General features: G+C 41.8%; 40 protein-coding genes and 1 tRNA gene. 21 read left to right on the plus strand and 20 right to left on the minus strand.

All coding sequences use genetic code 11. From position 1 onward, the window contains the following. Together ACESMA_RS14735 and ACESMA_RS14740 are read right to left on the minus strand one after the other, a co-directional pair. Nucleotides 1–402, minus strand: a 402-nt coding sequence (locus ACESMA_RS14735; protein ID WP_372949613.1) for a hypothetical protein, incomplete at its 3' end; no start/stop codon positions are given. 60 nt (nucleotides 403–462) lie between these two features. Beyond that, nucleotides 463–1,164, minus strand: a complete 702-nt coding sequence (locus ACESMA_RS14740; protein WP_372949614.1) for a ComF family protein — start codon at nucleotides 1,162–1,164, stop codon at nucleotides 463–465. Nucleotides 1,165–1,498: 334 nt separating this feature from the next. Here ACESMA_RS14740 and ACESMA_RS14745 point away from each other — a divergent pair, with 334 nt between their 5' ends. From ACESMA_RS14745 to ACESMA_RS14775, 7 genes are all read left to right on the plus strand, one after another. Further along, nucleotides 1,499–2,068 carry a Crp/Fnr family transcriptional regulator gene (locus tag ACESMA_RS14745; protein WP_372949615.1) on the plus strand — a complete coding sequence of 190 codons (570 nt, stop codon included), beginning with the start codon at nucleotides 1,499–1,501 and terminating at the stop codon, nucleotides 2,066–2,068. Nucleotides 2,069–2,186: 118 nt separating this feature from the next. After that, nucleotides 2,187–2,684 carry a cupin domain-containing protein gene (locus ACESMA_RS14750; RefSeq protein ID WP_372949616.1) on the plus strand — a complete coding sequence of 166 codons (498 nt, stop codon included), beginning with the start codon at nucleotides 2,187–2,189 and terminating at the stop codon, nucleotides 2,682–2,684. A 21-nt stretch (nucleotides 2,685–2,705) separates the two neighbouring features. After that, nucleotides 2,706–3,137 (plus strand): hypothetical protein, encoded by a 432-nt coding sequence (locus tag ACESMA_RS14755; RefSeq protein ID WP_372949617.1) that lies wholly within the window; start codon nucleotides 2,706–2,708, stop codon nucleotides 3,135–3,137. 91 nt (nucleotides 3,138–3,228) lie between these two features. Beyond that, nucleotides 3,229–4,557 carry a T9SS type A sorting domain-containing protein gene (locus ACESMA_RS14760; protein WP_372949618.1) on the plus strand — a complete coding sequence of 443 codons (1,329 nt, stop codon included), beginning with the start codon at nucleotides 3,229–3,231 and terminating at the stop codon, nucleotides 4,555–4,557. Between the two features lie 22 nt (nucleotides 4,558–4,579). Next, entirely contained in the window at nucleotides 4,580–5,212 is a 633-nt protein-coding gene (locus ACESMA_RS14765; RefSeq protein ID WP_372949619.1) for a hypothetical protein, read from the plus strand. Nucleotides 5,213–5,296: 84 nt separating this feature from the next. Next, on the plus strand, nucleotides 5,297–5,929 hold the full coding sequence (locus tag ACESMA_RS14770; protein ID WP_372949620.1) for a CatB-related O-acetyltransferase: 633 nt from the start codon (nucleotides 5,297–5,299) through the stop codon (nucleotides 5,927–5,929). Nucleotides 5,930–5,945: 16 nt separating this feature from the next. Beyond that, complete coding sequence (locus ACESMA_RS14775; RefSeq protein ID WP_372949621.1) at nucleotides 5,946–6,452, plus strand: cupin domain-containing protein; 507 nt, start codon at nucleotides 5,946–5,948, stop codon at nucleotides 6,450–6,452. Nucleotides 6,453–6,523: 71 nt separating this feature from the next. On the opposite strand, the gene ACESMA_RS14780 is transcribed toward ACESMA_RS14775, so the two are convergent. Both ACESMA_RS14780 and rnhA read right to left on the minus strand, forming a co-directional pair. After that, nucleotides 6,524–8,416, minus strand: a complete 1,893-nt coding sequence (locus ACESMA_RS14780) for a glycoside hydrolase family 97 protein (protein WP_372949622.1) — start codon at nucleotides 8,414–8,416, stop codon at nucleotides 6,524–6,526. Nucleotides 8,417–8,510: 94 nt separating this feature from the next. Beyond that, nucleotides 8,511–8,978, minus strand: a complete 468-nt coding sequence (gene rnhA, locus ACESMA_RS14785; protein WP_372949623.1) for a ribonuclease HI — start codon at nucleotides 8,976–8,978, stop codon at nucleotides 8,511–8,513. A 132-nt stretch (nucleotides 8,979–9,110) separates the two neighbouring features. On the opposite strand from rnhA, the gene ACESMA_RS14790 reads away from it, so the two are divergent. Both ACESMA_RS14790 and ACESMA_RS14795 read left to right on the plus strand, forming a co-directional pair. Then, nucleotides 9,111–10,016, plus strand: a complete 906-nt coding sequence (locus tag ACESMA_RS14790) for a hypothetical protein (RefSeq protein WP_372949624.1) — start codon at nucleotides 9,111–9,113, stop codon at nucleotides 10,014–10,016. 18 nt (nucleotides 10,017–10,034) lie between these two features. After that, nucleotides 10,035–11,732 (plus strand): YncE family protein, encoded by a 1,698-nt coding sequence (locus ACESMA_RS14795; RefSeq protein ID WP_372949625.1) that lies wholly within the window; start codon nucleotides 10,035–10,037, stop codon nucleotides 11,730–11,732. Nucleotides 11,733–11,801: 69 nt separating this feature from the next. Here ACESMA_RS14795 and ACESMA_RS14800 read toward each other — a convergent pair whose 3' ends face one another. Beyond that, entirely contained in the window at nucleotides 11,802–13,955 is a 2,154-nt protein-coding gene (locus ACESMA_RS14800) for a S46 family peptidase (RefSeq protein ID WP_372949626.1), read from the minus strand. A gap of 171 nt (nucleotides 13,956–14,126) precedes the next feature. Between ACESMA_RS14800 and ACESMA_RS14805 the strand changes: the two genes are divergently transcribed. From ACESMA_RS14805 to ACESMA_RS14825, 5 genes are all read left to right on the plus strand, one after another. Beyond that, nucleotides 14,127–14,975: a M23 family metallopeptidase gene (locus tag ACESMA_RS14805; RefSeq protein ID WP_372949627.1), complete on the plus strand. Its 849-nt coding sequence runs from the start codon at nucleotides 14,127–14,129 to the stop codon at nucleotides 14,973–14,975. A gap of 4 nt (nucleotides 14,976–14,979) precedes the next feature. Beyond that, entirely contained in the window at nucleotides 14,980–16,140 is a 1,161-nt protein-coding gene (locus tag ACESMA_RS14810) for a 1-deoxy-D-xylulose-5-phosphate reductoisomerase (RefSeq protein WP_372949628.1), read from the plus strand. Between the two features lie 20 nt (nucleotides 16,141–16,160). Continuing rightward, on the plus strand, nucleotides 16,161–17,498 hold the full coding sequence (gene rseP, locus ACESMA_RS14815) for an RIP metalloprotease RseP (RefSeq protein WP_372949629.1): 1,338 nt from the start codon (nucleotides 16,161–16,163) through the stop codon (nucleotides 17,496–17,498). A gap of 47 nt (nucleotides 17,499–17,545) precedes the next feature. Beyond that, a complete protein-coding gene (gene tatA / locus ACESMA_RS14820; protein WP_372949630.1) occupies nucleotides 17,546–17,746 on the plus strand; it encodes a twin-arginine translocase TatA/TatE family subunit in 201 nt (66 codons plus the stop codon). Nucleotides 17,747–17,886: 140 nt separating this feature from the next. Continuing rightward, complete coding sequence (locus ACESMA_RS14825; RefSeq protein ID WP_372949631.1) at nucleotides 17,887–18,945, plus strand: DUF4837 family protein; 1,059 nt, start codon at nucleotides 17,887–17,889, stop codon at nucleotides 18,943–18,945. On the opposite strand, the gene metF is transcribed toward ACESMA_RS14825, so the two are convergent. Further along, a complete protein-coding gene (gene metF / locus ACESMA_RS14830) occupies nucleotides 18,946–19,899 on the minus strand; it encodes a methylenetetrahydrofolate reductase [NAD(P)H] (protein WP_372949632.1) in 954 nt (317 codons plus the stop codon). It abuts the gene before it with no gap. 183 nt (nucleotides 19,900–20,082) lie between these two features. Between metF and ACESMA_RS14835 the strand changes: the two genes are divergently transcribed. After that, entirely contained in the window at nucleotides 20,083–21,462 is a 1,380-nt protein-coding gene (locus ACESMA_RS14835) for a BNR repeat-containing protein (protein WP_372949633.1), read from the plus strand. Nucleotides 21,463–21,470: 8 nt separating this feature from the next. On the opposite strand, the gene ACESMA_RS14840 is transcribed toward ACESMA_RS14835, so the two are convergent. Further along, a complete protein-coding gene (locus ACESMA_RS14840) occupies nucleotides 21,471–21,953 on the minus strand; it encodes a ribonuclease HI (RefSeq protein WP_372949634.1) in 483 nt (160 codons plus the stop codon). Between the two features lie 74 nt (nucleotides 21,954–22,027). Continuing rightward, nucleotides 22,028–22,099 (minus strand) — tRNA-Arg (locus tag ACESMA_RS14845). Nucleotides 22,100–22,261: 162 nt separating this feature from the next. Here ACESMA_RS14845 and ACESMA_RS14850 point away from each other — a divergent pair. Together ACESMA_RS14850 and ACESMA_RS14855 are read left to right on the plus strand one after the other, a co-directional pair. After that, entirely contained in the window at nucleotides 22,262–23,326 is a 1,065-nt protein-coding gene (locus ACESMA_RS14850; protein WP_372949635.1) for an aldo/keto reductase, read from the plus strand. Between the two features lie 360 nt (nucleotides 23,327–23,686). Then, on the plus strand, nucleotides 23,687–25,063 hold the full coding sequence (locus tag ACESMA_RS14855; protein WP_372949636.1) for a TrpB-like pyridoxal phosphate-dependent enzyme: 1,377 nt from the start codon (nucleotides 23,687–23,689) through the stop codon (nucleotides 25,061–25,063). Nucleotides 25,064–25,237: 174 nt separating this feature from the next. Here ACESMA_RS14855 and ACESMA_RS14860 read toward each other — a convergent pair whose 3' ends face one another. From ACESMA_RS14860 to ACESMA_RS14870, 3 genes are all read right to left on the minus strand, one after another. Continuing rightward, nucleotides 25,238–26,197: a lipoate--protein ligase gene (locus tag ACESMA_RS14860; protein ID WP_372949637.1), complete on the minus strand. Its 960-nt coding sequence runs from the start codon at nucleotides 26,195–26,197 to the stop codon at nucleotides 25,238–25,240. Nucleotides 26,198–26,599: 402 nt separating this feature from the next. Next, nucleotides 26,600–28,981, minus strand: coding sequence for a TonB-dependent receptor (locus ACESMA_RS14865; RefSeq protein ID WP_372949638.1), 2,382 nt, complete (start codon nucleotides 28,979–28,981; stop codon nucleotides 26,600–26,602). A 25-nt stretch (nucleotides 28,982–29,006) separates the two neighbouring features. After that, nucleotides 29,007–29,744 (minus strand): hypothetical protein, encoded by a 738-nt coding sequence (locus ACESMA_RS14870; protein WP_372949639.1) that lies wholly within the window; start codon nucleotides 29,742–29,744, stop codon nucleotides 29,007–29,009. Between the two features lie 117 nt (nucleotides 29,745–29,861). Between ACESMA_RS14870 and dtd the strand changes: the two genes are divergently transcribed. After that, nucleotides 29,862–30,317: a D-aminoacyl-tRNA deacylase gene (gene dtd, locus ACESMA_RS14875; RefSeq protein ID WP_372949640.1), complete on the plus strand. Its 456-nt coding sequence runs from the start codon at nucleotides 29,862–29,864 to the stop codon at nucleotides 30,315–30,317. A gap of 63 nt (nucleotides 30,318–30,380) precedes the next feature. Continuing rightward, complete coding sequence (locus tag ACESMA_RS14880) at nucleotides 30,381–30,725, plus strand: nucleotide pyrophosphohydrolase (RefSeq protein ID WP_372949641.1); 345 nt, start codon at nucleotides 30,381–30,383, stop codon at nucleotides 30,723–30,725. A gap of 20 nt (nucleotides 30,726–30,745) precedes the next feature. On the opposite strand, the gene ACESMA_RS14885 is transcribed toward ACESMA_RS14880, so the two are convergent. Next, the gene (locus ACESMA_RS14885; RefSeq protein WP_372949642.1) at nucleotides 30,746–31,720 is read right to left on the minus strand and encodes a polyprenyl synthetase family protein; all 975 of its coding nucleotides are present in this window, start codon (nucleotides 31,718–31,720) and stop codon (nucleotides 30,746–30,748) included. 181 nt (nucleotides 31,721–31,901) lie between these two features. Between ACESMA_RS14885 and ACESMA_RS14890 the strand changes: the two genes are divergently transcribed. Beyond that, nucleotides 31,902–32,204, plus strand: a complete 303-nt coding sequence (locus ACESMA_RS14890; RefSeq protein WP_372949643.1) for an ArsR/SmtB family transcription factor — start codon at nucleotides 31,902–31,904, stop codon at nucleotides 32,202–32,204. Between the two features lie 3 nt (nucleotides 32,205–32,207). On the opposite strand, the gene ACESMA_RS14895 is transcribed toward ACESMA_RS14890, so the two are convergent. Beyond that, complete coding sequence (locus ACESMA_RS14895; RefSeq protein WP_372949644.1) at nucleotides 32,208–33,782, minus strand: AbgT family transporter; 1,575 nt, start codon at nucleotides 33,780–33,782, stop codon at nucleotides 32,208–32,210. Between the two features lie 207 nt (nucleotides 33,783–33,989). Between ACESMA_RS14895 and ACESMA_RS14900 the strand changes: the two genes are divergently transcribed. Beyond that, the gene (locus ACESMA_RS14900; RefSeq protein ID WP_372949645.1) at nucleotides 33,990–35,888 is read left to right on the plus strand and encodes a sulfatase-like hydrolase/transferase; all 1,899 of its coding nucleotides are present in this window, start codon (nucleotides 33,990–33,992) and stop codon (nucleotides 35,886–35,888) included. An 8-nt stretch (nucleotides 35,889–35,896) separates the two neighbouring features. On the opposite strand, the gene ACESMA_RS14905 is transcribed toward ACESMA_RS14900, so the two are convergent. The 7 genes from ACESMA_RS14905 to ACESMA_RS14935 all read right to left on the minus strand — a co-directional run bounded on the left by ACESMA_RS14905 (nucleotide 35,897) and on the right by ACESMA_RS14935 (nucleotide 42,886). Further along, a complete protein-coding gene (locus tag ACESMA_RS14905; protein WP_372949646.1) occupies nucleotides 35,897–36,403 on the minus strand; it encodes a hypothetical protein in 507 nt (168 codons plus the stop codon). 6 nt (nucleotides 36,404–36,409) lie between these two features. Continuing rightward, a complete protein-coding gene (locus tag ACESMA_RS14910) occupies nucleotides 36,410–36,973 on the minus strand; it encodes a hypothetical protein (RefSeq protein WP_372949647.1) in 564 nt (187 codons plus the stop codon). Beyond that, a complete protein-coding gene (locus ACESMA_RS14915) occupies nucleotides 36,970–39,684 on the minus strand; it encodes a carboxypeptidase regulatory-like domain-containing protein (protein ID WP_372949648.1) in 2,715 nt (904 codons plus the stop codon). The genes ACESMA_RS14910 and ACESMA_RS14915 overlap by 4 nt, the downstream gene beginning before the upstream one ends. Further along, nucleotides 39,684–40,490 carry a hypothetical protein gene (locus ACESMA_RS14920; protein ID WP_372949649.1) on the minus strand — a complete coding sequence of 269 codons (807 nt, stop codon included), beginning with the start codon at nucleotides 40,488–40,490 and terminating at the stop codon, nucleotides 39,684–39,686. The genes ACESMA_RS14915 and ACESMA_RS14920 overlap by 1 nt, the downstream gene beginning before the upstream one ends. Nucleotides 40,491–40,577: 87 nt before the next feature. Further along, a complete protein-coding gene (locus ACESMA_RS14925) occupies nucleotides 40,578–41,141 on the minus strand; it encodes a hypothetical protein (protein ID WP_372949650.1) in 564 nt (187 codons plus the stop codon). 180 nt (nucleotides 41,142–41,321) lie between these two features. Then, nucleotides 41,322–41,891: a hypothetical protein gene (locus ACESMA_RS14930; protein ID WP_372949651.1), complete on the minus strand. Its 570-nt coding sequence runs from the start codon at nucleotides 41,889–41,891 to the stop codon at nucleotides 41,322–41,324. 362 nt (nucleotides 41,892–42,253) lie between these two features. Next, complete coding sequence (locus ACESMA_RS14935) at nucleotides 42,254–42,886, minus strand: hypothetical protein (RefSeq protein WP_372949652.1); 633 nt, start codon at nucleotides 42,884–42,886, stop codon at nucleotides 42,254–42,256. Nucleotides 42,887–42,929: the final 43 nt, after the last annotated feature.

A 42,929-nucleotide genomic window follows, 5' to 3' on the forward strand; every position in this document is an offset into this window, starting at 1 on the left:
AAAAGCATCGAGATAATTCCAAAACGAAAGGGCAACTTCTTCAGTCAGATTCTGATTCTGAATGGCCTGCCGGTAACAGTCGAGCCAGACTTCGCGTGCCTCGGGAGTAATTTTATGAGGTAAATGCCTTTTGTACATCATGGGCCGACCGCGGTTTTTGTTAAAATACATGGGGCCGCCGCAAATCTGAATAAAAAAATCAGATGAATTTTTTACAGCCCGTTCCAGTCCGGCTGCATCCTGCGGAAATAAATTTTTTATTTCACTTTTGGCCAGCAAATCGTAGTGATCCTTCACCAACTTCCGAATGCCCTCATCGCCCAAAATCCGGTAAATCTCTTGTGTTGGCAAAGCAACTTCGGGTCTGTTTCCGGGCGTATATTTACTAATTTGAAATTCCATTTCTGTTTTTTCGTTCAATCTAAACAAAGAACAAACATATTGGGAAGAGGTTGAGTATTTTTAGAAATCGGCAAAGGCCAGGGTGGCAATGCTTACTTTTGTGCCGGAAACTTTTAATAATTCATAAGCACAAGCTTCAAGGGTTGAGCCGGTGGTAACCACATCGTCAACAAGCAAGACGCGTTGATTTTCAAATTTTTCCGGATTTTTAACCCCAAAAATACCCTCCACGTTTTGCCATCGCTCAAACCGGTTCTTCCGGGTTTGGGTGGAGGTAAAAACTTTTCGGTGTAAATTATTATCAGAAATGGGTTTATTCATACTTTCCGAAATTCCACGGGCAATCCAATCGCTTTGATTAAAGCCGCGTTTTTTCTGCTTTTTCGGGTGAAGTGGCACCGGCACAATTGTATCAATCTGATTGAAATTTTCAGTTTCGGCCAAAATATCGCCAAACCTCCTGCCGGTTTCCAGGCCCAACTCTTTCATTCCTTTGTATTTAATAAAGTGAATAAGTTTCTGGTAACGGCTTCCCTTGCGGTAATGAAAATAAGAAGTGGCATGTTCAACCTGTACCCTACCCCAGAAAAGTTGCGCCACTTTATTTTCGTTTTCGTTTTCAAACCGACTGATTGGTAAATCGAACCAGCATTTCATGCAAAGGTATTTTTCCTGCGAAATGAGCCTTTCGCCGCAGGTAATACAAAGCTGAGGATAAAACAACCCCAAAACATCATCAAAAATCTGAGTCAGCGTGTTCATGCCCCGAAAGTTACGAAATAAAATAAAGATGTAACAAAAGAACCCGGCGATAAAAACTTCGGATTTTAATCAAACTTTAATAATGCATTAAACACAATGAAATATTTTGAAGCTTTATTTGTACCAGGTAATTGAAAAGAATCATTTTAAACTACCTCGTTCTTTTAAGCTGTTCAAAATAAAATGGTTCTTTTTCATAGAATTATCTTTACTCTCTCTTATCCCTTTTTTGAAATTGTTCCCAGGTTGTCTTTTCCCGAGGCAACCTTTTTTTTGTGAAAAAGTTTCTCTCATTTGCAACATTTTTTCACAACCTGCTGTTTATTAGATTCTCATGAAACAAGTGTTGTTCAATATTCAGCGGGTATTTCATACTTCAGAAGATGAAATGAATGCCATTGAAAATGTGATGCAGGTTACATTTCTGGAAAAAAACCAGTTTCTGCTAAAGGAAAATGAAGTGTGTAAAACCATTGGTTTTATTGAGCACGGAAGTATGCGACTTTTTTATGAAACGCCCGATAAAGAAGTTTGCAACGATTTCTTTTTCGAAAATTCGCTGGTAGGTTCAATAGCCAGTTTTCTCACCCAAACTCCTTCCATTGTAAATATTGCAGCCATTGAAAAATGTGAATTACTGCTTTTTGAATATACCGATGTAATGGCACTGACCCGGAAATTCCCTGCCCTGAAAACTCTGGCCAATATTATTTTGCAGGAACAACTCCTTAGGGCCGAAAAACGTGAGGCATCTCTACTCCGCGACACACCGGAACAACGATTCAAAAACCTGTTGGAAGAGCACCCCAAAATATTCAAACGCATTCCGCTTCGTTATGTGGCCAGCTACCTTGGCATCACTCCCGAAACACTCAGCCGTTACCGCGCAAAATTTCTTTTGTAATTTTTTTTCGTTCGACGCAACCTGTTTTCAGACAAAATCATCCTTTTCTTGATTTGGATCAAGTGCAGGCGGAATTTTACTCATTTTCTTTGCCCTGTAATTTTAAAACAATGTAAAAATGAAAACGAAAAACAGAAACGAAGAAATCCTGGTTTTAACCGATGTAATTAAAGTGTTGGTAAGTAACACAGAAAAGGGAAACGGCTATGCAATTTTCGAAGAGAATGTTCCGCCGCTGGGTGGGCCGCCGCCACACCGCCATCCGGATGAAGAAGTTTTTTATGTGCTTGAGGGCAAGTTTGAGTTTATTCTGAACGACATGGAAAATCCGTTTCAGGTGCTGCCGGGAAGTGTGGTGCATGTGCCGTCGAATGCCATTCACACCTTTAAAAATGTGGGTGGAACACCGGGAAAAATGTTGGTGATGTTGAGGCCGGGCGATTTGCTCGATTATTTCCGGGCCATTGGTACGCCCATCAGGAATGACAAAGACCGGCCTGATTTAACACAAGTGCCCGATATGTCAAAAATCGATTTATCGAAAGTTTTTGAACTGGCGCCGTTGTACGATATTGAGTTTTTTCTGCCTGAAGTCATGAAAAATGATGTAAATTGAAATGTGTTTTAAGTTTCGCAAATGATTGTTGTCGATCTCATAAAAAACAGTAAAGGCGATGTGTATGCCAAACTGAGCTACGAGCCGCAAAAAAATTATCTGCTGATGAAGTGGATGGGACCGTGCTCGGAAGAAGAGGTAAAAACAGCATCGATGCGTATGTTTGAGTGGCAAAAAAGGGAAGGGTTGCGAACCAAATGTCGGTTTCATGTGCACGACACCAAAGAAATTGAAGGTGCCTGGGCCGGGCTGGTGGACTGGATTAGCAACTATTTCTTCCCACTCAACTACGAATACGGAATGCGTTACAACATCAGCATCATTTCGCCCGATTTGTTTTCCAAACTTTCTTCGCTCGAATTAAAGAACAGGAACAGCAGCAAGATTCCAACAATTCTTTGCGAAACCATTTCCCAGGCCGAAGCATGGATTACAAAAAAATACCTGGAGTAATGTTTTTCAGCCTTTTGCGTCTTTTCCAAAATCACAATTAAATTGATTTCAGATTTCCCTTCAGATTTATAAATTTTTAAACTGTATTAAAATGAAAGCTTCAAGAATTATAATCCTCAACATGCTGTTGTTGTGGCCTTTACTGGTCGTTTCGCAGCAGTTTTGGCTCCTTACCACCGAGTTTTGGGGCGGTCCGAAAACCGGAATCACGTTGGTTGATGATTCTGTATTGTATGTGAGTACCACTACCGGAGTTTTAAAAAGCACCGATGATGGAAATCATTTCGAACAGGTTCTTTCAGCATCGTCGGTACATACCGTTTTTGCTTCATCATCCGGAACTGTTTTTGCCGGCGGAACCGGGAAAATCTATTTCTCAGAAGACTCAGGGATTACCTGGGATTCTGTTGCAATAAACTCGGTTTATCCGGTGAAACAAATTATTGAAAACAAATACGAAACTCTTTTTGCCATTACCGGAGTTGAAGATGAAGGTGACGGGGTTTTTTGTTCGGAAGATGATGGAAAAACCTGGGAATCCCGCAACAATGGACTTGGATATTTAAAAGGATGCGAACGGATTGCCGTCGATAAAAACGGCAGGCTTTATCTGGCAATTTCCGATATGGGTCCAACCGGTAACGGAGGGTTGTTTATCTCTGAAACGTTTGGGTTGCTTTGGGAAAAAATTTCCATAAAAATGGACTCATTTTCAGCACCCGTAAAAATCAAACAACCTACCGGCCTTTCGGTTTCTCCAAACGACAGTCTTTACCTTAGCTTTTATGGTGTTGCTCCTAATTTTATGGTCCAGCTTAATTTGTGTGTAAGTATTGATGATATAAAAGCACCCAATTCGTGGAAGGCAATGCATGTGCAAAAAAATACGAGCTGGTGGACAGACCGCCCGCTGAATAACATCCATTTTTCACAAAACGGCGACTGGTACAGTTCCTACTATCAATTAGCATACATTGGTGCAACCTACTTTTCAGAAACCGGTGGAAATTTCTGGAATCGTGTGGATTATGGCCTTGGTAGTTCGGAAGACGGATGGCGCCATCCGCAACAGTTTGTTGAAAAAAGTTCGGGCAGGATATTTATGATCCAGTACCTCGATGAGCGAATTTATACCACCGACAAAAGTTTGGTGACGAGTGCAAAACCTCCTGTGCATAATTCTCCTCCGATTCAGGTTTTCCCCAATCCGGTAAGAGCTGGTGGAAAATTAACAGTTCAGGTTCCCGAATCAGATGTTTCAGCGGAAATTTCAATTTATGATTTAACTGGTAAAATCCTGGTTTCGAGACCAAATTCAGAAAGTTTCAACGAAATTAAAGTTCCGGAGAAACCCGGAATGTATATTGTAGCCGCAAAATACCAGGATGCGGTTCAAACAGAAAAAATCCTGGTTTATTAATATTCATTTTTAAATTTTTGCCATGAAGATTATGACAATGTTCATTTTGCTAAGCTTTGCATTTGTTTTTGCATTTGCTCAGGACGATGAGAAAAGCAATGAAATCCGCACACTTTCCGGAAACAAAAGTCTGGGATTTTACGGTGCTGCAACAATTGGTTATTCCCAAATGGAAGCCAAAGACGCTTTGGTTATCGGCGGTCGTGCCGGATTGATTTTTAACCATTCCACAGCTCTTGGGCTGGCAGGTTACGGCTTTTTCAACAACCTTGACGGTTACAATCTGCCGGTTGGTGGTGAAGGGTGGTATTCACTGGCAGGCGGTTACGGTGGAATTTTTATTGAACCCATTTTGGGTGCAACCAAACCGGTGCATGTTTCTTTTCCGGTTTTGGTGGGAATGGGTGGAGTCGGGTTGGTCAGAAATGTTGGCCCCGGAACCTGGGAAGACCCGTGGGATATTGAAATACCGGAAAATGATTTCTTTTTTGTGCTGGAACCTGCTGTTGATCTGGAGTTCAACTTGACTTCGTTTTTCCGTATGGCGGCTACTTTGAGCTACCGGTTCACTTCAAATGTTGAACTTATTGGAAAAACTCCGGATGTGTTGCAGGGTTGGAATTTCGGACTGACTTTCAAGTTCGGCAAATTTTGAAAAGAGAGATTTAAAAAGGAGTACTGAGGTAAAAGTATTCCTTTTTTAAATTTTTTACACAACTATTTTATTATCAATTTTTAAATGAACATTATGATTGGACCGGATAAGAACCAGGTTTTTCCTTTGGAAAACTATAATAAACTTTGTTTTCTAAAGAATATCATCAAGAATCCCAATATAATTGTTGGCGACTACACTTACTATGATGATTTTGAAGACGTAAATAACTTCGAAAAAAATGTAAAATACCATTTTGATTTTATTGGAGATAAATTAATTATTGGAAAATTTTGCATGATAGCTTCTGATGTGAAATTTATAATGAACGGAGCAAATCACCTTTCCAATGCTTTAACCACTTATCCGTTCGCTATTTTTGGAAATGGATGGGAAAATGCAATGGCTGGAAAAGATTATCCCCAAAAAGGAAATATTACCATTGGCAATGATGTTTGGATAGGTTACAACGCCACAATTATGGCAGGTATTACTGTTGGCGACGGTGCAATTATTGCAACTAATTCCCTTGTGGTAAAAGATGTTGAGCCCTACTCTATTGTAGGTGGAAATCCTGCCACTGAAATTAAAAAACGGTTCGCAAATGAAACCATTAAAAAACTTTTACAGTTAAAATGGTGGGATTGGGATATTAAAAAAATCACTAAAAATCTTGAAAATCTAACAGACAACCGTATTGAAAAACTAATGAATTAGAAAAAATTATTGAATTATGGCAACAATTTTAAAATCAACTCAAAGAGACTTTAAGGAAAGTCCGAACAAGATTGATAATTACAGAATTTACACAGATGTTTCAAGAATTCATAAAGGAATAAATCCTGAAAACCTAAATTTTGATTTAAGGCAGCTGAATCCTGGTCAGTATTCTGCGCCGTATCATTTCCATCGCTACGCAGAAGAATTATTTTTTTTAATTTCTGGCTCGGCAACATTAAGAACCCCAAATGGATTGGAAATTGTAAACCATGGAGACTTGATATTTTTTGAAAAGGGAGAAGCAGGAGCACACCAACTCTATAATCACACCAATGAACCGTGTATTTATCTGGACATCAGAACTTATATTCGTTATGACATCGCTGAATATCCCGATTCAAACAAAATTTTGATTGCTCCGACTTATGAGATTTTCAATAATAATTCGAAGGCAAGTTATTTCGACGGCGAGACGAAAATAAAAGATAAGTGGAAAAAAATTGAAAATAAAGGCAAATAACGCCAGCTTTCCAACTGACATTTGTCCCTACGGGATGCATTCAGCGCAAAATGTGCTATTTCATCAAATTTTTAAATCTTCCGAAAATGCACCGCCAATCCCGAATTTTCTGCCACATCAAACTCCAAAACCGACCCGGCATTTACTTTCCGGTTTTCAATATTTACTTTGGTGGATGATTCGGAACCGGGGTCGTGCGAATAGACAATTGCTTCGTAGTCAATATTTTCGTCAAGAAAATCAAGGTTAAACTGAACGGTTTTACCGGTGTTTCCGGTGAGTGAACCCAAAAACCAGTCGCTGCCTGATTTCCTGGCGATGGTTGCATATTCCCCTATTTTCCCTTCAATCACTTTTGTTTCGTCCCAAACGGTGTGCATATTTTTGAAAAATTCAAGTTCAGGAACATCCTGAATATATCCTTCTGAACTTCCTGCACCACCGGTTCTGCCGGGTGAGCCCTGCGGACGATCGTACCAGTACAAAAACTGCCACGGGCTGTACAACATCACCGCCTTGGCCAGTTGAGACACATGTCCTCCCATTTTTTCGGTTACACGCGGAGCAAAATAGCAATTGGTGTTGTCGCCGGCGCCGGCCAGCATTCTTGTAAACAAAGTAATCAGCGTGTGTTTGTTGGAGGGACTTTCCTCATCGCCGCGAATTCCTTCCTGCGTCATCAGGTTCGGAAATGTTCGTGAAAAACCCGTTGGCCGGTATTCGTCGTGAATGTCAACCATCAACTGATTTTCAGCCGCTTTTTTAACTGCTTCGTGCAGCCAGGTGGTCCATTCCTGGGAGCCAACCTGCACAAACCCGTATTTTACGCCTTTTATTCCCCACGATTTATACAACGGCAGAATTTCATCCAATTGTTTTTCAAGCGCCCGGCGGTTCACGTAAACAATAATCCCGATTCCTTTGCTTTCGGCATAATCAATCACCTGGTGCAAATCGAGCGGGCCGGACGAGCGGGCCGGGTCAACCGTAACGGTGGTCGCATCCGAAGTTTCGTCGCCTTCGGGTCCATACCAGCCGGCATCGAACTCCACATACTGCAATCCGTTTTCCGCGGCAAAATCCACACAGGCCAGACCACCCTGCGTGGTAAGGGTCACTTCGCGAATCACTTTTCCCGGTTTAACCCATGAAACATCTTCAATGGCACACGGCTCATTCAGATTTTCCAGGAAATAATTATTCTCCAAAAGTTCACCCGGAGAACGGCCAATCATGATGGTTCGCCAGGGTGTGGTGTAAGGAGGTTCAACGGTTGGCGCATCGTGAAGGCCAGCCAACAGCGAATTTTCCCGTTCGCCTGACAGGAACTTCATACGCGAAAAATCGATAAGTTTGGCCTCGCCCAAAGCCAGAAAATAGTTGCCCGTTTCAATCACCAAAGGTCGTTCGGCAGGCTGTTCAATATCGTTTATCAGCACTTTTCGGTACTCCGACTGCGCCCTGTCTGAAACCCAGGCAGGATAATTCTCAGTCAGCCGGAATTCGGTTAGCTCTTTTTGCAGCATGATTTTATTTTTCCCAGGTTGCGGTAAAAAAGTATAGTTGAACGCTACACCTTCATCATAAATCCGAAAAGTCATTTCAAATTCCCGTTGCGGCAGACCGGTTGTTTCCCGCAACCGGATTTTCACCTGGTTGTAATGGTCCCTCACCTCCGACCGTTCACCGTAAACCGGTTGCCAAACCTGGTTCACTGTGGTTTTTTCAGAAGAAACAATTTCGAAATTTTTGCCTAAAACCGATTCACCTTCCTGCTGAAAACCCAGCCTTGAAGGTTGGATTAAAACAGAATCAGCAAAAAATACCGAATAAATTATTTGTGAAGAATCGTCAACTGCAATCTGAACTTCGGTTTTTCCATCAGGACTGAAAACCGATATTTCGGATGGGTTTTTACAGGAAAAAAGCAGAAAAGCACTGATTAAAAAAATTAGGTTTTTCATTTACATGATGTTTAATTTCAATATTCAAATATCAGAAAAACAAAATGAAATATGAAAAGCTATAAACCTGTTTTTCAAATTTCTGCACATAATTTTACTGAAGGGCATTCTGATAACCTTCATCATTCAACAGATTCGGTTTCATCGACGCTTCCACGGCCAACTGGTCGCAGCGCTCGTTCAGGGGATTATTGGCGTGACCTTTCACCCACACAAATTTTACGTAGTGTTTTTTGAAAACTTCAAGAAAACGTAACCAGAGATCGGGATTTTTTTTGCCTTTAAACCGTTTTTTCACCCAGTTAAACACCCAGCCTTTCTCCACGGCGTCGGCCACGTATTTGGAGTCGGTGTAAATGGTGACTTCACTTCCGGGAATTTTCAGGGTTTCAAGCGCCACAATTACCGCCAGCAACTCCATTCGGTTGTTGGTGGTAAGCCGGTAACCTTCCGATAATTCCTTGCGGTGGGGTCCCGAAAGCAGCACAATTCCGTAACCGCCCGGCCCCGGATTTCCACGGGCTGCCCCGTCGGTATAAATTGTAATTTTTGGTCTGGCCATTTTTATTCACAAAAACTAATGCAAAGGAGAATGTATTTTTTTAAAATTCCAACCAAAACAGATAATTCATATCATAATATATTCGAAATATTCAATTTATATTTAGCCCGAATTTCAAAAAAACCATCTTCAATGTTTAGAACCGGATTATTGACCGTTTTCCTGCTTTTGGGACTGGGATTTTTTCTGTCTGCTTCGGCACAGGACAGAATTATCACTGTATCAAACGACACCATTGATTGCAAAATCAACCGGGTAACTGCCCAGTCCATTCAATTCATGCAGGTCAGCGGAGGGGTGAAAACCAAATCGAGCATAAGCCGAAAAGATGTTCAATCGTGGCAGGTTAGCGAATCGGTAGAACCTGAAAATAGTTTTAATACCAACGTTTTTCAAACCGAAAGATGGCGGTTTTCGATAACTGGTGGCGGCGGTTACCGCATAGCAAGCACAAAAGAAACGCGAAAAAATCTGGAAAACCGGGGAATTCCCTCTTCGGAGATTGATTCCTATTTCAAACAGGTAAAAACAGGCGCTAAAGCCGCCGGGCAGGTGCACTATTTGATTTGGGAAAACTATGGGCTGGGAATTGATTATCAGTTTCACCATTCGTCGGGAAGCCTGCACGGAACTGTTGATCCGGGAGACACATTTACATTTATTTACGGCAAATTCACAGACAACATTTACACCAACTACGTGGGTTTGTCGCTTTATATGCAGCATTGGATTAATCCGAAATTTAAGTTTTACGGACAGGTTTCCAGCGGGCTTACCCTTTTCAGGGAAGAATCAGTAATTATTTATACTCCTATACTAATTACCGGGAAAGCCTACGGCGGGAACTCGGAATTTGGTGTGGAGTATTTTGTCGGGAAAAAAATATCAGTGGCTATCAGTGCCGGACTTTTTCAATCAAGTGTATCGAAAATAAAAGTTAATAACGGCATAAATATCCAGGATGTTAAGCTGGAAAAAGAACAAATGGAAGGTTTGTCGAGAGTTGACATTGGAGCAGGACTGAGATTTTATTTGTAATATTTTAACCTTGAAACGATGAACTTGAAAACGACACATCGAAATAATAAATCCCATTCAAAACTTGTTTTTGGACTGCTGATTTTGATTGGATTGCTGGCCTCATGCAGCAACGATTTTCTGGATATGCAATATCCGTCGAACTACATTGCGGGCGACACAATATTCGTGATGAGCGACATTCAAAGTTTTGAGCAGGAAATAAACCTGCTGAACACCGAGCCGGCTTCATGGAAGCTTTATCAGTTTCCCCGATGGCTGGAAGTCAACCCGAAGGAAGGCATTGCAAATCCGGGTTCCAGGGTGAATTTCCAATTCAGCATAAAAGAAAACGAAATGTACTTTGGTCTTGGAATTTTTGCCCTTCCGCTGGTATTTGAAGTGGAAAAAGTTGGCCTTGTGCAGCATACCGTGGTAGTTTGGAATGTTGGCGAACCGGAAATCAGCAACACCCCGTCATTGATTGAAGTGGACTACACGTTGCAGGGTATGTACCAGATAGACAACAGTGGTTACGGAATTCTTTTGTGGGAAGTGGTAAGCAAACCCGACTGGCTGATGCTGGAAACCACCGAAGGAATTCTCGGCGCTCATGAATATGGAATCTGGCAGTACGCTATTCATCCCGAAGGACTTGAACCGGGAGATTATTCCGGGAAGGTTGAAATTTGGAACAATGTGTCCGGTGCCAGTTATTTCATTGAATTTAAATTTACCATTGAGGAAGCGGGTTATTATGGAGGTTATTTGACAGGGGAGTACATTGATGCGGCCTACATAAAAAATCTGGACCAGGTGGTGGTTTTAACAAAAAATCCGAACAACCTGCTGTTTTTCCGGTCAGATTCACCCGATGTTGATACGCTAAAACTCAACCGCGTTCCGCAATGTATCGCTTTGTCGGAAGATGGTAGTGCACTGGCAGTCGGATTTTCCAATGCTGAAATTTCAACCTATTCGGCTGAATCCCGGGCGCTGCTGGCCACTTATCCGGCAGGCAATGTTCCAACACGAATAGCATTTGCCGGGGAAAACCGCCTTTTTTACCTTGAGAATTCAGACTACAACTATTTTCTGACAGGTCTTGATTTGGAAACCGGAAATCGCTTTAAATCAAAAGAGAGCGAAGGTGGACTTTCGGTGCTCAAAAAAGTTCCGGGAAAAAATTTGCTGCTTTCCACCCGGCCCGGCTGGAGTCCCGACGGATTGTTCCTGTATGACATTTCAAACGGTTTGGTAACCGATTCGCTTAACGAATACTGGATGGCACTGAACGGGTTTTGGCTGTCGGAAGACGGGGAGCGGATTTTTGCCGGAACCCGCCGGATTTATCAGGTACCGGAATATATTCCCGGCAAGTTGTGGAGCATGGAAACCCCGCCGGTACTCGGTGAATTTGACCTTTCAGAGGACTTGAGAATTAATTCCATTGCACATCAGGGTGAAACCGGGAAAATTTTTATCGCATGCGATGAAGGCTGGTACAGAAGTACTTCCTACATAAAAATGTTGGATTACAACACCCTGGTTGAGCAGAAAAGCTGGGAATTGAGTCCAAATCCACCGTTTGGATATCCTCCCGGAAATACGTGGTGGTCGAAAATAATGAACATATTTCCGGCCGCTTCGGGTGATGAAATTTGGATTCTCCAGGAACAGCCGGCAGCCGATTACCGTGATCCGAATACCTGGTCGATTGAGCGGTTATCTTTGTAACTGCAAATCAAAAAAAACAGGCTTCACTTTAAATTCTGTGAAGCCTGTTTTTTTTTAGAATTAAATTCTTTATTCAACAACTTTCATTTCATCAATGAGGTGAGTTGCGCCGGCATACTTGTCAATCACCCAAAGTACAAATCGAATATCCACGTTAATGCAGCGTTGCAATTCGGGTTCAAACGCAATGTCGCCACTCATGGCTTCCCAGTTTCCATCGAACGCCACGCCAATCAGTTCTCCTTTGGCATTGAGCACCGGACTGCCAGAATTTCCTCCGGTTATGTCGTTGTTGGTAATAAAACAAGCTGCAAGTTCACCTTCGTCGTTGGCATAGCGGCCAAAATCGCGGGCCAGTAACAACTCTTTCATGCGTTCGGGTACATGAAATTCATCATCACCCGGAATTTCTTTTTCCAGATAACCATCAACCGTTGTGTAATATTTGTAAATAACCCCGTCGCGTGGCTCATAGTCAAGCACCTGCCCGTAGGTAAGGCGCATGGTTGAATTGGCATCCGGATAAAAGTTTTTATCTTTTTGCATTTCCATTAAACCCGCAACAAACAAACGGTTTCCTTTGTCCAGCAAATCGTTATTTTGTCCGGCCAGGTCATTCAATTCCCTGTATTTTTCAAATACATCGCGGGCAGCCTGAAACGCCATGTCTTTTTCAAGGGTTTTCAATTTCATGTTATCCAGAAACTGATTCACTTCATTTTGATCGTCAAATACCGATTTTTTGAACATTTTTTCCGTGTATTTATCAAAATCGCCTTTGTACCTTTTCTGCACTTCAGCAAAAAAAGCCGGATGGTATCTCGGGTCAATATTTTCGGAATACAACTTCATTAATGCAGCCGCTACTTTCATGTCTGTTTCGGCATCGTAATCTTTAAAATGCGAATCCATGCCACTGGTTATGCGGTTTTTAATCATTTCCTGAAACTCTGGGCGGGTTTCACCATCGCTTAACAACCGGTAAACCGGCAGTGCACGGTAGGCAAACATAAAAATCTCCGGACCACGAACCATGGCTTCTGCCATATATTCCTGGGCTTTTTTTACTTCCACATCTTTGTATGCCTCTTCAATATAATTCAGAGCTTTTCCATATTTTTCCCTGCGGTTGTTATCAGCATTCACCCATTGCGTAAATTCATCTTCCAGCGCCTCTTTTTCCCCAATTACATTCAGGTTTTCCAACCCACGGTTTTGCCCAATACTGTATTTATAATAGTTTGAACTACTGGCATATTTTGATGCGTACTGAATTCGTGCTTTCTGGCTGCTACCCATGTATTGGTCAATTATCCGCAATTTTTCTTCACGCACTTCCACCCGCACCGGATTGGTAACATCCATAGTGTATTGTACTCCATAGGAAGTATTGTATCTGTTTGTTCTGCCCGGGTATCCCATCACCATGGCGAAATCGCCTTCTTCAATGCCATTAATTGAAACAGGAAAAAAGTGTTTCGGAGAATAGGGAATATTGTCTTCAGAGAACCTTGCTGGTTTTCCGTCGGGACCAGAGTAAACGCGAAAAAGAGTAAAGTCGGCAGTGTGCCGTGGCCACATCCAGTTGTCGGTATCGCCGCCGAATTTTCCCAGAGCCTGTGGTGGAGCACCTACCAAACGAATATCGTTAAACGTTTCAACCACAAAAAGATGAAACTGATTGGAGTTGAAAAACCTCCGCACATAGGTTTCGTAATGCGTTTCCCCTTTAGCTTCTTTTTCCAGTTCGCTTGTAACGCTGTTTATTTTTCTATTCCTTTCCTCCTCGGTCATGTCGTCGTTCAGTTCAGTCAAAACCTTGTCGGTAACATCTTCAATACGCACCAGAAATGAAACTGATTTTCCCGGGTTTGGTAATTCTTCTTCGCGGGTCATGGCCCAAAATCCGTCCTGCAGGTAATCATGGTCCACACTCGAATGTGTTTGTATTTCATCGTATCCGCAATGGTGATTGGTTAGCAACAATCCTTCTTTTGAAATTAATTCGGCTGTGCACGATCCCCTGTCGAGTGCAACAACAGCATCTTTTAAACTGGAATTATTGATGCTGTAAATGTCTTCTGCTGACAACTCCAGTCCCATTTGCTGCATTTCAGAAACATTCAACTTATTTATAAGCGAGGGCAGCCACATCCCTTCGTCGGCCACTGCCCTACCCAATAATAGAACTGTCAGGAGCAGCAAAAAACTCAATCTTCTCATTTTATACAATAAATTTTATAATTTTTGAAAGTGCAAATATAATATTTCACTTTTCATAGCTAAGTGATTTATGTTTGGTTTACAGTAAGCAGTGGTTAAAAAAGTATAATCCCGGCTGTGGTTTGTCAATTCTTTCTAATTTTGTAGCTCTCAAATAAAAGCAGGGAGATAGTGAAGAAAAAGTTATTTAAAAAACTAAACGACCGATACCGTTTAATTATATACAACGATACCACTTTTCAATCGGTCTGGAGTATGAAACTCTCAAGGCTGAAGGTTTTTACCGTTACCAGTCTTTTGTCGGCAATTATTGTAATGCTTGTAATTTTACTTATTGCCACAACTGGTTTACGCGAATACATTCCCGGTTATCCGAAGGCAGAATACAGGCAATTGCTGGTTCTCACTGCACTTAAAGTTGATTCGCTTGAAAACGAACTTTATAAACGCGATCAGTTTTTCAGGGGAATTCAAGCCATTATGAATGGCGAGGTTCCTGAAGATGATTTGGTTATTGATACGTCTTATTCATCAAACCAGGTTGATTTTGAACAATTTAACCACGATTCGGTTTTCCAGGACAAACTTTTGGCTGAACAAATTAATTTAACCCCACAAGGGAATACAACAACTCGCAGATTAAGTTTGAGCCAGATTTATTTTTTTGTTCCTGTAAAAGGAGTGATAACAAATAAATTCAAATCAACACAGGATCATTTTGGGGTTGACCTGGTAAGTGAACCAAATGCACGGATTTCGGCCATTATGGATGGAACTGTAATTTTTTCAGGATGGACTATTGAAACCGGGTATGTTATATACATTCAGCACGATGCAGAACTCATTTCAGTTTACAAGCACAATTCAGAATTGCTGAAAAACATGGGAGACAGGGTAAAAGCCGGGGAGGCAATTGCCATTATCGGGAACACAGGTGAACTTTCTACCGGTCCGCACCTACATTTTGAACTTTGGCACAATGGCACAGCCCTCGATCCGGAACAATACATTGATTTTTAGGAATATGAAGAAAAGAATTGCCATTCTTGGTTCAACAGGCTCAATTGGAACCCAGTCGCTCGAGGTGATTGATAAAAATCCTGAATTGTTTGAAGTAGAAGTTTTAACAGCTTACAATAATGTTGAATTACTGATTTCGCAGGCCAAAAAATTTCAGCCAAATGCTGTGGTTATTGCCAACGAAAATAACTACAGCATTGTTTCCGAAGCCCTGCAAAATGAACCCATAAAAATATTTGCCGGAACCGACGCACTAAACCAGGTGGTGCAAATGGAAACCATTGATTTGGTTATTACGGCAATGGTTGGTTATTCGGGATTAATTCCAACCTGGCATGCAGTAAAAGCCGGAAAAAATATTGCCCTGGCCAACAAGGAAACCCTGGTAGTGGCAGGGGAAATTATTACCAGTCTGGCCAAAGAAAACCAGGTAGATATTTTACCGGTTGACTCAGAACATTCAGCTATTTTTCAGTGCTTAATTGGGGAAGTTTACAACCCTGTGGAAAAGATTTTTCTTACATGCTCGGGTGGGCCTTTCAGGGGAAAAACAAAAGAAGAGCTGGGAAAAGCAACGGTGAAAGATGCTCTTGCCCACCCCAACTGGGACATGGGCGCAAAAATAACTATTGATTCGGCAACTCTTATGAACAAAGGCTTTGAAGCTATTGAAGCGCACTGGTTATTTGGGTTACCCTCATCTAAAATCGAAGTGGTTATTCATCCGCAATCGGTAATTCATTCCATGGTACAATTCGAAGACGGTTCCATTAAAGCACAAATGGGACTTCCTGATATGCGACTTCCTATTCAGTACGCGCTTGGATTTCCGCACCGGATAAAAAACAACTTTCCGCGGTTCAACTTTTGGGATTATCCCAACTTGCATTTTGAAAAGCCGAATACAAAAATTTTTCGTAACCTTGCACTCGCTTTTGAGGCTTTGGATGCCGGCGGCAATGTCCCCTGTGTGCTGAATGCCGCAAATGAAGTGGTGGTACAGGCTTTTTTAGACGAAAAAATTGATTTTCTGAAAATGCCGGAAATCATCGAAAAAACAATGGAGAAAGTTAATTTTATAAAAAAACCAGGCATCGATGACCTGATTCAAACCAACACCGAAACAAGACGTATAGCAAAGTTGTTAACAGAAGACAAATTTTAAGAAAAGAGGAAATTTTTTAAATGGAAACAATATTAATTAAAGCTGCCCAGCTCATTTTAAGCCTTTCAATTCTGGTAGTTTTACACGAGTTCGGGCATTTTATGTTCGCACGTCTCTTTAAAACAAGGGTTGAAAAATTTTACCTGTTTTTCGATCCATGGTTTTCACTGTTTAAAGTAAAAAAAGGTGACACTGAATATGGCGTTGGCTGGCTGCCCCTGGGCGGTTATGTCAAAATTTCAGGAATGATTGACGAGTCGATGGACAAAGAGGCCATGAAACAACCTCCCAAGCCCTGGGAATTCCGATCAAAACCGGCATGGCAACGGCTTCTGATTATGCTTGGCGGTGTTATGATGAACTTTCTTTTTGCCATGATAATTTATATTGGTGTACTTTATGCCTGGGGCGAAACCTATTTGCCAACCAAAAATGTAACTTATGGCATAGAGGTAACTGAAGTGGGAAAAGAAATCGGTTTTCAGAATGGCGATAAAATCCTGACGGTTGAAAACAAGGAAGTGGAAAATTTCATGAAAATAATTCCAACCATTGTTCTCGACGATGCACGCACAGTTCAGGTTGAACGGGATGGGAAAGTTCTGAATGTGGAAATTAGTGATGCCGATTTGGCCTTGTTGCTGAAAAGCAAAGAAGTAATGACCTGGCGTAAACCGTTTGATGTTCAGGTTGGAAATATTGTGGATGATTCGCCAGCCGCCGCAGCAGGATTGCAAAAAGGGGATATTTTTGTGAATATCGACGGAAACCGGTTCGAATTTTATGATCAATTTTCAGACTACCTCAATTCCAGAAAAAATGAAACGGTTGAGCTGACTCTTTTACGCGAGGGTGATGAAATAAAACAGAAAATTAACGTTTCTGAAGAAGGCAAACTGGGATTTTACCCCGTTTTTAACAACCCTGATATTCTTCAACTGGCCACCATCAACTACGGTTTGCTGGAATCCATTCCTGCCGGAATCAGCCGCGGTGTTCAAACCACCAAAGATTACCTGAAACAATTTAAACTCTTTTTCAGGCCCGAAACAAAGGCCTACGAATCGCTGGGCGGGTTTGCCACCATTGGAAATATTTTCCCGGCCACCTGGGACTGGTTTTCTTTTTGGAACATGACAGCTTTTATTTCCATTATTCTGGCCATTATGAATCTTCTGCCCATACCGGCGCTCGATGGCGGCCATGTTATGTTTCTGGCGTTTGAAATGATTAGCGGAAGAAAACCCGGCGAAAAATTTATGGAATATGCACAAATTGCAGGAATGGTGCTATTGCTGGGTCTTGTACTTTTTGCCAATGCCAATGATATAATTAAAATGATTAATGGAACGTTTTAAGTAAAAAAGTTCTATTTTTGCATCAAACCATTTTTAACTTCATTATCATGAATTTATTTGTAGTAGCAGGATTTATCGGACCACAGGAAATAATTATCATCTTAATTATAGTACTACTCCTTTTTGGCGGTCGTAAAATACCCGAATTAATGAAAGGCCTTGGAAAAGGTATGAAAGAATTTAAAAAAGCTACCAAAGAGGGAGACGACGAAGAAGAAAGAGCCGAAACCGGGAAAATTGAAAAATAACCCATATCAAAATTTTTCCAAAAATCCCGTTGCTGGTCAATCCGCAGCGGGATTTTTGCATAATACAGCATTATTTCACACATAATCAATATGGTAAGATTTTTGTTGTAAAAAATGCGAATCAAAAAAAATTGACACAAATGAAACTGAAAGGAATATTCCGGATTTTTTCTCTGCTGATGCTTGTTGCCCTTGTTTCGTGTAATAACAGTGGAAACACAGGCGTATCGAAAAATGTTACCGGCCGCGCAGGTGAACTGGTTGTAGTTATCAGCGAGGAAGCCTGGGCAGGTAAACCGGGAAAACTTTTACGCGAAACCCTGGCGCAGGAACATCTTGCCCTGCCGCAGGATGAACCGCTTTTCGATTTGGTGAAAGTTCAGCACCAGGGGTTTAAAAGTATTTTTAAAACTACCCGCAACATTGTTCAAACCCGCATTTCGCCGAATATCGATTCATCAGGTGTTACTTTTCAGGATAATGTTTGGGCAAGCCCACAGGCAACAGTTATCATTCAGGCCAGAAATGAAAACGAGTTCGAAAAACTTTTTGTTGAAAATAAAGACAGGATAATGTCTTATTTTCTGAAAGCAGAAAAAGACCGGCTTACCCAGAACTACCAAAAGTATTATGAACGCGGAATTTACAATATTTTGAATGAAAATTTTGGTGTAACCATGAATGTAGCACCGGGTTTTCAGATTGCAGAAGAGAAAAAAGATTTTATCTGGCTGCGTTATGAAACGCCGGAAATTTCGCAGGGAATTGTTTTGTACACATTTCCTTATGTGTCAGACAGTGCATTTATGGTTAATTACCAGTTAAAAGTTCGTGACAGTATTTTACGCGCCCATGTTCCCGGACCCACAACCGGAAGTTTTATGGCTACTGAAAGGCGCATTGAACAAATCAACAATTTCCGTGAACACAACGGAAACTACGCAGCAGAAATGCGCGGATTATGGCGGGTTGTTAACGATTTTATGGGCGGCCCGTATATTTCACTGGCTGTTTTGGATGCTGCCAGGCAACGTGTAATTGTGGCTTATGGCTATGTTTATGCACCAAGCAAGGACAAACGTAATTTACTTCGTCAGGTGGAAGCGATGATTTATTCACTTAAATTAAATAACCAGTCTGAAAACGATAAACTAAACCAACAACAAATTGGAGTTGATATTCTGTCGGAAAACTTATAATCAAAACACAGCTTTTACAATTTCTTTTACATTGTCGGAAATTCCGTAGGTGTAAATATGCAGCGACGGTGCATTGTTTGCCACTAAATCTTTCGACTGGTAAATGGCCCATTCAGTACCCACCTGCCTGGCTTCATCATTGTTTTTACATTTAGCCAGTTCCTTAGAAAGCTCCAGCGGCAAATCGATGCTGAAAATTTTAGGCAACACGGTTAACTGATTTTTCATGTTAATGGGTTTTATGCCAGGAATAATGGGTACGGTAATGCCATTTTCGCGGCATTTTTTCACAAAATCGTAATACATTTGGTTGTTGAAGAACATCTGGGTAACAATGTATTCAGCTCCGGCATCCACTTTTTGTTTCAGGTAAAAAAGATCCTGCTCCTTGTTGGGTGCTTCAAAATGTTTTTCCGGATAACCGGCCACTCCAATACAAAAATCGAGCGGAGTACTGTTTTTCAGATCTTCTTCCAGGTAAATTCCGTTTTTCAGATTTACTATCTGCTTAACCAGTTCGCTGGCATTGGCGTGTCCTTCTTTTTCCGGTTGAAAAATGTGCTGGTTTTTAATGCCGTCACCACGAAGGGCCAGCACATTTTCAATACCCAAAAAATGCAAATCAATGAGAACATGTTCAGTTTCACTTTTAGTAAATCCTCCACACAAAATATGAGGAACTACCGGTATGCCATACCTGTGCTGAATAGAAGCTGCAATGGCCACAGTTCCCGGACGTTTTCGCACTGTGCGTTTTACAATGGAACCGTCGGGCATTTCCCTGAACTCCACTTCATCGCGGTGCGTAGTAATATTAATGTATTTCGGGTCGAAATCAACCAGGCTTTCAATAGTTTTATAAATTCGTGTAGCCTCGTTTCCTTTTAACGGGGGAAGTAGTTCAAAAGAAAAAACTGTTTTTTCCGATTTATTGATGATGTCGATTACTTTCATTTGAATCCATATATTTCCGTGCAAAATTAATAAAACGAAACTGTGGGAGGCGAAAAAATTTCAATTCTGTAATAAAATACATTTAACTTTAAGGTTTTTAATTCTGTTCATAAAAACATTTTTGTTATGAAAACTCTATTAAAATCTCTAAGAATTGGTTTTCTGTTATCAATTTTTGCAATCATGCAATTTTCCCTGAGTGCCCAAATCAAAGTTAAAAAAGTCAGCCATTCGGTTATTGAATCGAAAGCACTCACTATTGATGGGAATTTTGGCCAGGCTATCAATGGGAAATCGTTTCAGCAGGACGCAATGGTTACACATAACGGATTTCAGTATGTGGGATATTACAATGCCCAAAGGTATGTTTGTATGGCCAGGCGCAAATTGCCCGGTGCTGATTGGGAAATCCTTGAATTGAAGGACTACCATTTTAAAAGCAATGATGCCCATAATACAATTTCCATCGGGATTTGCCCTGAAGACGGCACCATACATATTGCATTCGACCACCACAACGATCCGCTGCACTACCGTGTTTCCAAAAAGAATGTAGCCACAAATCCGGGAGAAGTAGTGTGGGAAGCTTCACTTTTTGGTCCGGTTACCTCCGAACTTGAAAAAGGGAAAAACATAGTGATAACCTATCCCCGTTTCTGGCAAACTCCCGGTGGCGGCCTCCAGTTTTGCTACCGCAAAGGTGGATCGGGAAATGGCGACCGCATGTTGGTGGATTATGATCCGACAGATGGAACCTGGAAAAACACACGCCAGATTGACTCAGGAAAAGGAATGTTTGAAGATGTTCTTGGACAGAGTGAATCCAGGTGTTCTTATCCGAATGGCTATGATTATGGCCCCGATGGAAAATTGCATGCTACCTGGGTGTGGAGGGAAGACAGTCAGGGATCCAATCACGATTTAATGTACGCTTACAGTACCGACCAGGGAAAAACATGGCTCAATAATAACGGAGAAGTTTTTTCCGAACCTCCCGGCGTAAATTCTCCCGGATTAAAAGTGGTTGACATTGGTCGCAAATACGGATTGATGAATACACACGGGCAAACGGTTGATTCGCAGGGGCGAATTCATGTGGTCATGTGGCATTGTTCCGACGAATCACTGAAAGCAGCAGGAAGCTGGCCGGGAGAACACCGGTGGGGCCCTCCCGAAGCGCGCCGCTATCACCATTACTGGCGGGAAGAAAATGGTAACTGGCAACACCTAGAGCTTCCGTGGATCGCAGGAGATCGTCCTAAAATATTTGCAGATAAAAACGATAATATTTACATGATTTTTGGCGCACAGCACTCAGGCACTGTAAATAATTTGAAATATGCCGAAGGGGATTTGGTGATAGCCGCAGCCGGCTCCGTTTCAAAATGGACTGACTGGAAAATCATCCATACTGAAAAAGGACCATTTGTAAACGAAATGCTGGGCGATTTTTACCGCTGGAGAAATGACGGAATACTTTCGGTAATGGTGCAGGAAATGCCCGCAGCGGTTCACGAATCTACACCATTGCGAATAATTGATTTTCAGTTTTCAGGTGAATGACCAAAAGGTTAAAATTTTTTCTCCTTCCTCAACGCATTCCTCGAAGCCCGGTCAACCATGGTAAAAAGCCTGTGGATTTCATCTTTGTGCCTGGTGGGTTGATGGCCTTGCACTTTTACGAATTCACAATCAAACCTATCCATCAACCTAAAAAATTCTATGTACAAATCAGAATTATTAATTTGCCTGTTGTTTCTTGAATGATAATTATTTTTCTCCAATCGTTCACGCCTGGAGTTTAAGCTTATAATATTTTGTGAATCAGTATAAATTATGACTCGATTCCCGTCCTCGGGAATTTCCTTTAGCACCCACATCAAAGTTTGTAATTCCAGTTTTGTTGACGAAGTTTGTTCAAACCGTTTCACTTTCACCTGTTTTTTCAACGTTTCCGGTGAAGGAACGGGTTCTGATACCACAAGCCAGGCGCCAAATCCGGTTTTGGATGAAACATCCACACTTCCATCAATAAACAGTAATATCTTATTCATGTTGCAAATCTAAAAAAGCCATGGGGTTTTCGAAAATAAAAAACCACCAATTTACTATAAACCAGCAGTTTTTGTAGTCCCACCAGGAATCGAACCTGGATCTACAGTTTAGGAAACTGCTATTCTATCCGTTGAACTATGGGACCCTCTAATTTTCAGGTGGGCAAAAATAGAGAAAAACCTATTTCCCGGCAAATCAATTCCAAAATAATCTCGTTTTTTATCCTTATTTTCAACCCGAAACAAAAATTACCGTATATAAAGCATATTCTACTGAATTGAAATAAATTCTTTAAAAATCAAATATTATGGGAAACAACATCAACCGAAGAAAATTTTTGGGAACCGGACTGGCAGCAGCAGCAGCCACGGTAACCGTCGGAAATGCAGTGGGCTCTGAAAAAGAATTCAGTCGAATTCCGGTTAAAAAAAACGATGAACACCCTTTCAATCCAATAACATTCAGTGCCATGCCTACTCACTCTTTTGGCAAAACGGGATATAAAATAGGTATTTTAAGTTTGGGCGGACAGGCAACACTCGAAATTGCAGGCCGGGAAGAAGAGTCAGAAAAAATTATCAATCGCGCCATCGATTTGGGAATTAACTATATTGACACCGCTGCATCGTATGGCCGGGGTGTGAGCCAGTTAAACATTGGCCGGGTAATGAAAACCCGCCGCAGTGAAGTGTGGCTTGCCACCAAAACCCACGATCGGACCTATGATGGTTCCATGCGTTTGCTTGAGGAAAGCCTGAAAAATCTTCAAACCGATCATTTAGATACCTGGCAGTTGCACAATGTACAACGACAGGAACAAATTGACCAGATTTTTGCTAATGACGGCGCCATAAAAGCACTTGAAAAAGCTAAATCGGAAGGTGTGGTTCGGAATCTTGGAATTACAGGGCACTTTGAACCCATTGTGTTGCTTGAAGCCATAAAACGATATCCGTTCGACACACTTTTGCTTGCACTCAATGCTGCCGATGTACACTACCTCAGTTTTAAAAATTATCTGTTGCCTGAAGCACAAAAACGTGGAATTGCCACCATCGGAATGAAGGTGACCACCCGCGGACGCATGTTGAATTGCTGGACTCCACCACCACTGGAAGAACAAACCGATGCCCGGATGCGTACGCCAAAAGCGGGAACTATTTCAATAAAAGAAGCATTGACTTACAATATGAGTCTCCCGGTAAGTACTACCATTATTGGAGTTGACAGCATGGAACAACTGGAAGAAAACGTAAAAATTGCTTCTGAATTTTATCCACTTCCTTTGGCCCTAATGGAAGAAATCGAATTCAAAACGCTGCCCATTGTAAGGCAGGGACTGTATTTCAGAAGGTGGGATATCGGAGTTTAAATTTTCAGCAAATATTTCATACGTAATTAACCAGGCTTAAAATTGACATAAATTTTACTCCATTCTTCCCATTCCAAAATATTTTATATTCGAAAACCGAAATGTAATTGATGAATATAAAAGACAGATTATTTTACAAACCCAAATCTGTTTTAAAATAAATTCCGTAGTTTTACCGTCCTCATAAAAAGATGAATATGTACACATCACCATTATTTGGAAAAGAATGGCACTGGCGCAATGTTAAAATGGAAGCCAGGGAACAAAATATGATTTCACGAATTTAAAAACCGAAAAGGGATTTACTGCTTGTGCCGTAAATCCCTTTTTTAATAAAAAATAAACTTAAAATTATAAAACATGACTCATCAAAAGAAAATTTTTCTTGAAGAATCGGAAATGCCCAGACAATGGTACAACCTGGCACCCGATCTGCCAACACCTCTGAATCCACCAATTGGACCTGATGGAAATCCCATTTCGCCTGAAATGCTGGCGCCGGTATTTCCAATGAATTTGATTGAACAGGAAGTAAGCCAGGAACGCTGGATTGACATCCCGGAAGGAATTCGGGAAATTTTGGTTCAGTGGAGGCCAAGTCCGCTGATTCGAGCCTACGAGTTGGAAAAAGCGCTGGGCACCCCGGCAAAAATCTACTACAAAAACGAAGGTGTTTCGCCGGCCGGAAGCCATAAACCCAATACAGCCGTTGCACAGGCCTGGTACAACAAACAATTCGGCATAAAAAAACTGACTACCGAAACCGGCGCCGGACAATGGGGAAGTGCGCTGGCTTTTGCCTGTGCCCAATTGGGTGGCATCGAGTGTAAAGTTTTTATGGTGCGCGTTAGTTTCGACCAGAAACCGTTCCGCAAAATGATGATGAACACTTACGGAGCAACCTGTATTGCCAGTCCAAGTACTGAAACCCAGGCAGGTCGTAACATTCTTGAAAAATATCCCGATACACCCGGAAGCCTGGGCATTGCCATTTCAGAAGCCATTGAAGCAGCAGTTACCGATCCTAAAGGTGAAACACGTTATTCTCTGGGCTCAGTGTTGAACCACGTTATGTTGCACCAAACCATAATTGGTCTGGAAGCCAAAAAACAGTTGGCTAAAGTAGGCATTAAAAATCCCGATGTGGTGATTGGCTGCTGTGGTGGGGGAAGCAATTTTGCAGGAATTTCATTCCCTTTTATGTACGATAAAATTCATGGTGCCGACATTCAGATTATTGGAGCTGAGCCGTTTAGCTGCCCAACCCTGACCAAAGCGCCGTTTATTTACGACCATGGCGATGTAGCCAAAATGACTCCCCTACTGCCCATGTACAGTTTAGGGCACTCATTTATACCGGCTCCAATTCACGCCGGTGGATTGCGCTACCACGGAATGGCTCCGCTGGTTAGTGCCGCGTTAAAAGACGGTTTGATGGAAGCACAGGCCATTCACCAAAGCGAATGTTTTGAGGCCGGATTGCTTTTCTCCAAAACCGAAGGCATTATTCCTGCGCCAGAAACCACCCATGCAATTGCTGCCACCATTCGCGAAGCCAAAAAGGCAAAAGAAGAAGGAAAGGAAAAAGTTATTCTGTTCAACTTCAGTGGCCACGGATTGATGGACCTTGTGGGATATGAAAAATACCTTACAGGCCAACTGAATGATTTTGAATACCCGGAATCGGAAATTGCCAAAAACCTGAAGGAGCTGGAAGGTTATCCGCTGCCGAAATAAAAGCCCCCACTGACTCCTCCAAAGGGGAAAAATTTTAAAAGGGCTGTCTCAAAAGTCCTCGTTTCCGTCATTCTGAGCGTAGTCGAAGAACCTATACGTTTGAAAAACAAATGATTCAACCACGCTCAGCACTAAAAAAAATGATTGATGTTCTACTTTTGAGGCAGCCTTTTTTTAAAAAAAAGAAAAAACCAGTTCGTCCGAAACTTCAGAAAGAATTTTCTCCAGCTTCTCCCGCATATCTGAATAAAAATGTTTTTCTCCAACAAGCGATTTATTCAGAATTTCCAATTCGTTTTCTGTAAAAAATTCGCCTGAACAATTAGAGGAAACAATCCGTCCCTTCTCAACCTGCAATTCCACTTTCAGTTTTTTATCTTCAAAAAGAAATTCGTTCTGGAAGGTATATTTAGGTGAATAACCGTAATTCCAGACCCAGGTTTTAAACTTTTCAGCCACCAGTTTTTGAATGGTCTGGTTATCTTTTTCATTCAGTTCATAAACTGAATTCGCTGAATTTTCAAGCTGAACATCCATCAAAAAAGAACTAAAATCATTCACCGACAACTGCTTTTTCAGAAAAGGGAAAATATTGGTAACTATACTCCGGTTCGACTGTACTGCTTTTCCATGGTATTTTCCTGGAATAACTTTTATGGATTGTCCTAAAGTTTCGAGGTTGGAATTATACAACAACGTTCCATGGTGCAGCACCCGGTTTTTAAAAACATGCTCGGCATTTCCGGAAATTTTTTTGCCTTCCACCAATAAATCGTTCCGGCCTGAAGTGGTTGCTGTGACTTTAAGTCTGGCCAACGCTTTCACAACTGGTTCGGTAAAAAGTTTAAACGAAATTTCAGCCGGACTGCTGACGTTTTTGATGTAGGCAAAATTCACATTCCCTGCATCGTGAAAAACCGTTCCTCCACCCGAAATACGCCGGGCAACTGTAATGTTGTTCCGGTGTACAAACGGATAATTGATTTCGGCCAGGGCATTCTGATGTTTTCCCACTACCACCGTATTTTCACTTTGCCAAAGCATAAAAATATCTTCCGAAAAATTCTTCAGCAAATACTCTTCGGCTGCAAGACAAAAGTATGGGTCGTTATTTTTTAGTTGAATGCAAAGCATAAATACTTTTTGTCTAAAACATTTTGGATTTGACGATGCAAAATAAACCGATTTTTTTATTCTTCCGGCTATCTTTTTCTTATTGCCATTGGATTAATCCAACAGATTAAAAAATTGAACATCCAAAAAAAGCTTCAGCCGCATGTGAATGAATATGGCTGAAGCCTTATTACCTTAATGATTATTGTTGATTCGCAGGATAAACACGACGACAATTCTATTTTCTAACCCGAATAATCCAAGAATTATTCCTGTCTCCGACAGCGACTAAGATTACGTAAAAACTTTTTTCAAAAGTTTAACTTCCCCGAATCAACTTCGGGGCAGGCTATCTAAGTCGGGATTAACCTGCATTTCATTCATTACAAACAAAATTTATGAATAATGCAGGCTAAAAACCTGTTAAAATTCAAGAATAATTCCAATTGTTGGCAGTACGGTTCCCGAAGTGTTGGTAACCCTCCTCAACTGGTAACGGGAACCGTTATCGGTAAAAATAAAATTCCCGTTTTCATCGGTGTCCCTTACTATAATATCCTGTTGTTCAGCCTGAAAATTATAAAGGTTTTGAATATCGATGTAAAATTTCATGGTGATTTTGTTGAGATAATACGTTTTATCCACCCGCAAATCCAACTGATGGAAAGCTGAAAAACGTTCAGAATTTAACCGTGTAAAATCGAAATACGGACTGCCTGACAAATTCCAGGCTTCTACCAGCGAACTGCGTTCCAAATCATAAGGAGTGTAAGGCAGGCCGCCCACAAAACGCCACCTTCCGCCAATCCTCCAGTCTTTTTTAAGCTCAGTGGTAGAAGTTAAATTTAGCAAGTGTTTGGAATCCCAACCGGTAGGAATGTATTCGTTGGAGGCATTTAAAAATTCACTGCGTACAAGCGTATAAGATAAATTAAAATTGAACCCGCTCGCGGCATTCACCCGTGCCTGAAACTCGGCTCCGTATGCACGTCCTTCCGATTGTGAAAGAACCTCCTCATCGCCAACTACTCCATAATCAGCACCTTTATTGGCTAAACTTATCTGATCTTTTACCGAAAACGGGTAATCCTTGTATCCTTTCCAAAATCCTTCCACCGTAAAAAGCACAGTCTGACGCGGCCGGAATTCCAATCCTCCAATCAGGTGGTCAGCCATTATGTATTTCAGATTATTTTCTTTGTTAACCAAAACATCGTTTTGCTGAAAACCGAGTGTTGTGTAGGGTGGCAACTGATAGTAACGTCCGGTATTGAAATTCAGGCTCCACCGGGGTGTTAAACTGTAAGAGGCTGAAAAACGCGGAGAAAGCTGGTCAAACAAGTTATTCATGCTGGGCGAATAATTGTTGGCATCGGCTCTAACACCCAGCGAAAGTGACAGTTTTTCGTTAAAAACGCTCTTGCTGGCCTGAGCAAAAAGTCCCCATTTTACAAGATTTAACGAAGTATTGTAATTTATATTAAGAATGCCATCGCCATAAAAACGCTGTTGTTGTGTGGAATTGGTGTAGGTGACCAAATCGAGATTAGCCCCGAAATTCAGTCTGTATCCATCAAACCGGCTTGAACTTTCCAAGCGTAGTTTGTTCTCAATTTCTTCGGAAGAATAATCCAGAATCTTATTTTCTTCAGAACTGTCGTCGTTGTCGAAATATTTGTAAGCTCCGTTATTGAGGTGGCTGCGGCTCAGTACAACGGTTTGAAAACTATTGTCGCGAAAATGTTTGTAAACTGCACCCAGCGTGTAGTTCCACTGTTCATTCACCGGAATGCTGCTTAAAATAAAACTTTGCTGCTCATCCGGTTCTTCAATTCCCAAATTTAAATCGAATACATCTACTGCTCCCAAGCCAACAAAAGTCAGCTCATTTTTTTTGTCGATGCGCGAGCGTACTTTAAACTGAAAATCGGTAAAATTGGGTAGAAAAGGCAATTCAAGTACACTGAATAAAAATTGCAGATAAGAACGTCGTGCGGAAAAAATAAACGTAGTTTTCTCGCCAATTGGCCCGTCGATAGTGGCTGCCACCTCCGAAGCGCCCAGTGTTCCCTGAAATTTCAGTTTGTCACTGTTTCCGTCAACCTGGTTAAACTCAAGCACACCACTCAGGGCATTTCCACGGTTTGCAGGAAAGGCGCCTGAATAATAATTCACTTCGCGTAAAAAATCTGCATTTATTATTCCCACCGGACCACCCGAGGCACCTTGAGTTGCAAAGTGGTTGATAAACGGCACTTCTACCCCATCGAGGTAAAACCGGCTTTCAGACGGCCCGCCACCACGAATGATAACATCGTTTCGGTAAGCTGGTGTGGACTGAACCCCCGGAAATGACTGAATAACCTTGGAAATATCGCGGTTGGCACCAGGGCTTTTTTCAATTTCGCCAATGCCAATGCTTCGCAATGACACCGGACTTTCTTCCGTTTTCCGGAATGGTGAGGCCGTCACCGTTACTTCTTCAATCTCTTCTTTCTGTTCTTCCATCTGAATTTCAACAGAATTTACCCGGGCTGCGCTTACTTCCACTTCGGATGAAACTGCCCTGCGATAACCAACAAATGAAGTTTCTACGCGCACGAAACCAGGCGTAAGACCTGTCAGCACAAAATTGCCGTCCATATCGGTTATGGTTCCGATGGTGGTTCCTGAAACAATCACATTTACAAATGGAAGAGGCTCGTTACTTACGGCATCTACCACACGCCCTTTCAACGAAGCATTTTGTGCAAAAACACTCAGGGGGAAAATAAAAATCAGCAGGATTATATAAATGATTCTCATGGTTTTCTTTTTTTATGAATTGGGATTATTTTAAACGTACAATTATCTTTTGGGCAATCTCTTTAGCCGTTGTCAAAGTGGTCAGGTCTGTAAACAGCACTCCGTTTGCACCTGTTGGATGGCTGTGACCAATCGGGTTCAGGTAGAATTCTGTTTCGGGACTTTGCGGATCGACTGTGACTGCGTAAACCAGTGCCGGCTGTAGTGAGCCAAAATAATTCAAATCGCCATCAAATTTATTGTTGGTCCAAAATTCGTTCGCATCCCAGGCCTGGTTAATTTCCATTAAAACCCTGAACTTGTTTGTTCCCGAATAACTTGTAGCTGTCTCTAACCTGAAATTATTTCGCGGTGTAGCTGATGTCAGCGCGTCGGGCACTTCGGTTTGAGGGGAAGGAATAAATAACCCGTCGGGCGCTTTAATGTTGCGCTTGTGTGCCCAGAAAGGCAATGTTGCAGGTCGCCGTACATCCCCGGGTTCGTTTTTCCATTTTCCCGGTTCAATTTCGCCAAAACCAAACCGTCCTTTGGCCACATAGCCCGAAACATAAAGTGTTTCAATGTAGTTTCCCTCAAGGTCCTCAATCCAAACGGCAAAAGACGGATGATTAAATGCTTTTCCTTTCTGAAACTCAATTTCCATTTCCCGGATTGCATTTTCAGGAGAAGTTTGAATTACAATGGTCTCACTTTCTATTCCCCGCTGGGAAGTACAACCTAAAATTGCCAAAAGCGGAATTATTACTAATAAACCTAATTTCATAATCGGTCTTATTTTTTTGATTTTTGTTTTAATTTTTAACTTGAAAAATAAACAAAAAATTGATTGGAAGGTTCAGGCATTACTTAAATTTATATTTTAGCAGAAAATAAATTCATTATGAGGGTAGTAATTCAAAAGGTTTCGGAAGCAAAAGTTACCGTTGACGGAAAAGCAGTTTCCTCTGTCGGGAAAGGATTGCTTGTTCTTTTGGGAATCGAAGATGCTGACAATGAGGAAGACATTGAATGGCTGACAAAGAAAATAGTTCAGTTGCGCATTTTTAACGACGAAAACGGGGTGATGAACCGCTCGGTACAAGAAGTTGGAGGCGATGTGATTGTGGTAAGTCAGTTTACCCTCCATGCCAATACAAAAAAAGGCAACCGTCCTTCGTATATTCGCGCCTCAAAACCCGATTTTGCCATTCCAATGTACGAAAAATTTATAGCCGAAACCGAAGCGGTACTGGGCAAAAAAGTGGGGACCGGAATTTTTGGCGCCATGATGGATGTTTCGTTAGTGAATGATGGCCCGGTTACAATAATCATTGATTCAAAACAAAAAGATTTTTGAAGCCCCACCTAACCTCCCCAAAGGGGAGGAAAACATGTTAAGGTTAAAACAATATAGGATAAAATGAAACCAAACAAAATAACTATTGAGGAAGCCCAGCAATTGGTTGACCAATGGATTAAAACCATAGGTGTGCGGTATTTCAGCGAGCTCACCAACATGGCTGTCTTAACTGAGGAAGTCGGCGAACTGGCCCGCATTATGGCACGAAAATACGGAGACCAGTCTTTTAAAAAGTCTGACGAAAAATACGATTTGGCAGACGAAATGGCCGATGTGCTTTGGGTACTCATTTGCCTGGCTAACCAAACTGGTGTAAATCTGAACGAAGCATTCCTTGTAAACATGGAGAAAAAAAGCAACCGCGACAAAGATCGTCATCTCAAAAACCGAAAATTATCCGAATAATCGTTGTTGGAGAGGTACTTCTATTTTTTCCGGGTAGTTATATAATTCATCAGCTCAATCAATGAAGTACGCGCTTCACTTTCCGGGAAATCCAACAGTGCATCCACTGCCTTATCTTTAAACTCATTCATTTTTTCGGTGGCATATTCAATTCCTCCTTTGTCAATGACTAACTGAATCAACTCTTTCACCACTTCCCGGTTTTTGTTTTTCTTTTTAATAAGCCGCAGAATCCGTCTCTTTTCACCCGATTCAGCATTGTTCAGCACATGTAAAAGCGGAAGGGTAATTTTCTTTTCTTTGATGTCGTTCCCGGTTGGTTTACCAATAATTCCCTTTTCCTGATAATCAAAAATGTCGTCTTTAATTTGAAAGGCGATGCCGGCATTTTGCCCAATACGATACATTTTTTCGGGAATTTCAGGATCTTCAGTAACAGATGCAGCGCCAATAGCCATGCTGGTAGCAATAAGCGATGCCGTTTTTTTGCGAATAATTTCAAAATAAGTTTCTTCGTCGATGTCAAGTTTCCGGCTTTTCTTCACCTGCAGAATTTCACCCTCGCTCATGTCCTGCACCGCTCGTGAAATCAGGTGCAGGAAGTTGTATTTTTTATGTTCCAACTGTAAAAGCAGTCCCTTTGCCAGAATGTAATCGCCCACCAGCACCGCCAGTTTGTTGCGCCACAATGCATTTATTGAAAATGCGCCTCGCCTTTCATACGACTCATCCACCACATCATCGTGTACCAGGGTGGCCGAATGAAGCAGTTCTACAGAACAGGCTGCCAATTGCGAAAACTCATTGGTTTCGCCATGTAGTTTGGCCGACAAAAACACGAACATGGGACGAAGTTGTTTTCCTTTGGTACGGTACAAAAAATTCAGAATGGTGCCCAGCAACGGTACATCACTCTTTAAGGATTTTTTGAAATATGGTTCAAAATCCCGAAGCTCCTGCTCAATGGGTAAACGTATGGATTTTATTTTCGACATTCAACAAATTCCCTTTTTCCTTTTCGATAACGAACATAGAATAATTTAGCCGAAAAAAGTAAGTTTTAAACGAAAAAATAACAGGGGGAAAGCGATTTATTCATAATGCATCTAAATTCAACTAGCTTATCGGTAAATCCTTAAATATTTATATATTTGCATTTTTAAACAATTTAGAAAAATGGTAGAAATCAAGGTGTTGGACGCCAACAGGTTAGATACTGCTGCAAATATGTTGAAAGCAATTGCACACCCTATGCGTATCGCCATTTTAAAACATCTGGAAGGTGGAAAAAAACTTACGGTTACTGAAATCCACGAATTGCTTGGTATTGAGCAGTCCACTACTTCACACCATTTGGGAATTTTGCGCGACAAAGGTGTACTTTGCTCCAAACGCGAAGGCAAAAACACTTACTACTATCTAAAATACGAAATTCTCAGTCAGATTGTGGATTGCCTGGAAACCTGCACGTGTGAGTAGGATTCAGGGATGATAATAAATCGGACCCTCAATTCCCAGCGGCAAGCCGGCCCAAATCCAAACTAAAAGCATCGGAATTCTGACTACAGCAAATGCAATGGAATAAGGAATCATCATGGAAATGAGTGTGCCAATGCCTACTTCTTTTACATACTTCTGCGCAAAAACAATGACCAGTGGAAAATAAGGCAGCAGTGGTGTCAGAATATTGGAATATGAATCGCCGATACGGTAGGCCGCCTGCGTGGTTTCGGGCGAATAACCCATAAGCATTAGCATGGGCACAAAAATGGGCGCCAGCAGAGCCCACTTGGCCGAAGCACTTCCCATCACCAAATTCACCATAGATGAAACAATGATAAACGCCACCAACAGTGGGCCGCCGGTAAAACCAATGGCATTTAACGCATCGGAACCTTTAACGGCCAGTACGCTGCCCAGGTGCGACCAGTTGAAGTAAGCTACAAACTGCGCTGCCACAAATGCAATTACAATATACATTCCCATGGTTGACATGCTTTTGGCCGTCATGTCGGTAACATCTTTGTCGGTTTTAATGGTTTTGGCGGCCATACCGTAAACCAAGCCGGCCACAAAAAACACGATAAACATTACGGGCACCAATGAATCGTAAAACGGTTTAAAACTGCGGCTTCCGGTGTTGGGATCAATTTCACCCCGCAGCAGTCCGTCGGCTGGAATAATGGTGAGCATAAACAAAGCCAAAACGGCAATGGTAGCCACAAATGACCAACCCAGCGCCCTCACTTCGCGGCGGGAAATGGGCTTGTCTTCTTCAATTTTAATATCGGACGCAGGAGTATATTTTCCTAATCTAGGAACCAGAATTTTCTCGGTTACCCAGGTTCCAATTAGTCCAATTAACGGCACAGAAGCAGCCATCAGGTAGTAATTGGAAAGCGGGTTCACTGTGTATCCCGGATCGATAATCTGGGCTGCCGGTTCGGTAAAAGCAGCAATCATGGGGTCAAGGCCTGTGGGAAGTAAATTGGCGCCAAATCCACCGGAAACACCGGCAAAAGCCGCCCCGATTCCAGCCAGTGGATGCCGGCCCATTCCCATAAAAATAGCGCCACCCAGAGGTATTAAAACCACGTAACCGGCGTCAGCAGCAACAGAACTTAACATGCCGGCCACCACTATAGAAAAAGTAATTATGGATTTTGGAACTTTGGAAACAAACAGCCGAAGCGCAACAGAAATGAGACCGGTGTATTCAGCCACGCCAATTCCCAGCATAACAACAAGCACAAGCCCCAACGGAGGGAAATTGGCAAATGTGGAAACCATCCGGGTAAAAATCATTTGAACCCCTTCACGCGACAACAAGTTCACAACTTTAATGGTTTCAACCGGACTTCCGTCAGGTCCAATTAACCCGGCTTCTTTTCCAGGATGATCCACGGTTATTCCTCCAAAAACCCATGAAAGCAACAAGGTTATTATCATTAACATAGCGAATAGTGTTACCGGTTGAGGTAGTTTATTCCCGATTATTTCCACCTTGTCGAGCATTCGCTTAAAAAAATCTCCTTTGTTTTTTCCCTTTTTTGTCATTCAAACTTTATTTAAAATTAATCGCTGAACAGGAGATTTTTTCCCCCGAATTTATTAGTTAACAAAAGATTCAGATTTAGGTTTATGAATTTGGAGGGATCGCAAAAAACAATTTTTTTTTGAGTTGGCAAAACAAACCTTGCATAATCGGGTTTAAAAAAAATTCATTTTTTATCTTTGAACATCTTTCAATAAAAAATTTTAAAGATGAAACTTAAAAACCTTACCGGCTACTCCATCCTCGGATTTGCTGCTCTTACAACTTTTTCATTTTCAGGATGCCAGGAAAAAATTCCTGAAGAGCTCCCCAACATCTTGTGGCTAACCAGCGAGGACAACAGCCCTTTGTTGGGTTGCTACGGCGATGAATTTGCCACTACACCCAACCTGGACAAGCTGGCTTCCGAAGGATTTTTGTACACACACGCTTATGCCAATGCTCCGGTTTGCGCTCCGGCCCGAAATACTATTATTACAGGTATTTATGCAACTTCGGGCGGGAACCAGCACATGCGCAGTTACTACCCAAAGTCAGAAGTTGTGAAAACCTACCCTGAGTTTTTACGCGAGGCCGGATATTATTGCACCAACAATTCAAAAACCGATTACAATACGGAATCCATCGATCCGAAACTGATTTGGGACGAAAGCAGCAATAAGGCTCATTATAAAAACCGGGCGCCAGGACAACCATTCTTTGCCGTTTTCAATACCACAATTTCGCATGAAAGTTCGCTGCATGATTCCATTCCCGATGAACAGCTACGGCACATTCCCGATGAAGTGCCTATTCCGCCTCATCACCCGGCAACTCCAGGCATGAAACACGACTGGGCTCAATATTACGACAAGGTGGAAGACATGGACACCCAGATTGGCAAATGGCTGATAGAGCTGGAAGAAGCCGGCCTGGCTGAAAATACCATTGTTTTTTACTATGGAGATCACGGCGGTGTGGTAGCCCGCAGTAAACGGTATGTTTACGAAACCGGAACACATGTACCTTTTATTGTGCGTATTCCCGAAAAATACAAATACCTGTTTCCGGAAAAAGAACCCGGGTCAAAGGTGAACAGGTTAATAAGTTTTGTTGATTTGGCCCCGACTTTGCTCAGCATTGCGGGCATCGAAATTCCGGATTTTATGCAGGGAAACGCTTTTCTGGGCAAACAAAAAACCGAAGATCCGGAATTTGCTTACATGTTCCGAGGAAGAATGGATGAACGCTATGATATGAGCCGGGCTGTGCGCGATCAAAAATTTCGTTACATCCGCAACTACATGCCTTACCGCATTTATGGCCAGCATTTGGAATACCTGTGGCGGGCGCCTTCCATTCGTTCATGGGAGGAGGCTTATCTGAACGGGGAATGCAACGAAACTCAAAGTATATTCTGGGAACCCAAGCCTGTTGAAGAATTGTACGACACGGAAAACGATCCCTGGGAAATCAACAATCTTGCTGCGAATCCTGCTTACGCTGATGTTTTGGAAAGAATGCGTGTTGCCAACCGTGGTTGGGTTAGCCGGATAAAAGACACCGGTTTTATTCCCGAAGCCGACCGCGTGGACAGGGCAGGAGAAACTCCCATGTATGATTACATGCGCTCGGGAAAAATCGACCTGGAACCCATTATTGATGCTGCTGAAACAGCCACACTCGGAAAGGCTGAAAACCTGTCTTTATTACAATCTTATTTGAAAAGCGATGAAAGCGCCATCCGATATTGGGGAGCAACCGGGCTGCTCATTTTGGGAAAAGAAGCTGCACCGGCAAAAGGTGACTTGCTGGCAGTGTTAAACGATAAATCGGCCAACGTAATTACAGTTGCTTCAGAAGCGCTTTACAATCTGGGTGAAGAGGAAGCTGCAAAAAATGCATTGCTTTCAGTTCTTGAAAATCCCAATGAATTTGCCCGTGCTCATGCGCTGAATGCCATTGATTGTGTAGAAGAAAAAAGCCCGGAGATGATAAACGGGGTTGTTGATATGATTAAAACTTCCCCTGAAATGACCCGAAACCGCTATGATTTGAGAGCTGCCCGATGGCTGGTGGAGAAATGGGGATTGAATCCGGCAGATTATGAACTCGAATTTGACTGGTAATTTAAAATTTACCAATCGTCGTAAACAGTAAAAACCAGGCTGGTTTCAAAATCGCGTGCGCCCATCGTAACCGAAAATCCACGCAGTTGCAATGCGACCGGAATTTGCACAATTTCACCACGCCCACGGAAAAAGTAAACCGGTATGTTGGTGATTGGCTGAAAATTATCACCATCTTGAATATTGGGATTTCCGGGATTGTCGGGTTTGAATCCCTGTCCGGTTCGTCTGGCTTCAAGGGCAAGTTCCTGGTTCCATTCCATGTCGAGTTTATGAATATGAATCCTCCATTTATCGTTTGGGTTGTTTTTTTTATCCAACAGGTTATCGGAAATGACCGAAACGTAAACCGATGACTCGGCCTGAAGAGTAGAAGGATAATCCAATCCCGCTTCACTTATTGGTATCAGATTATGCGTAAAATCGGCATCTCCGTCAACCTGCACAGTGAGTTCCTGCCCTTCCGTTAAAAAAGGAATAAAAATCAGCAGTATAAAATAAAATGATTTTTTCATCGGCAATCAATTATCGGTTAGGGTGTAAAGCAAAATAAAGTTTGTGTCACCGGCTGTAGCCAGGTTCGTGTAGTCAGAGATTTCAATGGAAAAAACAAGTTTATGTCCGTTTGCAATGCCGTCGCCTGTAAAGCAATTTCCTATGCCCGATATTACCGGCCTGGGTTGACTCGAAAGTTCTATTTTCCCTGCGGGCTGTCCCGGTTTCCCGCGTCCATTTCCTGAATAACTGCCTGCCTCAAGGTAAAGGCTGATTCCCTGGGGTATGGTTCCCTGTGAAATTTGAGCGGTAATGGAACGGGAATTCTGATGCCCGGGTAACGAAGATGAGTAATTAATCCACAAGGTTTCATTGGTCGATTCTGCCAGTTCGGGCGGACGTCCTGACTGAGAAGCAGGCGATAACGTAAAATGAATTCGGTTATTGACATCTGGTTCGATGTCAACCAGTGCCACCTCGGGCAGGCTGAAATTAACAGCTATTTGCCCGTTTTCCCACTGCGAAAATGCTCCGAACGGAAGCAGTAATAAAAGTAACTTTAAGCCGTATTCTATTATATATTGTTTCATTTATTCTTAATTATTGTTTTTATTTCAAGTGGTTTAAATATAATATTTCTTTTTCGTGCTTTCAGACTAACAGAAATATTTTGATTTTGGCCCGGCTCAAGTAGAATGCCGGTAACCGGGTTTTCTACCTCAAAACCATCGGGCAGGCTGTTGGTGTATATTCTGAAAGTCCATTCACCGGGTCGAACTAATGGAAAAAAAAATTCTCCGTCTGGACCGGTGGTAATTCGGAATTGTTCCCATTCATTTTTTAGTTCAATAATAATATTTTGCGTGTTTACTTCACTATTCTGTAAAACCGAAACTCCACTTTCTTCCGCTTTAAAATTTCCTGAAAGCCGTGCACCTTTTGTAATTTTTAATTGGATGGAAGCAACCTGGTCTTCAAACACTTCAATCTCAATTGGAACGGGAATACTGGTAATTTCGTCGATGGCCATATTTGAACGGTCGATAAACAATAAATGCCTGCCTGCCGGCACTGCCTTAATACTAAACCCGCCGTTTTTGTCGCTAATGGTTGTGCGGTTTTGCAGGGAAACTACAATTCCTGACACCGCTTCCCCGTTTTCGCGGGTTATCGTTCCTGCAACATCTCCGGCTTTAACTACTTTTTTAAGCGGAATGCCGAAATTATAAGCATAGTTAAAAGAAAAAGTGAGTTCCGGGTTTTCGGTTTGATTTCTGAAAAGTGTATAGAAACTGCGCACCGAAAACTTGTGGTTTCTTCCGGGAGTAAAATCAATATTCAACTGCATGAGGTTACGGTTACGGTAATAGTCTTCAATATTGTATGCATTTTGAACATGAAAATTGGCCCGCAGGTTTTTGGCAATCTGGCTTATTACCGAAACGCCTGCTGTGAGGTTGCGCTGTTCGCCCGAAACAAACCGGTTAATGTTGGACCAACTGCCAAAAACGCGCACTGCATGAAGTGCATTAAACCTGTAGGCCATGTTTGCAGAGCCTCTGTAGGTGTTTTGCCGGTTTTCGCCCGGATTGAGTAAAAAGTTAGTGGTTTCGCCATATTCAGCCAGAATATTATACTCTGTTTTTTTGAAACGCTGGTTGAACTGCGCATTTAAAGAGCTGGTTTTATAATGAAATTTATCGAGTGCCAAACGGTCTTTCCGCTCGTATTCACGCCAGAATAATTTCAAATACGACCGTGAAGCAATGTTGTAGTTAATCATGGATTGAAAAGACCTGGAATAGGGTGCAGTTACAAAAAATGTATCGAGTTGGGCATTTCTGAAATCTTCTTTGGCATAAAATCCCAAACTGAGTTTTGGAGTCAGGTTCGCTGAAAAATTTCCAGAGTAAAATGTGGAGTTGGAAAAATAACCGGGGTAATCTTTTCCCGTGTAGTAATAATTTCCGGCCAGGTTGAATATGGAAAACTGTGAATTGATGTTTGCCCGTAAAGCATTGTCCCAGGTTTCCAGAAAACGGCCACGCGATAATTCCAGTTCAACAGAAGTCCGCTCAAAAGGTTGAAACTGCGAGTTGACACTATAAAGGTGCGTGATTTCTGTTGGATTGGCCAGTTTTTTGGAAATAAAAAATAGTTCAACGTTGTTTCGGTCATTAAACTCAAAGCCCGTGAACAATGCCATTTCATTTTCTATCTCCTTGTAAAAACGGGGCTTTACATACAAAAATCCCAGGTTCAGGCCGCTGTTGAATATTATTTTACTTTCGGCGCCTAAACCATAGCGAGACGATTCGGTAAGCGGAGTAAATGCAAATGACTTTTCTCCTGCAAACAGTTCAATGTTTTTATGTCCGTACGAAATGTAATACTGGTCATACATTCCCAGAAAACTCAGGTTAATGTTATTCGGGCCGCGTGCTAAAAATTCCAGGTTGTGATTTCCACTCACATCAAGCGCTCCGCTTCCTGAAAGTTCAAACTGGTAAGCATGTTCAAATTTCCCTCTTTGATTGGATGCCAGATATGTTGCCGAGGCTATAACGGGAAAACGAAAATAGAGGTCTCTTTTTGACTCTTTTGAGGGAAAAACCAAAACCGAACGGAATATGCTTTCGGTTACTTCACCTGATACGAGCGCCCTGACGGTAAAATATTCAGTTCGAGTGTCGGTTAGGTCGGGCGACGTTTGGTTTACAACAAAAACACGGACAGATTCTCCAGGCTTTATTTCAACCTCAGGAGAACCTTCAACAATGCAGTTTCGTGTTTCAACATAAACTTTTTTGGTTGTGTTTCCCTGGTTCTGTATCAGAAATTCTCCCCTGAATTTTTCACCGGCATTTACATAATCAGGGGATTCAACCAGAATCATGTTTATTTTTTCTACTTCGCCTACGGTTATTGTTGTTTTATAAGAGTCCAGGGTTTCTTTTGTCCCGGAATGAAAAGCCAATAATGTAACATTAAAGTTCCCCACCGGAAAATTGGAAGGAACCTGCACCGTAAAAATTAAAAACTTTTTTTCATTGGTTTTAAGTTCAAAGTTTTGGGAGGAAGAAATCAACCTCCAACCTTTCGGTAACAGAACTGATGTTGAAACCGGCAGGGGGTTACCAGATAAGTTTTCAATAAAAAATGCGAGGTTTATTATCTGGCCGGGAAGCACTTCGGTTTTTTCTTTGGTTGAAGTAATGGAAACGGGCTTGTTGGGCTGGCCCCATAAGTTAAAAGTTGTCAGCGTTAAAAATGTAAATATTGTATAGAATTTTAAGGGCATTATCCGATTTCAAACGATACATTGGTACCAAACACATGGTCCTTGTCGCAATCGGCCACCAGCACACCGGTGTAGTTGCCGGGTTTTATTCCTTCCAGCCGCAGCGTAATCAGTACCGAAGTGCCGGGAAAAGTTTTACGCCTTTCGGCTTTTAAAATACCAGCCGAGTTGCCTGCCTCGTCAAATAACTCAACGGCCAGTTCAGGCCGGAGCATTCGTTCACCTGTATTTTCCAATGCTACATGCAACAAGGTTGTTTCTTCCTGTTCTCCCAGTTCCAGTCCCAAAAACTGAATGTCGCTGGTTCCTGTTTCACCAATGTTGGTAACAATTTGAATTGCATACCGAATGGCGGTGTTTATGGTAACTCCGCTTGAATAATCGGTTGTATCAGGTGGTACAATTCCTTCTACCATGAGTACGCTCCAAAATGTTCCGGAAAGGGATTCGCCTTCCGGTACGCTTACTTCAAAATTAATGGTAGCTTTTTCGTTAGGCGCCAAATTGATCAGCTCAGGATTAAAAGTAATCCATCCGGCGTTGGACCTTTCCATGGTACCTGCCGGATCATGTTTGCTTTCGCCGGTGTATGAAAACCAGTAATCGCGCTGGTAAATTCTTGCGCTCCTGTTTTTTTCAGAGGCATTTTGAATCTGGATTGATCCACGGTAGGTTTCACCGGCCTGCACCTGGTTTTCGTGAGTTAATCCGTTCAGAATGATAATACTGGCAACTGATAGGAAGGGAACAAAAATCAGAAGAATAGCTGAAAGTGTCAGTTTTTTTAAAATAGAGTAGCAATTCATTTTACATGTTTTTTTGGTAAAAACAACATTTTTTTTGTTGTTGCTAAAATACATTTCTTTGAATAGAAAACAATAAGAAAGGGATTGTTAATTATGGTCTGTGAGCGTATAAACCACCTGCAGTGTAGCCTGATGCTGTGCCAGGTCAGCCATGCTGTCTCCGGAATTATCCGTTTCAAGCTTATAAGTTAGCAAATGACCGTTACTAACTCCTTTTCCGGTATAACAACTACCAATATCAGAAATTACTTCGGCAGGTTGTCCTGAAAGCGCCACTTTCCCAATGGGTTGGCCCATTGTGCCGTTTCCCTGGCCCGCTGCCTGCGAAGCTTCCACAAACAATTGCATTCCCGCTGGAATTTCGCCATGAACAACGGCTATTACTTTTCGGCGGTGGTTCTGGCTGCGAATAATGGATGAGTAGTTTAGCCACACACTGTTTTTTTGCTGTGCTGTTGAAACATCAATTTTATTGCCGGCTTCGGTTGGAGCTGAAACAGTCAGGTTCGTTTGACCTGCCTCTTCGGAAACCAAACCCAAAAGCGCCACTTCGGGTATTTCGATGTTTGCCTTGTGGCTGGACTGATTGCTTTGTGCCAGCAAAAACAGCGGCAAAAACACAATCAGGAAAACAGACAATATAGCGCTCATGAATTTCATACCCCAAAATAACCAACAATGCAGTTTACTGCTTCATACGGTTAGCGCATTTAAAAGGTTTAAAATCCTGATTTTTCCTTTCTAAAATGCTTACCTATTCAAAGAACGTTGGTGCAAAAAAAGAGCAAACATTTCTGCCTGCTCTTTTTATATTTTGTTGAAAATAAGGTTTTAGTTTCCTGTGATGGTGTAAGTAACGGTTACGTTATAAGAACCGGAAGCCAGGGCAGCATAACTTCCGTTGGCCATATCAAGCGAATAAGTTAACTGGTGACCTTTTTCAAAACCGCTTTCGGTATAACCGCTTCCAATTCCTGTTACCAGGTTCTGGCCATTTGTTGTTAGTGTAATTATACCTGCAGAAGCGCCAAGGTTGCCATTTCCTGTTGAAACTCCACCGGCTGATAAATTAAGGCTTATTCCTGCTGGAAGCGTACCCTCTATTTCTGCTGTAATGTTTCTCTCATCCTGGTCAGATGCTATTATTGAAGTATAATTTAACCAAAGGCTGTTGTCGGTAGCATCAGAGAAATCAACTGCCTCACCTGCTTCCAGTGCCGAAACATCAGGTGCCAGGTTAACAGTTGTTGCTTCACCATCAACTCCTTCAACATCAACCAGTGCTACGGTTGGAATGTTAATATTCACTGCGTGGCTTGCTTCCCTGGTGTCGTCACCTTCTGCGTTTGCTACTCCAAAAGAAAATAAAACTGTTGCGATAATAACTGATAACTTTTTCATGATTTCGTGTTTTTTAATTGTTTATAAATTTTTTTAGTTTGTAAATACATCTTCAAGCGTGCCAACACTTAAACAATCAATATGCCTAACTTTTAAATAACTGAATTTTAATATATTACGCAATAGTTCTGAAAAATTATGGATTCAAAATGGGACGATTTAATTTTATATTGGGACACAAACCCATATTCAGTCTGAAGATTTTTTTGGAATTCAGCATCCAGACAGTTGCTCTGTATTATCTTTCCCCGGCATGTTATTCACTTTAGTGTGTTTCCGGCTATTTTTAAGTGCAAGATAAAAATCAAAAAAAGAGCAGACATTTCTGCCTGCTCTTTTTATATTTTGTTGAAAATAAGTTTTTAGTTTCCTGTGATGGTGTAAGTAACGGTTACGTTATAAGAACCGGAAGCCAGGGCAGCATAACTTTCGTTGTTCATATCGAGCGAATAAGTTAACTGGTGACCTTTTTCAAAACCGCTTTCGGTATAACCGCTTCCAATTCCTGTTACCAGATTCTGGCCATTTGTTGTTAGTGTAATTGTACCTGCAGAAGCGCCAAGGTTGCCATTTCCTGTTGAAAGTCCGCCGGCTGATAAATTAAGGCTTATTCCTGCTGGAAGCGTACCATCTATCTCTGCGGTAATGTTTCTCTCATCTTGGTCAGATGCTATTATTGAAGTGTAATTCAACCAAAGGCTGTTGTCGGTAGCATCAGAGAAATCAACTGCCTCACCTGCTTCCAGTGCCGAAACATCAGGTGCCAGGTTAACCGTTGTTGCTTCACCATCAACTCCTTCAACATCAACCAAAGCTACGGTTGGAATGTTAATGTTAACTCCGTGGCTTGCCTCGTTGGAATCGTCACCGGTAGAAACTGATGAATTTGCTATTCCCACTTGTGTTGCTCCACGATTTATTTCTTGTGCAGAAATTGTTTTTGCTACTCCAAAAGAAAATAAAACTGTTGCGATAATAACTGATAACTTTTTCATGATTTCGTGTTTTTTAATTGTTTATAAATTTTTTTAGTTTGTA

This window comes from Mariniphaga sp. (genome assembly GCF_041687215.1).
Classification (GTDB): domain Bacteria; phylum Bacteroidota; class Bacteroidia; order Bacteroidales; family Prolixibacteraceae; genus Mariniphaga.

Bases quoted from the DNA above. Each gene is read 5' to 3' on its own strand.
- ACESMA_RS14740 (WP_372949614.1), bottom strand. From the start codon at position 1,164: ATGAACACGCTGACTCAGATTTTTGATGATGTTTTGGGGTTGTTTTAT.
- ACESMA_RS14745 (WP_372949615.1), top strand. From the start codon at position 1,499: ATGAAACAAGTGTTGTTCAATATTCAGCGGGTATTTCATACTTCAGAA.
- ACESMA_RS14750 (WP_372949616.1), top strand. From the start codon at position 2,187: ATGAAAACGAAAAACAGAAACGAAGAAATCCTGGTTTTAACCGATGTA.
- ACESMA_RS14755 (WP_372949617.1), top strand. From the start codon at position 2,706: ATGATTGTTGTCGATCTCATAAAAAACAGTAAAGGCGATGTGTATGCC.
- ACESMA_RS14760 (WP_372949618.1), top strand. From the start codon at position 3,229: ATGAAAGCTTCAAGAATTATAATCCTCAACATGCTGTTGTTGTGGCCT.
- ACESMA_RS14765 (WP_372949619.1), top strand. From the start codon at position 4,580: ATGAAGATTATGACAATGTTCATTTTGCTAAGCTTTGCATTTGTTTTT.
- ACESMA_RS14770 (WP_372949620.1), top strand. From the start codon at position 5,297: ATGAACATTATGATTGGACCGGATAAGAACCAGGTTTTTCCTTTGGAA.
- ACESMA_RS14775 (WP_372949621.1), top strand. From the start codon at position 5,946: ATGGCAACAATTTTAAAATCAACTCAAAGAGACTTTAAGGAAAGTCCG.
- ACESMA_RS14780 (WP_372949622.1), bottom strand. From the start codon at position 8,416: ATGAAAAACCTAATTTTTTTAATCAGTGCTTTTCTGCTTTTTTCCTGT.
- rnhA (WP_372949623.1), bottom strand. From the start codon at position 8,978: ATGGCCAGACCAAAAATTACAATTTATACCGACGGGGCAGCCCGTGGA.
- ACESMA_RS14790 (WP_372949624.1), top strand. From the start codon at position 9,111: ATGTTTAGAACCGGATTATTGACCGTTTTCCTGCTTTTGGGACTGGGA.
- ACESMA_RS14795 (WP_372949625.1), top strand. From the start codon at position 10,035: ATGAACTTGAAAACGACACATCGAAATAATAAATCCCATTCAAAACTT.
- ACESMA_RS14800 (WP_372949626.1), bottom strand. From the start codon at position 13,955: ATGAGAAGATTGAGTTTTTTGCTGCTCCTGACAGTTCTATTATTGGGT.
- ACESMA_RS14810 (WP_372949628.1), top strand. From the start codon at position 14,980: ATGAAGAAAAGAATTGCCATTCTTGGTTCAACAGGCTCAATTGGAACC.
- rseP (WP_372949629.1), top strand. From the start codon at position 16,161: ATGGAAACAATATTAATTAAAGCTGCCCAGCTCATTTTAAGCCTTTCA.
- tatA (WP_372949630.1), top strand. From the start codon at position 17,546: ATGAATTTATTTGTAGTAGCAGGATTTATCGGACCACAGGAAATAATT.
- ACESMA_RS14825 (WP_372949631.1), top strand. From the start codon at position 17,887: ATGAAACTGAAAGGAATATTCCGGATTTTTTCTCTGCTGATGCTTGTT.
- metF (WP_372949632.1), bottom strand. From the start codon at position 19,899: ATGAAAGTAATCGACATCATCAATAAATCGGAAAAAACAGTTTTTTCT.
- ACESMA_RS14835 (WP_372949633.1), top strand. From the start codon at position 20,083: ATGCAATTTTCCCTGAGTGCCCAAATCAAAGTTAAAAAAGTCAGCCAT.
- ACESMA_RS14840 (WP_372949634.1), bottom strand. From the start codon at position 21,953: ATGAATAAGATATTACTGTTTATTGATGGAAGTGTGGATGTTTCATCC.
- ACESMA_RS14850 (WP_372949635.1), top strand. From the start codon at position 22,262: ATGGGAAACAACATCAACCGAAGAAAATTTTTGGGAACCGGACTGGCA.
- ACESMA_RS14855 (WP_372949636.1), top strand. From the start codon at position 23,687: ATGACTCATCAAAAGAAAATTTTTCTTGAAGAATCGGAAATGCCCAGA.
- ACESMA_RS14860 (WP_372949637.1), bottom strand. From the start codon at position 26,197: ATGCTTTGCATTCAACTAAAAAATAACGACCCATACTTTTGTCTTGCA.
- ACESMA_RS14865 (WP_372949638.1), bottom strand. From the start codon at position 28,981: ATGAGAATCATTTATATAATCCTGCTGATTTTTATTTTCCCCCTGAGT.
- ACESMA_RS14870 (WP_372949639.1), bottom strand. From the start codon at position 29,744: ATGAAATTAGGTTTATTAGTAATAATTCCGCTTTTGGCAATTTTAGGT.
- dtd (WP_372949640.1), top strand. From the start codon at position 29,862: ATGAGGGTAGTAATTCAAAAGGTTTCGGAAGCAAAAGTTACCGTTGAC.
- ACESMA_RS14880 (WP_372949641.1), top strand. From the start codon at position 30,381: ATGAAACCAAACAAAATAACTATTGAGGAAGCCCAGCAATTGGTTGAC.
- ACESMA_RS14885 (WP_372949642.1), bottom strand. From the start codon at position 31,720: ATGTCGAAAATAAAATCCATACGTTTACCCATTGAGCAGGAGCTTCGG.
- ACESMA_RS14890 (WP_372949643.1), top strand. From the start codon at position 31,902: ATGGTAGAAATCAAGGTGTTGGACGCCAACAGGTTAGATACTGCTGCA.
- ACESMA_RS14895 (WP_372949644.1), bottom strand. From the start codon at position 33,782: ATGACAAAAAAGGGAAAAAACAAAGGAGATTTTTTTAAGCGAATGCTC.
- ACESMA_RS14900 (WP_372949645.1), top strand. From the start codon at position 33,990: ATGAAACTTAAAAACCTTACCGGCTACTCCATCCTCGGATTTGCTGCT.
- ACESMA_RS14905 (WP_372949646.1), bottom strand. From the start codon at position 36,403: ATGAAAAAATCATTTTATTTTATACTGCTGATTTTTATTCCTTTTTTA.
- ACESMA_RS14910 (WP_372949647.1), bottom strand. From the start codon at position 36,973: ATGAAACAATATATAATAGAATACGGCTTAAAGTTACTTTTATTACTG.
- ACESMA_RS14915 (WP_372949648.1), bottom strand. From the start codon at position 39,684: ATGCCCTTAAAATTCTATACAATATTTACATTTTTAACGCTGACAACT.
- ACESMA_RS14920 (WP_372949649.1), bottom strand. From the start codon at position 40,490: ATGAATTGCTACTCTATTTTAAAAAAACTGACACTTTCAGCTATTCTT.
- ACESMA_RS14925 (WP_372949650.1), bottom strand. From the start codon at position 41,141: ATGAGCGCTATATTGTCTGTTTTCCTGATTGTGTTTTTGCCGCTGTTT.
- ACESMA_RS14930 (WP_372949651.1), bottom strand. From the start codon at position 41,891: ATGAAAAAGTTATCAGTTATTATCGCAACAGTTTTATTTTCTTTTGGA.
- ACESMA_RS14935 (WP_372949652.1), bottom strand. From the start codon at position 42,886: ATGAAAAAGTTATCAGTTATTATCGCAACAGTTTTATTTTCTTTTGGA.